Source organism: Agrococcus sp. DT81.2 (genome assembly GCF_049844935.1).
GTDB lineage: Bacteria > Actinomycetota > Actinomycetes > Actinomycetales > Microbacteriaceae > Agrococcus.
In genome coordinates this window covers 55587-111093 of sequence record NZ_JBNCLZ010000002.1, presented here as the reverse complement: position 1 = coordinate 111093, position 55507 = coordinate 55587, and the positions used below count along the sequence as shown (strand labels likewise).

Genomic DNA, 55507 nt, shown 5'->3' with positions numbered 1-55507 from the left:
GACATTCGACCCCGTCGGCGGGAGCACAGGGGCGTACCCTGAGCGTGACCCTCGCCCTCGTTGAACGGTCGACGCATGCGCTCGAGCCTTCGCCTCCTCGTCGCCATGGTGGTCGCTGGGCTCGTCGGCTCGGTGCTCACCGTGATCCCGTCGACAGGGCCTGCCGGTCGGGCGGCCGCGGCCGTCGCGGCGGACTTCGACCCCGGTTACCTCGTATCGGACGAGCAGTTCTACGACGGCTTCGCCATCACCGCGACCCAGGTGCAGGCCTTCATCGACGCCAGGCATCCCGGGTGCAACGCCGGCTTCACGTGCATCGATACCTATGCGCAGCGGACGCCGTCCATGGCCGCCGACGCGTACTGCGCCGCGGTGCCCGGCGCGAGCAGCGAGACGGCGGCGAGCATCATCGCGCGCGTGGGGGCGGCGTGCGACATCTCGCAGCGCTACCTGCTCGTGCTGCTGCAGAAGGAGCAGTCGCTCATCACGCACCAGTCCCCGACCTCGACGACGTACGGGAAGGCGACCGGGTTCGGCTGCCCCGACACCGCGCCGTGCGATCCCAGCGTCGCGGGCTTCTTCTATCAGGTGTACTACGCGGCTCGCCGGTTCAACCAGTACGCGGCGCATCCGCAGGACTTCAACCATCACGCGGGCGAGGTCAACCAGATCCTCTACAATCCGAACCGAGCGTGCGGCTCCAGCCCGGTGCTCATCCGCAACCTCGCCACCGCGGGGCTGTACAACTACACGCCGTACCAGCCGAACGCGGCCGCGCTGGCGAACCTCTACGGAGCGGGCGACGACTGCTCCGCGTACGGCAACCGCAATACGTGGCGCATCTGGACGGACTGGTTCGGCGACCCCACCGAGCCACTGCCGACCGCTGAGCGAGTGCAGGGCAGCGATCGGTACGCGACGGCGGTCGCGGTCTCGCGGCGCACGTTCCCTCAGGGGGCGCCGGTCGCCTACCTCGTCAGCGGGGAGAGCTTCCCCGACGGGCTAGCCGCCGCTCCGGCGGCTGCGCACCGCGGTGGCCCTGTGCTGCTGACGCCGCGCGCCTCGGCGTTGCCCGGCGTGCTCGCGGAGATCCAGCGACTGGGGCCCGCGCAAGTCGTCATCGTCGGCGGCACCCCCTCGATAACGGCCGCGGTCGAGAATGCGGTGCGCGCGCTCGACGGTGGGCGAGAGGTGCTGCGAGTGGGCGGCACCGATCGGTTCCACACGAGCAGGCTCGTCGCCGAGCATGCGTTCGCATCGGCCGGATCGGCGTTCATCGCGACCGGGCTGAAGTTCCCCGACGCGCTCGCCGCCGGGCCCGTCGCGGCGTTCGCCTCTGGGCCGGTGCTGCTCCTCGATGGCGGCAGCCAGGCGCCAGACGAGGCGACCCTCGCCACGCTGCAGCGGCTCCGCGTCAGATGGGTGGGCATCGCCGGCGACACCAGCTCGGTCTCAGCGGGCGTCGCCTCCGGCCTCGCCGCAACGATCCCGGATGTGGTGCGCTACGCCGGCTCCGACCGCTTCGGCACCGCAGCCCGGCTGGCGGCGACCTTCGGCGAGGGCGGCTCCGTGTACATCGCGAGCGGCACCGACTTCCCCGACGCGCTGGCCGGCGCTGCCGCCGCGGGCGCGGAGGGCGTGCCGATGCTGCTCGCGCGCCGCGAGTGCATGCCGGCGGTGACGCGCAGCGCGCTGCTGACGGCGAGCCCCGAAGAGGTCGTCGTGCTAGGGGGCGCCTCGACGCTGAGCGACGCCACCGCGCGCTACAGGCGCTGCCCCTGATCGCCGATTGAGGTACACGTCCGCATGGTCCCGACTCGCATGCGAGACGTCATCTGACCGTTGCCGTGGCCAGACCCGCGGACGCCGTCGGCAGCGTTGCGCGCACCAGGTAGCCGCCGCGAGACTTCGGCGCGGCCTCGAGGGTGCCGCCGAGGGCGGTCACCCGTTCGCGCATGCCGACGATACCCATGCCGGTGCCAGAGGTGGTCGCCGCGGCGCTGCCGTGGCCGTCGTCGGACACCTCCACCTCGATCGCGTCGGGCAGGTACCGCACCCGCACGTCGACGACGGCGCCCGGGCCGGCGTGCTTGCGAGCGTTCGTCAGCGCCTCCTGCACGCAGCGGAACGCCGTTAGTCCCACCGCGGGCGACACCGACCGGGGCTCGCCGATGGTCGTGAGCGCCACGCGCTGGCCGCTCGCCTCCGCCGACGCGACGAGTGCCGGCAGGCGCTCGAGGTCGGGCGCGGCGCCGGCGCCGTCGTCCTCCGCTCGCAGCGTCACGACGAGCGACCGCAGCTCGCCGATCGCGTCGCGCGCCGACTGCTCGACGTGCCGCAGCGCATCCGACGCCTTCTCGGGGTCGCGGTCGAGCACCCGCCGCGCGGCGCCCGCCTGCACGCCCATCGCCGAGACGTGGTGCGCGACGACGTCGTGCAGCTCCCGGGCGATGCGCATGCGCTCGAGCGAGACCGCCTGCTCGGCGAGCTGCGCCTGCTGCGCGTGGATCTCGGCGTGCGCGGCGGCGAGCTCCTCCTGCTCAGCCGCGCTGCGCCAGGCACGGTCGCCGAAGATCCATCCGGCGCCGAAGTAGGCGGCGTTGATCACGATCTGGATGATGAGGAACGCGAAGAACGCCGACACCCCGCGCTCGCCGGTCTCGGGGTCGAGGAAGCCCCGGATCGCCGACGACGCGAGCCATGCCGCCATCAGGATCACGATCACCAGCCGAGCCCAGAACGCCCGGCGGCGGTCGGAGTCCCACGCGCCGATCGAGTAGATGCCCATGAAGAGGCTGACTTGCGACGCGTAGAGCTCGAGCGCGCCCGTCTCGCCGGCGACGATATAGATGACGATCTGCACGATCGACACCGGCACGGGGTGCACCCGCCGCAGCACGAGCGGCGCGGGCAGCAGCACCGCCGTGAGCAGCGGCGCCCAGATCGGCACCTCGGTGAACTGCAGCTCCGTCATCGCGCTGAGCGCCACCATGACGCAGCCCACGAGCGCGAGCACGCCCGCGAGGATCGCGTCGGCGCGCATCGATCGCGCGTCGGGAGCGGGGCGCACAGGCATGCCGACCAGCGTAGGCGGGAGGATGCGTCGGCCGCCTCCGCCGTCCGGCGGAGCCGCCTCCCGATGGTCGAGTAGCTGCCGAAGGCCGCGTATCGAGACCACCGCCCCGTGACCGAATCGTGATGTTCGCGCGCACTCGACCAGGAGGATCCTGGTCGCATCTGGACCAGCGAAGCTTCGCTCGAGACCAGGAGGAGCAGGGCCATGCACAGCACCCGTTCACATCCCCGGACGGCTGCCGTCGCGGCGCTCGCGGCCACCACCATCCTCGTCGCCTGCGGTCCGACCGCGCCGACCGCTCCGACGGCGTCGGATGCGCCGCCGACGGTGTCGGAGACCGCACCGGCGCCCACCGCGACACCCGCGCCGCCGTCGGCCAGCGCATCCGCGGCACCGACCAGCGCCCCCAGTGCGACGCCGACCCCCAGCGAAGCCGCGGGCGAGCTCTTCGAGACGCAGAACGGCACCATGCGGCTGCGCCTCCCGGAGGGATGGACCGTGCACGACGTGAGCCGGGTCTCGACCGACCACAGGAACGGCCAGGTCTGGTGGGAGAACATGATCGGCTTCGCGTCGCCGGGCGGCACGGAGCTCGGGTACTACGACGGCTACGGCGGCAATGTCGGCTTCATCCGTACGGACTTCGCCATCGTCGAGGAGATCCCGACTGACATCGCGAGCGATGTCGCGGCGATGTCGTGGTGGGTGCACGACGCCGACCGGTACTTCGTGTACGCGGGCATGGCGACGCACTCCGGCGAGGGCACCGAGCCGATCCCGGAGTTCGTGATGCCGGGCGTCGAGCGCAATCACCACTTCACCGTGATGCTGCTCGGAGGGAGCGATCCGTCGGTCGCCAGCCGGGCGGAGGCCGAGGCGCTGCTGAGCAGCGCCGACGTCTTGGAGGCGCTCGAGCTGATCGCGACCGTCGAGCTCACGGGCGTCGATCCGTCGGCCATGCCGCCGGGCGTCGACCCGTAGCGACGCGCGGGCTGTCGGATCCACTGCGACTCGGGTGCCGGAGCCGAGCGGGGCGCTCGCGAACCTACAAACACGAGCGCGTGTCACTGGGCCCGCCTACAGTGAAAGCAGAAATCGGAGAGTTGCCTGATCGGCAGCGATCTGCCGAGCGGTGCACCCCACGAGGAGACCAGATGTCGACGAGCGACGCGGCTGACGCCGTCCCGGAATCGAGCGTGTGGGCCGGCTGGGAGCACGCGAAGGCCGCGGCCTGGGCCGACGCGCTGCTCGCCTTCGAGCGGCATCGCTTCACGACCACGGCGCAGCACATGCTGCTGCTCGCGCTCTGGCACGACTGGCACGACCGCGGCTCGCTGCCCGAGCTGCGCCGCTGGGAGCAGCTCGCGCGACGCTTCGAGTCGCAGGGCGTGACTGCCGCCGCATTCGAGCGCTTCCACCGCGACGCGGGGGCGACGCCGTGGTCGCCTGCCGTCGACCGCCCCTGCCAGAAGGCGCTCGCCGGGGCCGCCTGAGCCGAGCCTGTAACCGCTGACACGCATCCGGACACTCCAGGCTGTGGACCTCGCCCAGACCGACGAGCACCTCTGGCGTGCCGTCGTGCGAGGGGACGGCGTCGCCTTCGCCGCGATCTTCGATCGCCACGGAGACCGCGTGTGGCGACACGCATGGAGGCTGATGCAGCACCGACAGGACACGGAGGACGTCGTGGCCGCCGCATTCGCGGAGGCATGGCGGCGCAGGGCGCGCGTGCGCATCGTCGACGACTCGGTGCTGCCGTGGCTGCTCGCCACCACCACGAACTGCGCCCGCAACGCACGCCGCAGCCTGCGCCGCAATCAGCGGCTCATCGCGCACATTCCCCTCGGCCCCGACGCCCCCGACACCGCTGACGTCGCGGCCGACCGCTTCGAGCGCCTCGACGCCACCAGTGCGGTGGCGGCGGCGCTCCGCGAGCTGTCCCAGACGGATGCCCGGCTCGTCTCGCTCGTGCTGCTCGAGGAGATCCCGCTCGCCGACGCCGCGCGCGCCATCGGCGTCAGCTACGGCGCCGCGAAGACGCGCATCCATCGCGCGAAGCAGCGGCTGCGCGGCCACCTCGAGGCGGCCGGCATCGACGACCTCGAGGGGGTGCCGGCATGAGCGAGGAGCGGCAGCCCGGCATGAGCGACGAGTTCAAGACGCGGATGCGTCAGGGTCTGTCGTCGATGGCCGTGCGCGAGCGCGTGCGCGAGCGGCGTCGCAATCGGGCGATCGCCGGCGGCGGCGTCGCGGCAGTCGCCGCGCTCGTGGTCGGTGTCGGCGTGTGGCAGGTGACCGGTGCCATCGACCCGAGCATCGACCAGGCGGCGCCGCCAGCACCGAGCGTGACGGTCGAGCCGAGCGCCACGCCGCCGGCACCGCCGCTCACGACGGCGACCGAGGCGCCCGAGCCGACGCCCGCGCCGCCGCCTGGCTTCGAGGGCGTGGCCGCCGGCGAACCGATCGTCACCGCGTCCGTCGAGGCGCCCGAAGGCGGCGACACCGGCGCCGGGGGCGGTGCGACGATCGAGCGCGAGTACGAGGTGTACGTGCTCTGCGAGGGAGCCGGCTCCGTGCTGTTCGACGGCATCCCGTTCATCGACTGCGAGCAGTTCGAGGCGGGCACCGGCTGGGCCTACTTCGGACTCACGGATGTCGTCGGCGACGGCGATCCGCAGTACACCGCGACCGCCGACTTCGACGGGCAGCTGCAGGTCGTCGACAGGGGCGCGATGCCGAGCGGCACCGTCGAAGGTGCCTCGGTGACCGTGTACTACGACTGCATGTCGCACGAGGTGCTCGCCATCGGCGGCCAGCGCTTCGACTGCGGTGCCGACCCGCAGCGCATCCCGGATCTCGCGGCCTGGGGCGTGCCGGTGGCGCCGGGCTCGTTCGCGCCCCGCATCGAGACCGAGGACGCCGGGTTCAACGGCGTCGTGCGATGGCTGGTCGAGCGGTGAGCCGGGCCCGCAGGCGATGCGCGGCCCTCGCGGCTGTGCTGCTCGTGGTGAGGCTCGCAGGCTGTGGTCCAGCGGGGACGCTCGCCCCCACCGACAGCCCAGCAGCCTCTCCATCGCCGTCAGCCGCAGCGACAGCCGCCCCGACCGCGGCCGCACCGAGCGCGATGCCGACGGAGACGCCGTCGCCGTCGCCGACGCCGACGCCGACCGCAGCCGCGGCGCCGCGCACGCCGCCGTCAGTGCCCGAGCTGCCCGCACGTGTGCCGGTGGCGACGGAGGTGCCGGTGGAGGGGCCGACGCCGCAGTACGGCAGCCGCTACGACTACCTCGTGACGTGCGATCCCCGCACGCCGGTGTGGCTCGACGACGGCGACGGACAGTACTCGTGGGACTCGACCGACCGGATGATCGAGTGCAAGGAGGAGCAGGGCGCCGTCATCGCCATGAGCGTGCGCTTCGAGGAGGCTCGGCTGCTCACCATCTACGAGGCCGACATCGGCATGCCGGTCGCCTTCCGGACCCTCACACGGACAGGCTTCGACGACGCTGCGATCGCAGAGGTCGCGGAGCAGACCGGCACGCAGGAAGTCGACATCGAGCTCAACTGCTATCAGGACTACGTCGGCTACATCCAGGTCGGCGACCGGTTCGCGAACTGCATGGAGAGCTACGACACCGTGCGGCTGACCGATGCGCCGCTCGCCGACGCGCTGACGAGCCTCGAGATCGGCCCGACCTTCGAGCGGCAGCTCCACCTCTACCCCTCGTGACCTGCGCGGTCACCGGCGCCGCGAACGTGATCGAAACGTGATCCGGATGCGGTGACCGGCGGCCGACACTGGACATGTCAGTGCGTGCGGGGAGGAACCCCGCGAGAGAGGATCCGCCGTGCGCGCTACCCCGAGCCGCTTGCTCGCCACCACCGCGATCGTCGTGCTCGCCGCGATGCTGGGCGCCTGCGCGCACCCGCAGCCCGAGGCGACGACGGCGCCGGACCGCCCGCAGTCGACGCCCAGTGCGAGCGCGACGCCGACCACCGAGCCGGTTGCCACCGAGCCGACGGCCACCGAGCGTGCGGGGACCGGTGTCGCGACGCCGCCCGCGACGGTCGAGCTCGTCGACTTCGAGACGCAGAACGGCACGATGCGCATGCGCATCCCCGCCGACTGGACGGTCGAAGACAACAGCGCCATCACGGTGCAGGGCGACCGGCACCAGGGTTGGAACAACGAGCTCTGGTTCGCCGCTCCGGACGGCGGAGGCATCGGTTACTCCGACGGCCACTGGGACAGCGTCGGTGCAGCAGCGATCGAGACGGTGGTTACGGAGCAGGTCCCCGTGGGCCACGGACTCTTGGCTGCCGCCTGGTGGCAGCGCTACGAGGGCGACTCGTACGGCGTCGGCGTCGCCGTCGTGCCCAGCCTTGAGGAGCCCTCCCACGTGTTCAGGCTGGGTGACGGCAGTCGACTGCGCTCACTGGCGTTCCACCATCCCGATGTCGAGCAGGGCTTCGCCAGCCGTGAGGCTGCCGAGGCGTATCTCAGCAGCCCTGCCGTCGCGCTCGCGCTCGACGTGATGGCGACGGTCGAGTTCGCCGGCGACGAGGACGCGCTGCCGGAGGGCGTCGGCGTCGAGCACGAGGGCACGACCTACCTCCCGTACACGACCAGGAACGGCACGGCCTCGTTCCTCGTGCCGCGCGAGTGGACCATCAACGACACCAGTCGCTTGGGCACGAACCGCGCCGGCCAGCAGGTGTGGGAGAACTCGGTCACGCTCGAGTGGCTGCACGTCGGCCCGATGCTCCACTACGGCGACTCGGAGTTCACGAACATCATCGAGGAGTGGGAGTGGACGCGCGGCGAGGTGCGCCCGACGGCGACCGACGGATGGCAGGCGGTGTCGTGGACGCTCGGTGACTCCGTGCCGAACCATGCCGGCGAGGTCGGCGTCAGCCTCACCGACCTGGGCGGCACCGTGCGGCCCGCCGACAACGTATGCAGCGAGCGGATGTGCCGCAGCTTCGCCAGCCTCCCGACGCCTCCGCACTGGTACCGGGAAGCGGGCGTCGACGGTCCCGAGGACTTCTTCGGCAGCGCCATGGAGGAGCGGCTGCTCACGGTCGTCGCCTCGCTCGAGACGCACCACGACGACCCGACGCGCATGCCCCCGCTCGGAGGTTGATGCACGGCTGTCAGATCCGGGGGCGGGCGGAACACCGCCCGGCCCCTGCGCGAGTGGGCGGTGTTACCGTTGGGCCCGCAACCGTGGGGAGTGCTGGATGCGTGCGCAACTGCGGCAGCCGGTGGGGCGAGCGCCCCAGATGCTGTCGGCTCGCGCACTCGTGATGCTCCTCGCCACTGTCACGCTGCTCATCGCGGGGCTGCTCGGCATGCACGCGCTGAGCGGTTCGGGCGGCCACGCGTCTGGTCATGGCGGCGCCGCGCTCGCCGCGGACTCGCACCATGGAACGATCCCGGTGTCACCGCACGCGCACGATGAGCAGGCGGCGTCGCCCTCGAAGACCGCGAGTTGCTCCATTGCGTGCGACCACGACGCCCCGGCGGCGCCGGGGCACGCCGATGTTGTCGCATGCGTGTTGGCGCTCTTGGCCGGCTTGATCGTGCTGGTGCCTCCCGCGCGACTCGGGCGCTCGTGGGCGCAGACCGCCGTGCCCCGGGGACCGGCCGTCGCATCCGCGGTGCTGCTCGCACCACCGCCGCCGTCCCTCACCCTGCTCTCGATCAGTCGGACCTGATCGGTCTGCCTGGCCCTCGGCCAGGCCGCCGGTGTCGCGCACCGCGACGTCGCAGACCCATCACACCCAACTGAGATACAGGACAGGAAGACCACCATGAAGCAGTTCAACCGCGCGCTCGGCTTCAGCGCGCTCGCACTCACGCTCGTCATCACCGGGTGCTCCGCAGGCGGCACCCCGACCGGCTCGTCGCAGGCAGCTGGCACCGAAGCCAACGCGGCCGACCAGATGTTCGTGACGATGATGATCCCGCACCACGAGCAGGCCATCGAGATGTCCGACGTCGTGCTGGCGAAGGGCGACGTCGACCCCCGTGTGCTCGAGCTCGCGCAGCGCATCAAGGAGGCGCAGACGCCCGAGATCGAGCAGATGCAGGCGTGGCTCGACGACTGGGGCATGGGCCACGGCGGCATGGGCGGCGGCATGGGCCACGGCGACGGGATGATGTCGGATACTGACATGCAGGCACTCGAGGACGCGAGCGGGGTCGATGCGAGCCGGCTGTACCTGCAGCAGATGATCGAGCACCACGAGGGCGCGGTCGACATGGCCGAAGCCGAGGTCGATGGCGGGCAGCACCCCGACGTGGTCGCGCTCGCGCAGCAGATGGCCGACGCGCAAACGGCCGAGATCGCCGAGATGGAGCAGCTCCTCACCGAGCTGTAGCTCACCCTGCCCTTGCAGCTCGTCGAGAAGTAGCCCCTTCCCGCTCGTCGAGAAGTAGCCCCTTCCCGCCCGTCGAGAAGTAGCCCCTTCCCGCCCGTCGAGAAGTAGCCCCTTCCCGCTCGTCGAGTAGTAGCCCGCAGGGCCACGTATCGAGACGACATCCGTCGCCGCCTCGAAACGGCCCTGCGGGCTACGCCCCCCGACGGAACGACGCCTGCAGCGCCTCAAGCACCGCGGCGCGCTCCCGCCTCGCAAGCCACCGATAGACGGGCATCATGAGGCGGCGGATGCCGCTCACCTCGACTCGCGCGCCATGGCGCACGAGCGTGCTGCCCTCGGACGCCGCTTCGAGCTCGTAACCGGGCCAGCCTTCGGCAACCCTCCGGCCACCGCGTCCGGGCTCCCACCAGTGGTAGACGAGCCGGGTCGGCCGCTCGAACGCCACGATCTCGCCGGGTGTCGTGCCCGCGGCGCTGCGGTCGACGTAGGTGGTGCCGAGCTGCGGCTCGCCGGGCGAGGTCTGCTCCGTCGTGCGGAAGATGCTGCCCTTGCGGGGCATCCAGTCGTTGTAGCCCTCGATGTCGGCGAGGCGGGCGAACACCGCATCGATCGGGGCGTCGACGATCCCGTGCAGCTCGAACTCGACGACGGCCATGGCCTCAGAGTGCTCCTCGACGAGCGCGTCCACAAGCGGACCGTTCGAGGGTGAAGGCTCCGGAGCGGCAGCTCGATCGAGGTGAGGTCGAACACCCTGCCTGTGTCCGTGCCGCCGATGCGCGTCCACCTCGTCGAACACGAGTCGCGCGCTCGCCCCCGGATGCCCGGACGAGCTGATGGCCGCGGGATCGCCGCCGCCGCCCCGCTGGCGCGGCGCACGAGCAGTCAGCGTGCGCGCGGGAACGCGAGCATCGTGAGTGCTCCCACGACCCACACCGCCCCCGACGCGGCGAGCAGCAGCAGCGGGTCGAGCCCTGCGAGCAGCCCCGCGACGGCCGTGCCGCCCGCGCTCGCGGTCGTGCGCAGCGCGGAGCCGACGGTGAAGACCTGCGCGACGACGTCCTCGGGGCTCTCCAGCCGCCGGAGCGTGAGCATCGCCGCAGTGGGTGCGGCACTGAACACGCCGGAGAGGCCGACGAGCGCGATCGTCCACCAGAAGCCGAGGTCGAGCGCTGCGGCCAGCGTTGCTAGCCCCGTCAGCCCGAAGCCGATGAGCATCGTCGCCTGCGGTGACAGCTTCGAGCGGCGGATGGGCTCGACGATGGCGCCGACGAGCGCGCCGATCGCGAACGCGGTGACGATGAAGGCGCTCGCAGCTGCGTCGCCCGTCGCGAGCAACGCGATGCCGATCGCCGCGATCGGCATGATGCCGCGGCCGAACTCGACGAGCGTGCCCGAGACGGTGATCGTGGCGAGCGGCCGGTGCGTCGACAGAGCGACCAGGCCTGCGCCGATCGAGCGCCACAGCCCCTTGCGCTCGGCCTCGCGCCGCTCGATGCGCAGCAGCGGGTACGCCGCGAGCGACACGAGCGCGATCGCAGCCATCGAGGCGAGCGCCCACCGCGGGCCGAGCGTCGGCGCGAGCAGCGCGACGAGCGCGGGTCCCGCGACTCCGGAGAGGTTGTAGCTGAGCGCGTCGAGCGCGTACGCCCGGCGCGCGTCAGTGCCGGCCGGGGCGACGAAGCTCGAGAGCCCGCCGAAGCCGAATGGGTTGAGGAGGCCGCTGAGGACGAGCGCGATCGCGACGAGCCACACCGGCAGAGGGTCGAGCGCTGCGGCCAGCCCGTAGGCGACCGCGGTGCCGGCAGCGGCTCCCATCATGAGCGGGCGCGGTCGGTGGACGCGGTCAAGGATTGCGCCGACGAGCGGCGCGGCGATGATGCTCGGCACGAGCGCGAGCGCCGCGAGCGCCGCTCCGAGTGCGATGTCGCCCGTGATCGACACCACGAGGATGGGGATCGCGATCTGCGCTCCGCTGGCAGCCGTTCGGATCGGCACCGAGGCGGCGAGCTGGCGCATCCCCGCCGCCTTCCCCTCGTGATCCACGACGGATGAGGCCGACGACGCGGACACAGACGACGGTCGATCAGCGTCGCGGGGAGAGTGCATCCCTCAAGCATGCCGCCCCTGCGCATCGACTAGCCGAATGGGCGGTCTGGGCGCCGTGTGCGATGCGTGCGAGGCCGACGCGGATCAGCGCCGCAGGACGATGTCGGGTCGCGGCAGCAGATCCGTCCGCCCGCGACGCCGCTGACGGGCTCGGCCGTGCTCGTGGAGCAGTGCGCGGAGGCGCCGCTCGGTCGAGCCGACCGCGCTGGGCTCCGATGCTCTGGGTCCCGATGCGCTGGGTCTGGCCGCGCTGGACGCCGCGCGCGGCGGTCGCCGCCGTCGCGGGACGCACTCGACCGGCCCCAGCTCGCCCGATTCGACGTTCACCGTGGTGCGCATCCCGATGCCGACGGCAGCGGGCTCCGGCAGCTTCATGGTGAGCGAGGCGGACGCGGCTGCGGCGAGCGACCCCGTCGCGGAGACGACGCGGTCACGCCGCGCCGGCCGCAGCTGCGACACGATCCGCCAGTTGCCCGGCTCCGGTCCGGCCTTCTCGACCCGCAATCGCCCGGCGTGGATCTCGTGGTGGTGGAAGTTGCAGACGAGGATGCCGTTGTCGACGTCGGTGGGGCCGCCCAGCTGCCAGGGGACGATGTGGTGCGTCTCGCACCAAGCGACGGGCATGCCGCACCCTGGAACCCGGCAGCCCTTGTCGCGCTTGGCGAGGGCGCGCTTCTGCGCGCGGGTGAAGAGCCGTTGCGTGCGGCCGAGCCAGAGCGGGTGACCATGCTCGTCGACGATGAGGTGGTGGATGTCGGCGAAGCAGACGAGCTGGTCGACGCCCTCGATCGGGACGAGGCTGCTCGTGTGCTCGATGGTGAGTGTGCGCTCGGGGTGGCAGAGTCGCTGCACGTAGGCGCGGTACGCCTCGATCGTGCCGGTGAAGACGAGGGAAGGCGACTCGCCGCCCGCCAGCGGCGCATCTCCGGAGGCGGCGTGCGCTCTGACCATGGCGATGATCGCGTCGTGCGCCTTCTGGTCTGGCGAGCGGTCGTCGAGCGAAGGCTCTTCGCTGCTGCAGCCGGCTCCGGCGCAGCCGCCCTGACCGCAGTGCTCGTCGTGGAAGGCGACTTTGACGCGTGGGCCAGTGTGCGCATCCACCACCGCCTTGATGGCCGAGCCGTCTTCGGCGGGGGAGCGGATGACAGTGAGCCACGAGCCGTCGCGCTGCTGGCGGATGCGCAGCGACCGGAGCGCGCGCTGCTGCTCGTCGTTCGGGAGCACGCCGTCGGGGTCGAGGAGCGCCGCGCACCGGCGGGCCAGCACGACCAGCTGCTCGGGCGCGAGCGGCGCGGCCGGATCGGTAGCGGCCTCGACCAGCAGCTGCTCGGCGGCCGCGAGCTGCTCGACGTCGGCTCGCGGAGCGGCTGGTTCGATGGTCGAGACGATCGCGTGCGCCTGTGCGAACGACATCTCGGCCTCGGCGAGCGCGTCGGCGACCGCCGGGTACTTCGTGCTGATGGCGGCGCCGGTGATGGCGATCGACGGCGATGTCGCCCGCCCCATGAGCAGCAGGTCGAGCGCGCGGCGGGAGCCGAGACCGAACGCTCTCGCGACCGCCTCCCTCTCGTGCCGAGCCCCTAGCAGCAAGCACAGCGGCTCATCGACCGCGCCATGCGAGCGCTCCTCCACCTCGTGCGCGAGCCGCACCTGCAGGCTCTCGGCGACTCGCGCGAGCTCTGCGACTCGGCCGAGCAGCTCGACGACTTCGCGGTTCGACGTCGTCGAGAACGACGGGGCTTCGGCGAGCAGGGCGCGGGCGGCCGCGACGGCTGCTCGTGCCTGCTCGGTGCTCGTCATCGCCGCCTCCTTGCGAGGAGAGTAGGTGTGGCCACCCACATCGACTCCGCCCTCGTTGCGAGCAGACTAGGGGTGGCCACTGACACGCCACCGGCGCCGGAAGACGACCGCGCCGCGTGCTCAGGGCACGCGGCGCGGTGGTGGCGTCAGCCCGCAAGCGGGTCGATCACTCGGTGCCGATCACTCGGTGCCGGGGACGATCAGGCCGCCCCACGTCTCCAGCATGTACGCGTCCGTCTCCTCGCTCGTGAGCAGCTCGTAGAGCGCGGTGACGCGCGGGTCGTCCTGCAGCTCGGGCGTGGTGGCGAGGATGTTGAAGTAGTCGGAGTCGTCGCCCTCGGTGAGGATGGCCTGGTCCTGCGTGAGACCGGCCGGCAGGGCGAACGAGGCGGTGACGAAGACCGCGTCGTTGTCGGGGATCGCGAGCGGCAGCGTCGCGTTCTCGACCTCGCTGAACTGGAAGTTCGACGGGTTCGACGTGATGCCGTCGAGGTTGGTGGCGCCCTCGGCGATCTCGATCAGGCCCTCGGCCGCGAGGATGCCGAGCGCGCGCGCCTCGTTCGTCGGGTCGTTCGGGATGGCGATGGTCGCGCCCTCGCCGAGCTCGTCGATCGACGTGAGCGACTCGGAGTAGAAGGCGGCGGCGGGCAGGTAGACCTCGCCGACCGAGACGAGGTTGCCACCGGCCTGCGAGTTGTACGTCTCCATGAACGTGGAGTTTTGGAACAGGTTCGCCTCGGTCGAGCCGTCGGTGAGCGCCGGGTTGGGCGTGTTGTAGTCGGTGAACTCGACCCACTCGATGTCGAGGCCGGCCTCGGGGGCGAGGTTCTCGTCCACCCAGGTGAGGATGTCGCCGGCCGGCACGGGCAGCGCGCCCACGCGGATGGTGCCGAGCGAGCCGTCCTCGGGCGCCTCGGGGGCGGATGCCGGGCTCGAGCAGGCGGCGAGGGCCGCGACGGTGACGCCGGCGGCGATGGTCGTCGCGACGCGACGGGTGGTGCGGGAGGTCATGGTGCTTCCTTCGGTGACGAGCTTCTGGGGCGCGCGGCTAGGTGCTGCGCGGGGTGTGGCGATCGAGGGCCCCCTGCGAGACCATGGTGAGGTCCGCGTCGAGGTGGGCCTGCGCATCCGCCGTCGCGTCCTTCTTGGGGCCGCGGCGGGGGGAGGGGGCGCCGAGCTTCCGGGCGAGCGCGGTCAGCGCCCACTGGATGAGCTGCACGAGGGCGAACAGGATGACGACGACGCCGATGATGTGGATCGTGCTGTAGCGCTGCATGCCGTAGGTGAGGGCGACGTTGCCGAGCCCGCCGCCGCCGACGACGCCGACCATCGCCGAGAAGTTGATGATCGACGTGATGGTGGTGGCGGTGCCGAGCAGGATCGAGGGCGTCGCCTGCGGCAGCAGCACGCGGCGTACGAGCAGCCAGCGGGAGGCGCCGAGCGACTCGGCCGCCTCGAACAGGCCGGGGTCGACCTCGCGCACGGCGATCTCGACGACGCGCACGAAGAACGGGATGGCGACGAGCGTGAGCGGCACGATCGCCGGGCCGGTGCCGATGAACGAGCCGAGCAGCCAACGGGTGAGCGGGATGAGCGCGATCATCAGCACGATGAACGGCACCGATCGGCCGAGGTTGACGACGAAGCCGAGCACCGAGTTGATGACGCGGCCGAGCACGCGCGAGCCGAACGGCCGCTCGAGGAAGCGGCCCTGCTCGGTGCCGACCAGGATGATGCCGAGCGGAAGGCCGACCACGAACGTGATCGCCATCGCGATCGCCGTCATGTAGATGGTCTCCCACGTGCCCTCGAGGAGCACGGCGATGAGCTGCGGCCAGAACTCGGGCGCGGCGGGGTCGATCATGCGAGCACCTCCCAGGCGGTGACGCCCTGCGCCGTGAGCGAGTCGATCACCTTGAGCGCGACGGATGCGTCGCCCGGCACGGCGAGGCGGGTGCGGCCGGCCTGGCGGCCGCCGATCGTCTCGAGCGCGGCGCCGAGAATGGAGACGTCGAGCCCGAAGTCGCGCGAGAGCTGCGCGATCACCGGGCGGTCGGCGCTCAGGCCCGTGTAGGTGACGTCGATGATGCGGTGGTTCGGGATGTAGTGCGCCTCGCCCACCGGGAAGAGCTCGGCGGCGATGGCGCTGCCGGGGGTGTTGATGAGCCGGTCGAGCGAGCCCTGCTCGATGACCCGGCCGTGCTCCATGAGGGCGGCCGCGTCGGCGATGCGCTTGACGACCTCCATCTCGTGCGTGATGAGCAGCACGGTGAGGCCGAGGTCGCGGCTGAGGCGCTTGATGAGCTCGAGGATGGAGCGGGTCGTCTCGGGGTCGAGGGCGCTGGTCGCCTCATCGCTCAGCAGCACGTCGGGGCCAGAGGCGAGGGCCCTGGCGATGCCGACGCGCTGGCGCTGGCCGCCGGAGAGCTGGCCGGGGCGGTCGTCGGCGCGGTGCGCGAGGCCGACGAGGTCGAGCATGTCGAGCGCCTTTGTGCGGCGATCCTTCTTGGCGGCGCCGGTCGCCTCGAGCGCGAACTCCACGTTCTGCGCGACGGTGCGGTTGCCCACCAGGTTGAAGTGCTGGAAGACCATGCCGATCTTGTGGCGCTCGTTGAGCAGCGCCTTGCCGCTCAGCGCGGTGACGTCGACGCCGTTGACGGTGACGCGGCCGGAGTCGGGGCGCTCGAGCGCGTTGACGGTGCGCAGCAGCGTCGACTTGCCGGCGCCCGACTGGCCGACGACGCCGAAGATCTGCCCCTTGGCCACCTCGATGGAGACGTCGTCGAGCGCGACGACGGCGTCAGGGCCGTCGCCGAACCGGCGGCTGACGTGCTCGATCGAGATCATGGAACTCCAAGCGGGGGCGCGGTCGGCGCCCTGAGTTGGGGGAGTGGCAGCCCGGCTTCGGCGGTGGGCTGTCGTCCATTGTCGCGCGGATGGGCCGCCGGCGCGAGCATGTGACGTCGCGTGACGGCCGGCGCAGCACCGTGATCGCACATGCGCTATTTACTGGCTTTTCCTCATCGCCTCAGTTAGCGTCGATCATGGAGGCGACATGGCGACGGAAGCGCAGATTGCTGCGGACGCGGCGACGCGGGAAGCAGTGTTTATGGCTCTCACGCGACGCAAGCTCGCGGGTGAGTCGCGACACCATCGGGAGTTCCTGCGCGAGGGCGTTCATGTGAATGGGCAGCGCATCCCGCTCGTTGACCAAAGCCGCGGCATTTGGAACCCTGCCGCCCTCCTGGGCACGTTGTCGGTGATGACGAGCCTCGACGCGCGGCGAACTAAAGAATACGAAGACGAAGTCGACCTTGCGACGGGGACGGTGTCGTACTCGTACCAAACCGGTAACGGGGGCCCTAACATAAAGCTGCGAATCGCCGCCGAGATGGGGCTGCCCATCGTATACTTTACGAAAGTGTCGCCCAACTGGTACACGTCGTCATATCCGGTTTATGTGACGGATGATGCGTCGGCTCGCCGGGTGTATCTCTCTATGGAGCGCGTCGAGCTGTTCGGTGAAGACACCATGCCGTCGGCGTATCCGGAGCGTTCGTATGTCGAGCGCCGGATGTGGCAGCGAGTCCATCAACCGGCGTTTCGCGGCCTGGTGATGTCGGCATATGTCGAACGCTGCGCGGTGTGTTCACTGGCACACGCTTCGCTTCTCGATGCCGCGCACATCATGGGAGACAAGCACGAGCTCGGCGCCCCGCGCACGTCCAATGGTCTTGCTCTCTGTAAGATCCATCACTCGGCGTTCGATCGCAACATGCTAGGTATAACGCCGGACTACCGGGTCAAGATCCAGCCAGCCTTGTTGGCTGAGGTCGACGGGCCGATGCTGAAGCACGGAATCCAGGAAATGCAGGACCGGGTGCTGCACCTTCCTTCCGCGAAAGCAGACCGGCCGGACCGCGAACTCCTCGCGCTGAAGTATTCGGAGTTCGCGGCGCACTAGCCCTTAACGTTGGTCGCCAATGCGGTCGGTTTCGTAGTCGTCCGGTCCGTGCTTGATCGAGGCGCAGCGAAAACGCGCGAACCCGCTGCGCCGTGAGAGTCCCGTCAGAGATCAAGATGGGCAGGCAGCACCCGCGCGGCCAGCTCCTCCACGCAGGTGAGCACCACGAGCCGATCGGTCGCGCGCGTCATGCCGACGTAGAGCAGGTCCTCCCAGTGCTGGCCGGTCTCGTCGACATCCGTGACGATCACGACCGGGGACTCGAGGCCCTTGAACGCGTGGATGGTGCCCCAGCGCACGCCGGAACCGGTCATGCCGCCGGTTGCGAGCGCATCCACCACCAGGCCCCTCGCGTGCGCCGCCGCGGAGTCGCGCTTGGGGGAGAGGATGACGATCTCCTCCGGCTCCCAGCCGTCGTCCCAGAGGCTCGCGAGCACACTCTGCAGCTGCTCGCCCTGCTGGTCGGGCGAGCGGTAGAGGTGGAGCTCGGCGCTCGGCTCGTCGTCGTCGCCCTCGCGGTCGAATCCCGTGTAGACGTCGCGGCCGAGGATCGCCTCGATGAACGCGGCGAGCTCGGGGGGTTGGCGGACGTTGTTGGTGAGGGTCATCGTGGCGACGCCGGGGAGGCGGCGCGTAATGGTCTCGAGACGGTCGGCGTCCCGGGCCTGCTGGAGCAGCGGGCGGGAACGGGGGCGGTAGATGTCCTGGCGCGTGTAGTCGCCGGCGAGCACGACGCGCGAACCGGCGAGCCCGCCGACGAGCAGGCTGTCGAGCACGTCGAGCGTCGAGTCGCGCGCGAGGTCCTGCGCCTCGTCGGCGACCAGGCAGGTGAAGGGCGGCTCGAAGTCGGGCGCGCGCGTCACCGCGAGCGTGGCTGCGGGGAGGGCGCCGTTCCACCACGCGTCATCGGCGTGCGGCGGGGGAGTGAGGCCCGAGTAGGCCAGCATCAGCTGGTGCACGCGCGCGACCGTGATGTCCCCGCGGTTGCGCAGGCGGTGGTGCAGGTCGGCCTCGAGCAGCTTGTTGAAGCAGGTGAGCAGCACGCGCTCGTCGCGGTTCCCCTGCAGCTGCGCCGCGCGCACGGCGATGTTCGTCTTGCCGGTGCCAGCCGGCCCGGTGACGATGAGGCGCTCGTTGCTCGCGAAGTAGCGCAGCGCCTCCTCCTGACGCTCGGTCGCCTCCTGCAGGTTCCGCCGGCGGGCCTCGCGACGGTCGGCGAGCTCGAGGTCCCAGCGCACCGCGGGCACGAGCGCAGCGCGGGCGTCGGCGATGTCCTGCTCGTCCGGCCGGCCGGTGTCGAAGGGCGGCACCCGGCGCTCGAGCTCGCGGGCGCCGTGCCGCAGGATCCGGACGATGCTCGTGACCAGCCGGCTCGGGTCGAGGTCTGCGCGCGTGAGCGTCGCGTCGGCCGGCACGTCGATGCGCTGTTCGAGCCGCTTCGTCAGCTCGCCGCCCATGTTGGGGAACCACGCCGCCTGCCAGATCGGGTAGCCGGGCACGTACGCACGCCGTTCGATCCACGTGCGGATGCTGCGGCTGTTGTCCCACACCTGGTCGTAGGGCGAGCGGGCCGTCGGCTCGCCGCCGCCCAGGCTCCAGCCGCGGTCGTCGACCTCGAGTCGGTCGTGCGACTTCACCTCGACCACGAGCATCCCCTCGCCCGGCACCATGACCACGAAGTCGGCTTCGCCCTCGACCTGCGTCTCGTGGTGGCGGACGGGCAGGCCGTGCCAGACGAGCCAGCCGGCGGTCCCCGGGTGGTCGCGGAGCGCCTCGAATACCTTCACCTCGCCCGGCGGGGTGCGGGGCCGGATCGTCGGGGGCACCATCGTCGCCATGGGCCCAGCGTATGGGCGGGAGATCCCTGACCCCGCCGCGCGCGTCTTCGAGCACGGCGACTGCCGCACCTACGCGGTTCGCGCCGGCAGCAGCGGCAGCACATCCTCCGAGAACTGGGACAGGAAGCGTCGCTGGTCTCCGCCGGGGCCGTGGAAGACCAGGTGGCGGAAGCCGAGGTCGATGTAGTGCGTGATCGCTGCGGCGGTCTCGTCGGCATCCGACGAGACGATCCAGCGCTTCGCAACCTGCTCGATGGGCAGCTCATCGGCCAGTCGCTGCATCTCGGCCGGGTCGTGGATGTTCTGCTTCTGCTCGGGCGTGAGCGACAGCGCGGCCCAGAAGCGCATGTTCTCGCGGGCGAGCTCGGGGTCGCGGTCGTACGAGACCTTGATCTCGATCATGCGGTCGACGCCGGCGTCCTCCCGCTTGCCGAGCGCGATGCCCTCCTCGAGGTTCGGCACGATCGTCTCCTGGTAGTACGCGTCGCCCTTGCCCGAGGTGCAGATGTGACCATCGGCGACGCGCCCCGCGTACTTCGTCGTGGCCGGCCCGCCGCCGGCAACGTAGATCGGGATGCGCTGCTCGGGTCGGTCGTAGATCGTCGCTCCCTGCAGGTTGTAGAAGTCGCCCTCGAAGTCGACCCGCTCGTCGTCCCACAGCGCCCGCATGAGGCGCACCGCCTCGCGGAGCCTGGCGAACCGCTCCTTGAGGTCGGGGTAGGGGACGCCGATCGCCTGCTCGTTGAGTGCCTCGCCGGTGCCGACGCCCAGGATGAAGCGCCCAGGGTGCACCTGTCCCAGCGTCCCGAACGCCTGCGCGATGACAGCCGGGTGATAGCGGAGGGTCGGGGTGAGCACGCTCGTGCCGAGGACGATGCGCTCGGTGCGCTCCGCCGCCATGCCGAGCCACGTGAGGGCATTGGGTGCATGGCCGCCCTCATGGCGCCAAGGCTGCAGGTGATCGGAGATGAACGCCGAGTCGAAGCCCGCCGTCTCGGCGAGAACCGCGAGCTCGAGCAGCTCCGCGGGCGAGAACTGCTCTGCGCTCGCCTTGTATCCGTACCGCATCTGAAGTCCCCTCGACGTTCGCTCGATGTCGCTGTTGTAACGCCGACGAAATGCCATCGACATCGGCGCCTGTGACCCTTAGCATGTCATCTACCGAACCTATGGTCCAATGAGTGAACCGGAGTTCTCATGTCAGCGACGACGCTAGCCCGCCGGCGGGGCCCTGCCGCCGCAGAGCGGAGGGGGTCATCCACGCCACGTCGGCGGCGCTCTTCCAACGCCCTCCAGTACGGGCTGATCGCGGTTGGGCTGATCGTCGCGGTCGTCCTGCTCTGGGAAGGCTACAAGGTGCTGGGTGCCGCGACCGGGGGCCGGATCCCCTTCACGGACCTGCCGCTGCCGGTCGCCTCGACGGACACGGCGATGCCCCACATCTGGACGATCATCGGCGCACTCGGCGCGCCGGCATCGAGCGCGACGACGGAGACCCTGCTCTCCTACCTGCTGGGCGAGACCAGCGTCACCCTGCGCGAGGCGGCCTACGGGCTCTTGCTCGGTGGCGGCATCGGCGTGCTGCTGGCGATCGGTCTGCGTGAACTGCCGCTGGTGTCGCGGGGCGTGATGCCGTGGCTGGTCGTCTCGCAGACCATCCCACTGGTGGCGCTGGCGCCCATCATCGTGATCTGGGTCGGCGGGCTCGGGCTGCCGAGCTGGGTGGCCGTCACCATCATCTCGGCCTACCTGTCGTTCTTCCCGGTCACTGTCAACACGCTTCGAGGCCTGAACTCGGCTGACCCCATCCACATCGAGCTGATGCGATCGCTCAACGCGTCGCGGTTCCAGACGCTCATGTGGGTGCGCATCCCCTCGGCGATCCCTTCGCTGTTCAGCGGCCTGCGCCTTGCTGCGATCGCCAGCGTCATCGGCGCGATCGTCGGCGAGCTGTCGGCCGGCACCGGCCTCGGCATCGGTCGCGCGATCCTCAGCTCCGCCTACTTCTACTCCACCGGCCCCGAGAAGCTGTTCGCGGCCGTGCTCGTGGCGTCGCTCGCCGGCGTCATCTTCGTCCAGCTCATCGCCATCGCGGAAACCCTCGTGCTCAGGAAGAGGACCCAATGACCACCACTGCCGCCAACCAGGCCACCACCACTCCGGCGATCTCGCTCCGCGGTGTCAGCAAGGTGTTCGAGACCTCGAGCGGCCCCGTGCACGCGCTGCAGGACATCGACCTCGACATCGAGCCCGGCTCGTTCGTCTCGTTGCTCGGCCCCTCGGGCTGCGGCAAGAGCACGCTCCTGCGCGTCATCGGCGACCTGATCGACCCCTCGGAGGGTGACGTCGAGGTGCACGGCAAGACCGCAGCGGCCGCGCGGAAGGCGCGCGACTACGGCATGGTCTTTCAGCAGGCCGGACTCATGGACTGGCGCACCGTGCTGCGCAACATCGAGCTGCCGCTTCAGGTGCAGGGCGTCGGCCGCGAGGAGCGACGCGAGAAGGCTCGCGAGATGCTCAAGCTGGTGAAGCTCGACCAGTTCGGCCAGCACCGGCCGCGGCAGCTCTCCGGCGGCATGCAGCAGCGCGTCGCGATCGCACGAGCGCTCTCGTTCCAGCCGAAGGTGCTGCTGATGGATGAGCCGCTCGGCGCACTCGATGAGATGACCCGCGAGCACATGCAGCGCGAGCTGCTCGGCATCTACCAGGAGACCGGCACGACGGTCGTGTTCGTCACGCACTCGGTCTCGGAGGCGACCTTCCTCTCCACCGAGGTGGTCGTGATGTCTCCGCGGCCGGGCCGCGTCGCTGAGCGCATCACGATCGATCTGCCTCGCTACCGCAACGACGAGACCCGCATCAGCGACGCCTACTTCGCCGCCGAAGCGAAGGTCCGCGAGTCGCTGCACAGCGTGCTCGACGAGACACGGAGCAAGGCATGACTGCCACGACAGCGATCGCGCTGCCCAAGCGCGGTACTGCGCAGACGAGCGCACGAGCGGTGCTGAAGCAGGCGCTTCCGCCGATCGTCGTGGGCGTGCTTGCGCTGGTGCTCTGGGAAGGCCTTGTCAGGGGCCTGAGCATCCAGGCGTTCCTGCTCCCTGCGCCGACCGCGATCATCTCCGCGCTGGGCGCCAACATCCAGATCATCCTCTCGGCGGCGCAGGTGACCACACTCGCGGTGCTCGGCGGCATGGCGCTCGGCTCGATCACGGGCGTGATCGCGGCCTTCATCGTGAGCCTCATGGAGCGCACGGCCAACACGATCCTCGTGCTGGTCGCGATCCTCAGCTGCGCGCCGGTGGTGGCGCTCGCCCCGATCTTCAACCAGTGGTTCGGCTCCTCGAACCTCATGTCGAAGATCGCGGTCGCGGCGATCATGGTGTTCTTCCCCGTCATGGTGAACACCACGCGCGGGTTGCTGCGGGTGGATCCGCTGCACCGCGAGTTCATGCAGTCGCTGTCCGCGTCACCCCTGCAATTCATGCTGTACGTGAGGATCCCGGGGGCTCTGCCCTCCCTCTTCGACGGCCTCAAGATCGGCGCGACGCTCTCGGTCATCGGCATCATCGTCGCCGAGTACTTCGGTGGCACCGCCAACGCGCTCGGCGTCTTCATCGCCAATACCGCCGCGCTGTCGAAGTTCGAGCAGACGTGGGCGGCCGTGGCTGCCGCGAGCCTGCTGGGCCTCGCCGTCTACGCGCTCGTGCTCCTGCTCGAACGCATCGCAATGCCCTGGCACCACTCCCTTCACCAGAACTAGGAGAACGACCATGACCACACAGCGAAAGCGCACCGTGCGCGCGGCGAGCCTGCTCGCCGCCGCGGGCCTGGCTCTCACCGCCTGCTCCGGCATGGGCGGCGAGGCGCAGCCCGCCGCCGCTCCCGCCGCCACCGCCAACGACGCCTGCGAGACCGTCGACAGCGTCACGGTGGTGCTCCAATGGGTTGCGCAGGCCCAGTTCGCCGGCTACTACGCCGCCGACGCCAACGGCCACTACGACGACCTGTGCCTCGACGTGACAATCCAGGAGGGCGGCACCAACGTCGTGCCGCAGCAGGTCGTCGCCTCGGGCAACGCGCAGTTCGCCGTCAGCCACGTCAACAAGAGCATGGTCTCCCGTGAGCAAGGCGCCGACATCGTCAACATCGGGCAGGTGTTCGAGCGCGGCGCCTATCTGCAGGTGTCTTGGGCCGACTCGGGCATCGATTCGCTCGACGACCTCGCCGGCACGACCATGGGCTCCTGGGGCGGCGGCAACGAGCTCGCGCTCTACTCCGCGATGCGCGCGAGCGGCGTCGACCCGACGACCGACGTCCAGGTGCTGCAGCAGCCGTTCGACATGTCGATGCTGCTCAACCGCGAGGCCGACAGCGTGCAGGCCAAGACCTACAACGAGTACGCGCAGCTGCTCGAGAGCGTGAATCCCGAGACAGGTGAGCTCTACCAGCCCGAAGACTTCTCGGCCATCAACCTGCAGGACGAAGGGTTCGGCACGCTCGAGGACGGCATCTACGCCCGCGACAGCTGGCTCGCTGAGGGCGACAACGCCGACATCGCGACTCGCTTCCTCGCCGCCAGCTACATGGGCTGGGCCGATTGCCGCGATGACGGCGACGCGTGCGTCCAGCTCGTGCTCCAGCAGGGCAGTGCGCTCGGCACGAGCCACCAGGCCTGGATGATGAACGAGATCAATGCCCTCATCTGGCCCTCGACGAACGGCATCGGCCGTATGGACGAAGCAGCCTGGGATCGCACCGTGCAGGGCGCGATCGAGGGCGCGGTCCTCACCGCTGAGCCCGTCGACGGCTACCGCACCGATCTGACCGAGGCCGCGCTCGCGCTGGTCGAGGAAGCTGGCTACGACATCACGGGCACCGACTGGCAGCGAGCCGAGGTCGAGCTCGTCGAGGGAGGCCGCTGACCGTGGCGACCACGACATCCGCGATCCGCGTCGCATGCGCGCAGACCGATCCCGTGCTGGGCGACATCGCGGCCAGTACAGCCGCGACCGTCGACGCCATCCGGTCCGCCGCCGACGCGGGCGCGGATGTCGTGGTCCTGCCCGAGTGCGCCTCGAGCGGCTGGGCGTTCGCCGACATGGACGAGTCCCGCGCGGCAGCGCAGCGCCTCGACGGCGAGACCCTCCGCGCTTGGCAGTCGGAGGCGCAAGCGCACGGCCTCTGGGTGTGCGGGGGCATCACCGAGCTCGGTGACGACGATCGCATCTACAACTCAGCCGTGCTCGTCTCACCTGACGGGGTCGAGTCGGTCTACCGCAAGGTGCACCTGTGGAACACGGAGAACGACGCCTTCGTGCCCGGGGATCAGGGCTTCCCAGTCGTGGAGACGCCGTTCGGCCGGGTGGGCATGCTCATCTGCTACGACGCCTGGATCCCCGAGAGCTTCCGCAGCCTCGCGCTGCAGGGGGCCGATCTCGTGCTCGCTCCCAGCGACTGGGTGCCGAACCCTCACCAGCCGGACTATCTGCCCCCGGCGGCGCACATCGTCACGATGGCTGGTGCGCAGGCCAACCAGGTCTTCGTCGCGTCCGCGAGCCGCGTGGGCGTCGAGCGCGGGCAGCGCTTCATCGGCGCCAGCATCATCGTCGACCCCTTCGGGTGGCCGCTCTCCCGCGCGGGCACCGATGCCGAAGACCTGATCTGGGCGGACATCGACCCGGTCGGCTCCCGCGACGCCCGGCGCAACGACCCCTTCAACCGCCCGCTGGGCGACCGGCGCCCCGAAGCGTACGTCAGCGCGGCCGCTGCGGGGCACTTCGATGCGGCGCAGGCAGGAGCGACTGCATGACGCGCACCGTCTTCCGCGGGGGCAGCGTCGTCACCTCGACGGAGGAGATCCGCGCCGACGTGCTCGTCGACGGCGAGCGCATCGTCGGGATCGGGCTCGATCTCGACGCGGCCGGCGCGACTGTGGTCGATGCGACGGGATGTGCGCTGCTGCCCGGCGGCGTCGACACCCACACGCACTTCGAGCACATGGTGGCCTCGGGCGCCACCCGCACCGCTGACGACTTCACCTCCGGATCGATCGCAGCGCTGTGCGGCGGCACCACGACGGTCATCGATTTCGTGCGCGCCCCGGCCGACACGAGCATCCGCGATGCCTTCCTGCGTCGCCGTGACCGCGCATCCGAAGCCATCGCGACCGACTTCGGACTGCACCCGATGGCGACCGCCGCGGCGAGCGACGCGGCCTCCATCGCACAGCTGCAGCGGCTCGCCCTCGAGGAGGGCGCGACGAGCTGGAAGTTCTTCATGGCCTACCCGGGCTCGATGGTCGGCGACGATGTGCTGCTCGCAGGGTTCCGCGCTGCGGCCGAGGTCGGCGCCCTGCCGATGGTGCATGCCGAGAACGGCCACATGGTCGCGGATGCGATCGCCCGCCTCGTGTCCGAAGGTCGCGTCGACCCCACGCAGCATGTGCACGGCCATCCGGGCGCCTCGGAAGCTGAAGCGATCCAGCGGGCCGCGGCGCTCGCGAAGCACGCCGGCAGCGAGCTGTTCGTCGTGCACGTCTCGGCCGCCGAGGCGGTCGACGCACTCGTCCGCCTGCGGGACCAGGGCCAGCGCATCACCGCGGAGACCTGCCCGCAGTACGTCGGTGCCGCCGCGGACGCGCCCGAGGTGACCGGCGCGCTCGCGGCCGGATTCGTCTGCTCGCCCCCGATCCGTGAGGCAGCGAACCAGGAGGCCATCTGGCGCGGCATCGACCTGGGCGTGCTGCAGACGATCGGCACCGACCACGCCGCCTTCACACTCTCGCAGCCGGACGACCTCCCCCCGCAGAAGGTCGTGCACGACGACTTCACCCGCGTGCCCAACGGCGTGCCGGGAGTCGAGGAGCGGCTGATGGTGATGCACGAGCTCGGCGTGCGGCGTGGCCGCTTCGACCTGACGCGCTTCGTCGACCTGGTGTCCACCGCACCCGCGCGTCGTTTCGGGCTCGATCGCAAGGGCTCGCTCGCGCCGGGCAAGGACGCCGACATCGTCGTGTGGGACCCGGCCGCTACGCGCACGCTGAGTGCCAGTGAGCTGCACAGCCGCAGCGACTACTCCGTGTACGAAGGCCTCGAAGTGCAGGGCGTCCCACGCGAGGTCTGGCGGCGGGGCACCCTCGTCGCCGAGCACGGAGAGCCGGTCGGCGAGCTGGCCGGCACCGGCACCTACCAACACCGATCCACGATCACGACGGAGGCACGATGAGCCCGCAGCTCGGCATTCACCTGGGGGAGCGCTTCACCCTCGATGAGACCATGGCCGCGGCCGACCTGGCGGAACGCTACGGGTTCGACTCCCTCTGGGTGGCCGAGGGTCGCCTGACGCGCGACGCTCTCACGATCATGGCGCTCCTGGCGCAGCGCACGTCCACCGTGCGCATCGGCTCGGGCGTCGTCAACAACAAGTCGCGCAACGCCGCGCTCATGGCGGTGAGCTTCAAGACCCTCGACGAGATCGCGCCCGGTCGCATCATCTGCGGCATCGGCGCCTGGTGGGAGCCGCTGGCATCGAAGGTCGGCACGCCGCTGAAGAAGCCAGTCAGCGCGATGCGTGAGTACGTCGACGTGCTGCAGAGGTTCTTCCGCAATGAAGAGGTGACCGTCGACGGCGAGTTCGTGCGAATGGACGGCGTTCGCTTCGATCGCATGTACGCCGACAACGTCGCCGTCGACATCCCCATCTACGCCGGCGCCGTCGGCCCACGCATGCTCGAGCTCTCGGGCGAGATCATGGACGGCGTCTACCTCGACTTCCTGCTGCCCGTCTCCTACGTGGAGTTCGCTCGCACGCAGCTCGACAAGGGCCTTGCCAAGCGCAAGGACGGCATCACCGCGGTCGACATCACACAGACGATCGCCTGCGCCGTCGACGACGAGGATCCACGCCGCGCGATCGACGCATGCAAGAACTTCCTCACCATGTACCTGATGCAGCAGCCGCACATCGCTGAGCACGCAGGCGTGGAGCCGGAGGTCGTCGAGCAGATCCAGAAGGTGGCCGGTTGGCCAGCCACACCCGAAGACATTCGCGAGGCCATGCAGTTCGTCTCGGACGAGGCGGTGCACCGCGTCTGCGCGGCTGGTTCAACGGCGGACGTGGTCGCCAAGCTCGAGGAATACCATCGAGCCGGAGTCCGGGTCACGGTGCTCAACCCCTTGGGCGCGAACAAGCTCGGCACGATCGAAGCGATTGCTCGCGCTGTTGCATGATGGAGCGATGGTGAACGAGCGCAAGGATGCCGGTCTGGTGCAGAAGACCGTGCAGATCGTGCGCGCCGTCGCGTCCCAGCCCGAGGGCGTCGGCCTCTCCGAGGTCGCACGCATCACCGGCTTCTCGAAGGCCACCTGCTTCCGGATCCTCACGGCGCTCGAGGAAGAGGGCTGGCTGACCGCCGAGCCGCTCAGCCGTCACTTCAGCCTCTCGCTCGACCTGTACCTGCTCATCTCGTCGCAGCACACCTCGGAGCGCAAGTCGGCCCTCGTGGACGACGTGCTGCGCGGTGTCGCTGCAGACGTCGAGGAGGCCGCGGGGCTCGACAAGTTCGACCAGAAGGCGGCGCTCGTGCTGCGCGAGTTCTCGGGGCCACACCGCATCGGCCACACGCCGCGCGCCGTGCCGAGGCGTCTCAGTGCCGTGCGTTCGTCGACCGGGCGCGTGATGCTGGCCCACGGTGACCGCGCCATCGCTCGAGCACTGTTCGAAGAGGACGCGGCCAGCGGCGTGCCTCTGCCCCTGCCGATCAAGGACGCCGCGGCATTCGAGGCCATGCTCGACGACGTGCTGGAGCGCGGCTACGCCGTCTCGAGCGATGAGCTCGAGCTGGGGCTGACGGCTATCGCTGTGCCGGTCCGGGTCGACGACGCCGTCTCCTACTCGACGTGGGTCTCCGGTCCCACGTTCCGTATGGAAGAGCGCCAGCGGCCGCGAGTCGTCGAGACGCTGAAGCAAGCCGCCGACCAGCTCTCCGCGCTGCTCTAGCCGCGGCTTCGCGCCGGCGGAATCGGGCGGTTCTCCAAGGAGGCCGCTCCCGTCGTCGACCCCTTCGACGAGCCGACGCATCGGCGCGAATTCGACACCACTACTGCTCGACTTCCGCCTGCCTCACGGCGTACGATGTCGTTAAGTGAACCGGCGGTTTATTGAATGAACCGCTCGTCGGAGGCGAAGGTGCCGTCGGCGCAAGCCCGAGCAAGAGGAGCAACCGTGAGCATCGTTGTGAGGAAGATCGTTCGACACCGCGAGGAGACGCTGCGCGAGAACGGTCGCGACGTGCCGCGCAAGCACGTCGTCGCATGGGTCGCCGCGATCATCGAGAACCCGTACGGCACGGGCGAGTACGTCGAGGACCTTGTCTCCAAGGCCGACGCCATGGGCCAGGAGATCGGCGCATTGCTCGGCCCGGCCACCGTGGAGCTGCTCGGTGAGGAGGTCGAGGGCTTCGGCAAGGTCGCGCTCGTCGGCATCGGTGGCGAGGTCGAGCACGGTTCGGCGATCATCCACAACCTGCGCTTCGGCAACGAGTTCCGCACCGCAGCCGGCGGCACGGAGCTGCTGCCCGCCGCCGAGAAGGTGGGCCTGCCTGGTGCGACGATCGACGCTGCCGTCAAGCACAAGACCGACTCCAAGACCCGCTCGCACCACCAGACGATCACGCTGTCCATCCCGGATGCCCCGCGCCCCGACGAGATCGTCATCGCCTGTGTCGCGACCAGCGCCGGGCGCCCGCTCGCGCGCCTGGCTGCCTTCGGGGCGGAGGTCGCGAAGTGACCGAGGTGCTCACACGCTCGATCGCTCGGTCCGCCGATTGGACGCCGGAGCGCGTCCTCGAATCCGATCGCCGGTACGTCATCCGCAGCTGGTCGCAGCAGGGGAAGCCCGCGCAAGCCGTTGTCACGCACGGAGAGGGGTCCTGGTTCCACACCGGAGACGGGCGCAGGATCCTCGACTTCCAGTCGCAGCTGGTGAACCTGAACCTCGGACACCAGCACCCGAAGCTGGTCGAGGCGATCCAGCGGGCGGTGGCGGAGATGGCCTACATCGGGCCCGGCTTCGCCGCTCGCGCTCGCTCGGAGCTGGGCGAGATGCTCGCCGACATCGCTCCGGGCGACCTGTCGTTCTCGTTCTTCACGACGGGCGGCGCCGAGGCGAACGAGAACGCGATCCGGCTCGCGCAGCACATGACCGGCCGGTCCAAGATCATGGCCCGCTACCGCTCGTACCACGGCGCCACGCTTGGCGCCCTGGCCGCCACTGGCGACCCACGCCACAACAACGGCGGCCAGAACGTGCCCGGCATCGTGCGCTTCCACGACCCGTACACGTACCGAACGGCATCCGGCCTGCCGCCCGAGCTCGACCCGGCCTGCCTCGGCGCGCCCCACCTCGAGGAGATCCTGCAGTACGAGGACCCCTCCAGCGTCGCGGCGATCATCGTGGAGTCGATCACCGGCACGAACGGGTTGCTGGTGCCGCCGGACGGCTACCTCCAGTCGCTGCGCGAGGTGGCTGACAAGTACGGCATCCTGCTCATCGCCGACGAGGTGATGGCCGGGCTCGGTCGCACCGGGGAGTGGTTCGCCGTCGACCACTGGGGCGTGGTGCCAGACATCATCACGAGCGCGAAGGGCCTCAACTCGGGCTACGTGCCGCTCGGCGCAATGATCGTCGGCGATCGATCGCGCGAATGGCTCGAGGCGAACAAGTTCTGGGGCGGGCAGACCTACGCAGGTCACCCGCTCGCCTGCGCCTCCGGCGTCGCGTCGCTCCGCATCATGGAGGAGGAGAACATCCTCGACAACGTGCGCGAGCGGGGCGCTCAGCTCGACCGCGCGCTGCGCCGGATGCAGGAGCGATACAGCATCATCGGCGATGTTCGCGGCAAGGGGCTCTTCTACGGGATCGAGCTCGTGCGCGACCGGGCCACGAAGGAGCCGCTGGTGCCGTTCAACCCACCCGCCGCGGCGAACAAGCCGATGCAGCAGATCGTCGCCGACGGCTGGGCGCGCGGCATCTACCTGTCGGCGAACAACAACGTGCTCCGCCTGACGCCGCCACTCGTGATCACCGAGGAGGAGCTCGACCTGGGCATCGAGATGCTCGATGGGATCATTGGGGCGGCGGATGCACGCCTGCAGAGGGGGGACTCATGAGGGCAGCAGCCATTCAGCTCGGCGTCGGCCAGGGCGTCGCCGAGACCATCGCGACAGCCAAGACGCTGGTCGACGAGGCGGCGGCGGACGGCGCGGACTTCATCGTGCTGCCTGAGCTGTACGCCGTGCCGTTCGTGCAGCCCGACCCCGACCCCGAGTACTTCGCGCTCGCGGAGTCGCTCGACGGGCCTTCGAACACGATGGCGCGCGAAGCCTCGGAGCGGCACGGCATCACCGTCGTCTCCTCGGTGTTCGAGGCGGCGGCGGTGCCCGGGGTCTACCACAACACCTCGTGCACCTACTCGCGAGGAGAGCTGGTGCAGGTCTACCGCAAGTCGCACCTGCCGTTCTCGAACGGCTTCCCGGAGAAGTACTACTTCCGGCCGGGCGACGAGGCGCCCGCAGCCGTCGACACCGTCGCCGGCCGGGTTGGCACCATCATCTGCTACGAGCGGCACTTTCCGGAGCTCGCACGCTCGGTGGCGCTCGACGGCGGCATCGCGCTGGCGCTCCCCGTCGCCTGCGCCAGCAAGCCGATGCGCGATGTCTTCCAGATCGAGCTCCGTGCACTGGCCATCGCCAACGGCATGGGCGTCGTGTGCGCGAACCGCTCTGGTCTCGAGGTGGAGAAGGACTACTTCGGCACCAGCGCCGTCTACGGGCCCAGTGGAGAGATCCTCGCGCAAGTGGATGACGGTCCCGGCATCGCGATCGCCGACCTCGACCCGGTCGCCATCGCCGCCACGCGTCGTACACGTCCGTTCCTGCGCGATCGCAGACCGGACATGTACGCGTCGCTCGTCTGAGCGACACCGCGGGGCTCGCGCCGGGGGTGATGACCGGCGTGGGCCCCGCTCACTGCATCCGTGCCAGTCGAACCGGAAGACCCCACCGTGAGTCGCATCGCAGCGCGCATCGCCGCCATCAACGAGTCCGCCACCCTCAGAGTCGACACGAAGGCCAAGGCGCTGAAGGCAGCCGGCCGCGACGTCATCAGCTATGCAGCGGGCGAGCCGAATTTCGCCACGCCGCCCAACATCGTCGAGGCAGCCCAGCGCGCCCTCGCCGATCCGAAGAACTACCGCTACACGCCCGCGGCGGGCCTCCCGGAGCTGCGCGAGGCGATCGCCGCGAAAACGCTCCGCGACTCAGGGCTGCAGGTGGAGGCGAGCCAGGCGCTCGTCACCAACGGCGGCAAGCAGTCGGTCTACCAGGCGTTCCAGACGATCCTCGACCCGGGCGACGAGGTGCTCGTGCCGACGCCCTACTGGACGACCTACCCGGAGGCGATCGCGCTGACCGGCGCGAAGCAGGTCGACGTCTTCGCGGGCGCCGACCAGGGCTACCTCGTGACCGTCGACCAGCTCGAGGCGGCGCGCAGCGACCGCACCAAGGCGCTGCTGATGGTGAGCCCCTCGAACCCGACCGGCGCCGTCTACCCGGCCGAGCGTCTCCGCGAGATCGGCGAGTGGGCCGACACGCACGGGCTGTGGGTGGTCAGCGACGAGATCTACCAGAACCTCACATACGACGGCGAGCGCGCGATGTCGATCGTCGAGGCGTGGCCGGCGCTCGCCGAGCGCACGATCCTCGTCAACGGCGTCGCGAAGACCTATGCGATGACCGGTTGGCGCGTCGGCTGGATGGTCGGCCCGGCCGATGTGATCAAGGCCGCCGCGAACTTGCAGTCGCACCTGACCAGCAACGTCAACAACGTGGCGCAGCTGGGCGCCGCCGAGGCGCTCACCGGACCGCAGGACGCAGTGGGGGAGATGCTCTCGGCCTTCGACCGCCGCCGGCGGACGATCGTCGCGGAGCTCTCGCGCATCCCCGGCATGAGCGTCCCCACGCCGAAGGGCGCGTTCTACGTCTACGCGGACGTGTCGGGGCTGCTCGGCAAGGAGTGGGGCGGCGTCACCCCAGCCTCGAGCTTGGAGCTCGCCGACCTCATGCTCGAGCAGGCCGACGTGGCTGCGGTGCCCGGCGAGGCCTTCGGTCCCTCCGGCTACTTGCGCTTCTCCTATGCACTGGGCGATGAGGCGCTGCTCGAAGGGGTGCAGCGGCTGCAGCGGCTCTTCGGGGGCTGAAGCGCCAACTCCGCTCGCGTGTACTGAGTGATGCTCAGTATGCTGTTGCGACGAGCGACAGCAACGAGGGAGTCGGCACCGTGGACCTTTGGTCGCCAGTCATGAACGGCGTTCTTACCGCGCTCGGGCCGCACCTGTGGTGGGCGCTCCCGGCGCTCGTCCTCGTCGTGATCCTGCGCTTCCCGATGCTCGGTCGCGGGCCGAACTCGTCCCGTCGCGACCCGTGGCCCGGGTTCAAGTTCGCGCCGCGCAGCACGGTGCTGGAGCGTGCCGGCGGGCAGTGCGAGGCGCCGGTGCTGCTCATGTGGGGTCGATGTGGCGATCCGGCTACCGAGGTCGACCACGTGGTGCCGTGGTCGCGAGGCGGCCCGACCGTCGCCAGCAACGGCCAGGCGCTCTGCCGGAGCCACAACCGGTCGAAGGGCGCGATGGTGCCGCCCTGGTGGTACATGCTGGGCCTCGAGCGTCGCCGACGGGAGTACTTCCCGAGCGGCGCTGACGTCAAGGTACGCGCCGTCATGAGCGCGGAGGAGCGCGCGGCGCGCGAGCGGTCGACGACCAAGCGGCGCGCGTAGCCGGGGCGCGTAGCCTCGGAGCATGGACGAGACGACGATCACCCCTGTTGAGCTGTCGCGCGAGCTCGGGCTCGACCGCAAGGGCAAGCAGGTGCGGGGGTTCCTGCGGAACCCGCAGGACGGCGGCGGCCCGTTCGAGGACCACGAGATCGGTACGGAGTGGCACCTGACGGCGGAGCAGGCGGATCGGATCCGGAAGCACTTCAAGAAGGGCTGAGTGGTTTCGACTCGGTCTGCGCGCTGCGCGCGCGGACCGGCTCAACCAGCGGGACAGGGCCCGCAGCGGCTCAATCAGCGGATCGAAGTAGAGCGCGAGCCGCACCAGCCGCGGGGGGTCACCCATGCGAGGCGGACGTTGTCAGATAAGTAGCATGGGGGCGCGCCGCGGTCCTCGGGTTCGCGCGTGAACCCGATCAGGAAGGTGTCCTTGTGGCGCTCAGCACCAGCTCCGACCAGCTCCCCAACGCATCCGCGACCGTCGTCGACAACCCGCACGGCAAGAAGCTGAAGTCGCGGCACGTCACGATGATCGCCCTCGGCGGCATCATCGGCGCGAGCCTCTTCGTCGGCTCCGCGAACGTGATCCTCGCAGCCGGCCCGGCGGCGACGCTCTCATACCTCGGCGGCGGGCTCATCGTCTTCCTCGCCATGCGGATGCTCGGCGAGATGGCCGCCGCACGCCCGGCCGTCGGGTCGTTCATGGAGTACGCGCGCGTCGGCCTCGGCGACTGGGCCGCGTACATCGTCGGTTGGCTCTACTGGTACTTCTGGGTCGGCGTCATCGCGTACGAGGCCGTCGTCGGCGGCGGCATGATCGCCGAGTGGTTCCCCGCCGTGCCGGCCTGGCTCGGCTCCCTCGTGCTGCTCGCGATCTTCGTGACCACCAACCTCATCTCGCTCCGCGCCTTCGGTGAGACGGAGTTCTGGCTCGCGAGCGTCAAGGTCGTCGCCATCGTCGTGTTCCTCGGCGCGGGCGTGCTCTTCGCGCTCGGCCTGTGGCCCGGCGCCTCGATGTCGATCCCCAACCTGTGGGAGCACGGCGGCTTCATGCCCAACGGCTTCGGCGTGGTCGTCTCGTCGATCGCGCTCGTGCTCTTCGCCTACTTCGGCGCCGAGATCGCCGTGATGGCGGCGGCCGAGTCGGAGGACCCGGCCAAGGGCGTGCGGCAGGCCGCCAACACGGTCATCTGGCGCGTCATGCTCTTCTACGTCGGCGCGGTGCTCGTCATCGTCACCGTCGTGCCGTGGAACGAGCTGCCCTCGCCCGACGAGATCGCGCCGTTCGCGTACGTCTTCAGCCTGCTCGGCATCCCCGGCGCCGAGGCGATCATGACGCTCGTCATCTTCACCGCGGTCATCTCGGTGCTGAACTCGGGCACCTACTCGGCATCGCGGATGTTCGCCGCCCTGTCGGAGCAGAAGCTCGCACCGGCGATCATGTCGAAGCGCTCGAAGCGGGGCGTGCCCATCTACGCCGTGCTCGCATCCACCGCCGGCGGCCTGATCGCGACGCTCGTGAACTTCATCGCGCCGAGCTCGGGCATCTACGAGTTCATCATGAACTCGACGGGCCTCGTGGCGCTCTTCGTCTTCGTCTTCATCGCCGTCACGCAGTGGCGTCTGCGCGTGAAGATGACGCCGGAGCAGCGGGATGCGCTGACGCTGAAGGTGTGGATGTTCCCGGTGCTGAACATCGTGCTGATCGCCGCGGCGATCGGCATCGTGGTGATCATGCTCGGTACGGAGGGTGGCCGCGCGCAGGTGCTGACGAGCTTCATCGCCGCCGGCGCGCTGGCGCTGTTCTGGCCGATCGTGCGGCGGAACCTGCGGCGGGCGCGGGCGGAGGGCGTGATCGAGGCGGAGCCGGCGCAGGTCGGCTGACCGAGCCGGTCACCAGCAGGTGGCATCGCTACGATCGCCGCGTGCTGCGCAGCCGACGCGCGGCGTCCGCGACGGATGAGGGAGTGACTGGATGGATGTCGTGCTGATCGCCGCGGGGATCGTGATCATCCTGCTCGGCCTGCGCGACATGTTCCATACGCTGCTCCGCCCCGTCGGGAGCGGCCGCATCAGCCCTGTCATCCTGGCCGCCGCCTGGCGGCTCTCGCGAGCGACCGGACACCGATTCGGCTCGGTCGTCGGGCCGGCCGGGATGGTGGTCGTGATCGGCGTCTGGGTCGCGTTGCAGGTCGTCGGTTGGGCGCTCATCTACCTGCCGGGCGTGCCGGATGCCTTCACGTATTCGCCGGGTGTGCAACCGGCCGACTACCCCGACTTCGCCGAGGCGCTGTACTTCTCGTTCGTCACGCTCACGACGCTCGGGTACGGCGACGTCGCAGCCACAGACCCGTGGATGCGCGCGGCCACGCCGCTCGAGGCGCTCACCGGGTTCGCGCTGCTCACCGCGGCGCTGACGTGGTTCGGGCAGATCTATCCGCCCCTGACCCGACGGCGGGCGCTCGCGCTGCGGCTCCACGGCCTCGCGGAGTCGGAGGGGGCGGAGCAGATCCCCGCGCTCGATCCGTCGTCGCTCTCGCTGATGCTGGACGGACTCGCCGCCGCGGTGGCGAGCGTGCGCGTGGACTTCGTGCAGCACAGCGAGGGCTTCTACTTCTTCGAGGAGGACGCCCAGCTCTCGCTCGCGCGGCAGCTGCCCTATGCGCTCCGACTTCGTGACGCCGCGATGACGCGATCCGAGCCGGAGGTGCGCCTGAGCGCGCAACAGCTGACCGTCGCGCTCGACGACCTCGCCGTGGCGCTGCGGTCGCAGTTCCTTCGCAGCGGCGACGGCACCGAGGCGGTCTTCGCAGCGTTCGCCTCCGACCACGGGCGCGAGCCGCGCGGCTGAAGGGTCTCGATACGCGGCCGGCTCCGCCGGCAGCTACTCGACCAGCGGGAGGGGTGCGGCAGGCTTCGCCGGGAGCTACTCGACCAGCGGGAGGGGTGCGGCAGGCTTCGCCGGCAGCTACTCGACCAGCGCAGGGGGCGGGGTCGGGCTCGGCTGGATCCGCTTGAGGAACTCGTCGGCGTCCGCCAGTTGGCGGACGAGCTTGGCGCGGCGCTCGCGCGACTCCGAGCGGAAATACTCGGCGCGCTCGGGTGACATGCCGTCCAGTGGGGCGTCGGGGGAGATGTCGAGCGCCCGCGCGAGCTCTCCCATCTCCTCGAGCGTGAAGCCCAGCGGCTTCATCCGCATGATCAGCCGCACGCGCTGCTCGTCGTCGGCGGTGTACAGCCGGAACCCGCCCTCGGTGCGGCCGGATGCGTGTACGAGGCCGACCTCGTCCCAGTGGCGCAGAGTGCGCAGCGAGAGTCCGGTGCGCTCCGCGAGCTCGCCGATGTGCATCATGTCGTCCGTCATCCGATCTTCCTCTGCAACTCTACCGTCACGTTAGGGTAGAGTCGTCTCCGGTCGAGCTCTCGGCCGATGCCATCCATTTCTCGCCTTTCGGCTGGATGCGCCGCCGCGCGACGACGCGCTCCCACACTTCCCTCGCAACGGCTCGCCGACGCGAGCCTCCCCGAGGAGCCCCCATGACGACCACCACCGCGCCCGAGCGCGCCCGCTACCGCGACGACCCATCCGTCGCCACCGTGCTGCGCAGCCCGCGGCTGCTCACCCGGGAAGCGCTCGCCGGCCTCGTGGTGGCGCTCGCGCTCATCCCCGAGGCGATCTCGTTCTCGATCATCGCGGGCGTCGACCCGGCGGTCGGGCTCTTCTCGTCGGCCGTCATGGCTATCTCGATCGCGTTCCTCGGCGGCCGGCCGGCGATGATCACCGCGGCGACCGGCGCCGTCGCACTCGTCATCGCGCCGATCATGCGCGACCACGGCTTCGACTACTTCATCGCCACCGTGCTGCTCGCCGGCGTGCTGCAGGTGCTGCTGGGCGTGCTCGGCGTCGCGAAGCTCATGCGCTTCATCCCGCGCAGCGTCATGGTCGGCTTCGTCAACGCGCTCGCGATCCTCATCTTCATGGCGCAGATCCCGCAGCTCGTGGACGTGCCGTGGCTCGTCTACCCGCTCGTCGTCGTCGGGCTGGTCATCCTCGTGCTCATGCCCAGGCTCACGAAGGTCGTGCCGGCGCCGCTGTTCGCGATCATCCTGCTCACGGGCGCCGTGCTGCTGTTCGGCTGGTCGGTGCCGAACGTCGGCGACCAGGGCGAGCTGCCTTCGAGCCTGCCCGCGCTCTTCTTCCCCGACGTGCCGCTCACGCTCGAGACGCTCGGGATCATCGGCCCGACCGCGATCGCGATGGCGCTCGTCGGCCTGATGGAGTCGCTCATGACGGCGAAGCTCGTCGACGAGGTCACCGACACCCGCTCGAACAAGACGCGCGAGTCGTGGGGCCAGGGCGTCGCGAACATCCTCTCCGGACTGTTCGGCGGCATGGGCGGCTGCGCCATGATCGGCCAGACGATGATCAACGTGAAGGTGTCGGGCGCTCGCTCGCGCGTCTCGACCTTCCTCGCCGGCGCTTTCCTGCTGGTGCTCGTCGTGGCGCTCGGCGACATCGTCGGGCTCATCCCGATGGCCGCGCTCGTGGCCGTCATGATCATGGTCTCGGTCGGCACCTTCGACTGGCACTCCATCCGTCCGTCCACGCTCAAGCGGATGCCCGTCTCCGAGACGCTCGTGATGGTCGTCACCGTCGCGGTCGTCGTCGCCACGCACAACCTGGCGATCGGCGTGATCGCCGGCGTGCTGGTCGCGATGGTGCTGTTCGCCCGCCGCGTGGCGCACTTCGCGTCGGTGCGACGCGAGGTGACGGATGCGTCCGCCCGCTACACCGTCGAGGGCGAGCTGTTCTGGGCTTCGTCGAACGACCTCACGACGCAGTTCGAGTACTCGGCCGACCCCGACCACGTCGTCGTCGACCTGTCGCGCTCGCACATCTGGGACGCATCCACCGTCGCCGCCCTCGACGCGATCGAGACGAAGTACGGCCGGCTCGGGAAGACGGTCGAGCTCGTCGGGCTCAACGCGGCGTCGACCTCGATGCACGGTCGGATGACGGGGCAGCTGGGCGGGGAGTAGCGGCTCACGACGGTGCGCCGGCGCATCCGCTCTACGCGTTCTTCGAGGTGACGTGATTATGGTCGGCCGCATGATGCGAATCGTTCGTGCATTGGGTGTCGGCGCGGTCGCGACGCTGGTGATGACGGGTTGCGGCATCCAGGTGCCGGCTGATCCGGAGGGCACCCTGGAGCGGGTCGAGGGCGGCGTCATGCGCGTCGGCGTGACCGAGAACGCCCCGTGGGTCGAGCTCGGCGCGAACGACGAGCCGTCGGGCACCGAGCCGGCGCTCATCACGGAGTTCGCGGCCAGGCACGGCGCCACGATCGCGTGGACCGCCGGCAGCGAGGCGGAGCTGCTCGACGCGCTCGATCACGGCGAGCTCGACCTTGTGCTCGGCGGCTTCCTTGAGGACACGCCCTGGACCGAGATGGGCGCCGCCACGCGGCCGTATGTGGAGGCTGGGACCCCCGACGGGAACGAGAAGCACGTGATGCTCGTGCGGATGGGCGAGAACGCGTTCCTCGTGGCACTCGAGTCGTTCCTCGACGAGGAGGTGGGCGCATGAAGACGGAGCCGCGCTTCGGACGCACCGAGCTGCCAGAGCCGCAGGCGAAGGCACTGCGCCGCGCCATTCGGATCGAGTGGGCGACGCTCGCGTTCCTCGCGGTCGCGATCACGATGGTCTACCTCGTGATGGGCAGCTCGCAGGCGATGAAGGCCGCGTGGATCGAGGACATGCTGTCGCTTGCGCCCCCGTTCGCGTTCCTGCTCGCGGTGCGGCTCGTCAACAAGAAGCCGACGCCGAAGTATCCGTACGGCTGGCACCGCTCCGTCGGCGTCGCGCATCTCGTCGCGGGTGTCGCCCTCTTCACCATGGGCGCGTTCCTCATCTACGACTCCGTGTCGGGTCTCATCACCGCGGAGCACCCGCCCGTCGGCTCGGTCGTGCTGTTCGGCCAGACGGTGTGGCTGGGCTGGCTCATGATGATCGCGATGGCGCTCACGATCCCGCTGCCGATCTACTTCGGCCGCGTGAAGATGCAGCTCGCGAAGGAGCTGCACGACAAGGTGCTGTACGCCGACGCCGACATGAACAAGGCTGACTGGATGACCGCGGCCGGCTCGATCGTCGGCGTCGCCGGGATCGGGCTGGGCCTGTGGTGGATGGACTCGGCGGCCGCACTCTTCATCGCCGCGAGCATCCTCTGGGACGGGATCAAGAACATCCGTGCCGCCATCACCGACCTGATGGACACGCGCGCCACCACGTTCGACGATGGCAAGCCGCACCCGGATGCGGCGAAGATCGACGATCACCTGCGCAGCCTCACGTGGGTGGCTGAGGCCGGTTCGAGGGTGCGCGACCAGGGGCACGTCTTCCACGTCGAGTCGTTCGTGGTGCCGCGGCGCGGGATGATGCCGACGCTCGACCAGCTGCTCGACGCCCGGGACGCCTGCATCGAGCTGGACTGGAAGATCCAGGACATCGTGATCGTGCCGATCGACGAGCTGCCCGAGGAGGTCGGGGGCGGCGACCGCAGCCGCCAGTCGGAGCGCAACCGGTAGGGCCGCATTCGCGGGTCGAACCGGTGCCACAGGCCGTGGCACAAATCGTCCAACAGGCTGCTGGACGATTGCGCTGCATGGACGGCGCGCCCTTGTCACCTGCAGCGGCTACCGTCTCGGCGTGACGACGATCGATCTGCCTCCGAAGTACGACGAGGTGCTCGCGGAGCTCAAGCGTCGAGTCCGCGATGCTCGCGTTCGCGCCCATCGCACGGTCAACGCAGAGCTGATCGGCCTGTACTGGCAGATCGGTCGCACCATCCTCGATCAGCAGGCGTCGACCGCCTGGGGGGCTGGCGTAGTCCAGCGCCTGGCCAACGACTTGCGGCGCGAGTTTCCAGAGATGACGGGCTTATCGAAGCGGAATCTCATGTACATGCGCGGCTTCGCGCACGGATGGCCTGACGGAACCTCAATTGTGCAACAGCCTGTTGCACAATTGCCCTGGGGCCACATCGCACTCCTCCTCGACAAGCTCGACGTCGCGAGCGAGCGCGAGTGGTACGCGGCCCAAGCCGCGGAGGAAGGCTGGTCACGAGCCGTACTCGAGCACAACATCCGGGGCGGGCTGCATCAGCGCGCAGGAGCTGCCCCGAACAGCTTTGCTGACCGGCTCGGGGAGCGCGAGGGGCGTCTTGCGGGGGCCATCTCGAAGGATCCCTACATCTTCGACTTCCTCGATCTCGGGGCCGACGCCGCCGAGCGCGATCTCGAGCAGGCGATGATGGATCGGCTCGTCGACGTTCTGCGAGAGCTCGGGAGGGGGTGGGCGTTCGTCGATCGGCAGAAGCACCTCGAGGTCGACGGAGACGACTTCTACATCGACCTGCTCTTCTTCCATACGGAGCAGCTGCGCTACGTGGTGTTCGAGCTCAAGGCCGGCAAGTTCAAGCCCGAGTACACCGGCCAGCTCGGCTTCTATGTCGCCGTCGTCGACGACCGCATCCGACAGCCGCAGCACGCACCGACTGTTGGCATCCTGTTGTGCTCCGACAAAAACGAGTCGGTGGTGCGGTACTCGCTCGGGGCCGCGAGCGGGCCGCTCGCAGTCTCCTCGTACACGTACGAGACGCTTCCGGCAGCGGAGCGCGCGACGCTTCCCGACGCTGCCCGGATCGCCCACGCGCTCGACGGATTGGACAGGTCCACCGGGGAGGGCGTCGCCGCCTCGTAGGGTGAACATCAGGGAGTCGACGGAGGTCGTGATGACGGAGACGGTGCCGGAGCTGCTGGCCGAGCTGGCCGCGCTCGAGGACCCGCGCATGCGCGAGGTGAACGAGCGCAACGGCGACGACCACGGCGTGAACCTCGGGAAGCTGCGCGCGATCGCCAAGCGGTTGAAGACGCAGCAGGAGCTGGCGCGCGAGCTGTGGGGGACCGGCGAGACGTCTGCGCGGCTGCTCGCGCTCCTCATCTGCCGGCCGAAGGCGTTCGACGCCGATGAGCTCGACGCCATGCTGCGCGAGTCGCGGGCGCCCAAGGTGCACGACTGGCTCGTCAGCTACGTGGTGAAGAAGGGTCCGCACGCCGAGGCGCTGCGCGTTCGGTGGTTCGACGATGCGGATGCCGTGGTCGCGAGCGCGGGATGGGCGCTGACGATCGAGCGGGTGGCGAAGTCGCCCGAGGGGTTGGATCTGGCGGCGCTGCTCGACACCATCGAGGCGGAGATGGTGGACGCACCCGACCGGCTCCAGTGGTCGATGAACCACTGCCTCGCGCAGATCGGCATCTCGCACCCCGAGCACCGGGCACGGGCGCTCGCGATCGGGGAGCGGCTCGAAGTGCTGAAGGACTACCCGACGCCGCCGAACTGCACCTCGCCGTTCGCGCCGACCTGGATCAACGAGATCGTGCGGCGGCAAGAGCTCGCCGCAGCTCGCTGAGCGACGACGCCGAGTGGCGGAGGCGGCCTCCGGCGTACGGGACGCCTCCGGCCGCCCGCCACCCGACGGCGATCCACGCCGTGATCGCCCGCTCGAGCACCCACGCCGGTGCCCACAGCGGCGCCGTGCGGGCGTACACGCTCGAGCCGCCGGCGACCCGCCGACCGCATGCGGCCACCGCGACGGCGGCCGCCGCCCACGCGAGGTATCCCTTCGGCGCCCGCGCCTGCAGCAGCAGCGCCGGCAGCAGTGCGAGCTCGGCCGCGAGCCGAGCCGGCTGCGCCGACGAGTCGTACGCCTGCCTCACCCGTTGCGACCAGAAGTGCCGGACGGTGGGTGGACGCCGCTCCACGAAGACGTCCTTCGCGTGCTCGATCGTCCCCCCGCGGGCGATGACCGTGCGCATGAGCTCGAGGTTCTCGAACAGCACGTCTCCGCGGTAGCCGTCGGCGGCGAACTCACGCCGCACCGCTAACGTGCCCGGGTAGTCGTGGTCGAGCGCCCGGTTGAGCAGCGACCGCGCCGTGTCCCACCGCGCATGCCACGGCAGCGGCCGGAAGTGGTTCTGCGGCGCGATGAGGCCGGCGGCATCCAGCCGGCGCACCACCTCGGCGAGCTCGGCCTCGCGGTAGCGCACGTCGTCGTCGGCGATCACGAAGCGCGGCTGTGCGGTGGCCCGGATGCCGGTGAGCACCCCGGCGACCTTGCCGTTTGGCGTCGGCGGGCCGTCAGGGGCGATGTGGCGCACGAGGGTGGACCAGGCGCGGTGGTGCTCGGCGAAGATCGGCTCGTCTGAGCCGTCGACCACCACGACGTCGGCCCAGTCGCGCAGACGCTCCAAATATGCCGTCAGCTCGGGCAGCTCACTGCGCGAGGTGGCGGCATCCCAGCGCAGCGGCAGGACGTAGTCCGGACGCATCCGCGCATCGCCTCCCGCTCATGTCGTTCAGGCAGAGGATAGGGCGCGTTGCTGAGGTGGGGGTCGGTTTCGACACGCTCAGCGCCTGCGGCGCGGAGCGGCTCAACCAGCGGAGGGGCGGAGCGGCTCAACCACCGGAGGGGCGGAGCGGCTCAACCGGCGGAGCAGGTCGGCGCCCACCGGATCAGCCGCGGAAGAACGCCTCCGCGACCTTCGAGAGGTCGAGCAGGTCGGTGACGCCCGCCAGCTCGCGCGCGGAATGCATCGACAGGATCGGGATGCCCACGTCGACCGTGCGGATGCCGAGCCTCGTGGCGGTGATCGGCCCGATCGTCGAGCCGCACGGCACGGAGTTGTTCGAGACGAACGCCTGGCTCGTCACGCCCGCCGCCGCGCACCAGCCGTGCCACGCCGCGGCACCGGCGCCGTCGGTCGCGTAGCGCTGGTTGGCGTTGATCTTCAGGATCGGCCCGGAGCCGAGCAGCGGCTGCACGTTCGGGTCGTGCTTCTCGCCGTAGTTCGGGTGCACCGAGTGACCCACATCGCTCGAGACGCACCACGACGACGCGAGCGCGCGCATCCGCTCAGACCTGTCAGCGCCCAGGGCGATGCCGATGCGCTCGAGCACGTCCTCGAGGAACGGGCCGGCGGCGCCGGAGCGGGTGGCGGAGCCGATCTCCTCGTGGTCGAAGACCGCGAGCACCGGGATGTGGCCGGCGTCGAAGCCGTCGGACGCGGCGGCGAGCGCCACCGCACCGGCGTGCACGCTCGCGAGGTCGTCGAGCCGGCCGGCCGCGAAGAGCGCGTCGTCGCGGCCGAAGACCGCGCCGCGCGCCGCGTCGGCGGTGACGACGTCGAAGCCGCGGATGCGGGCGGGATCGACGGGCGCACCGTCGACGCGGGCGGATGCCGCGAGCTCGCCGAGCAGGTCGGCCGACTCGGGCGCGCCGAGACCCCACACCGGCTGCGTGTGCGCCTGCTTGTCGAGCTTCAGCCCGTCGTTCGCCTCTCGGTCGAGGTGGATCGCGAGCTGCGGCAGCCGCAGCAGCGGCCCCGAGTCGGCAAGCACGCTCCTGCCGTCGTCGAGCACGAGACGGCCGGCGAGCCGCAGCTCGCGGTCGAGCCACGAGTTGAGCAGCGGCCCGCCGTACACCTCGACGCCGGCCTGCAGCCAACCGAGCCGGCCCGTCGTCGGCTGCGGCTTGAGCTTGAAGCCGGGGGAGTCGCTGTGGGCGCCGAAGACGCGCACCGGCGTGGTCGCCGTCGCCGACGACGGCACGATCCAGGCGATCACGGCGCCGTCGCGCACCACCAGGTACTTGCCCGCGGTGTCGGGCCACGCATCCGTCTCGTCGAGCGCGGCGAAGCCGGCCGCCTGCAGTCGACGGGCGACCTCGGCGGCGGCGTGGTAGCTCGATGGGGATGCGTCGACGAAGTCGGCGAGATCCTCGGCGTGGGCGATCGGTGCTGCGGGCACGGGCTTGCCTCCTGGCGACGGGCTTCCGATCGTATCCGGCGCGTGGAGTCGGGGCTTGTCGGTGCGGGCGCAGCGATCTACCGTCGGCACCGACCCGAGGGGAGCGCGCATGCAACCGCTCAGCGTGGACTTCATCTGCTCGCTCGACGGCTTCGGCGCCGCCGAGGGCTGGCCGGGATGGTGGGGCATGGAGAGCCCCGAGTACCTGCGGTGGCTCGACGAGCTGCCCGAGAAGGACCATCCGATCCTCATGGGCGCCACCACGTACCGGCTCATGTGGGGCTTCGCGAAGGCGGGGGAGGAGGGCGTCGACGAGCTGAACGCGGCGCCCAAGGTGGTGTTCTCCTCGACGCTCGACGGGCCGCTCGAGTGGCCGAACTCGACGCTCGTGACGACGGATGCGGTCGAGGCGGTGCGCGCGATGAAGCGTGAGGGCGAGCGGCCGCTGCGCACGCTCGGCAGCGTCTCGCTGTGCCGCTCGCTGCTGAACGCCGGGCTGGTGGACCGCTACCGGGTGGTGGTGTTCCCGGTGATCACCGGGGCGACCGGGCGAGACCGGATCTTCGACGGCTACCCGGATGTGCGGCTCGAGCTCGTGCAGAGCCGTACCTTCGAGGGCGGGCTGCAGCTGCTCGAGTACGTGCCGACGGTGCTGGACGGCCCGCCGCTCGGTTGAGGAACTCGGGCGTCGACCGACTCGCCCCTGGCGCTCCCCGCGCGCTCGGCGTTCACTGGGGCCGGAGGCGATCATGACCGCACTCGGCCAGCCGGCGGCAGCTGTGCGCGCCCGGCCACGCACGTCGCGAGCCGTCTGGCTCATCCCCGTCGGCCTCATCCTGCTGACGATGATCCCCATCATGTCGGGCGCGTTCCGGCTCACGCAGCTGAGCGGCGGACCGGAGCTCATCCCCGAGGCCGCGCGCTTCACCGACTTCCCCGTGCCGGTGATCGCGCACATCGTCGCGGGCGTCGTCTTCAGCGTCGTCGGGGCGTTCCAGTTCGTGCCGCAGCTGCGGCGCGAACGTCGCAGCTGGCACCGGATGGCGGGTCGGGTGCTCATCCCGGCGGGATTCGTCCTCGCGATCTCGGCGCTCTGGATGGCCACGTTGTCGGACCTGCCTGTGGGCGATGGGCCGGCGCTGCTCGTGATCCGGTGGGTGTTCGGCTCGTACCTGATCGCGGCGCTCGTGCTCGCCGTGCGCGCACTGGTGCGCCGCAGGTACGCGGTGCACGGCGCCTGGATGACGCGGGCCTACGCGCTCGGCGTCGCCGCGGGCACGCAGGCGTTCGCCCTCATCCCGGGCTCGATGATGTTCGGCTCGAGCGACGAGACGTCCAGGGCGGTCGCGATGACGGTCGGCTGGCTCGTCAATCTGGCGGTGGCCGAGCTGGTGATCTGGCGGCGTAGGCGGCGTGCCGGCGGGCCGGCTGCTGCACACGGCGGTCGCCTCCGCCCTTCCAGCGGGAGGGGCGGCGCGGCGCGGCGGCTCAACCCGCGGAGTCGGCCGGCGACGCGACCGCCGCGCTGATGTAGTCGGACACCGCCCACGGCTCGATGCCGAAAGCGCGCAAGGGAGCGTCGTCCGCCGTGCTCGGATGGGTGTCGTTGAACAGCGCGATCGCCAACATGGAGGCGAGCGCCGGCTTCATGTTCCAGAGCGCCCTCGAGCTGATGTCGAGCACCCCGCGCGGCACGTGCCGCACGCGCAGCGTCTTGCCCGCAGCGGCGGCGAACGCCGCCACCACCTGGTTGCGGGTGAGCGCCTCCGGTCCGCCGACCTCGACGAGCCTGGGCGGCTTGTCGGCGAGCGCGAGCCGAGCGCACAGCTCCGCGAGGTCGTCGGCGGAGATGTAGCGATGGGGGGTCTGCCCACGTCCGTAGATGACGGCCTTCCCCTTGTCGGGCTCGATGCCCGTGAGCGGCTCGAGCCAGACCTCCATCAGCATCTCGCTGCGCACGATGACCGCCTCCATCGCGGTCGCCAGCAGCGCCTGCTCCGCATGCCACTTCGCCTCGGTGATGGGCGCCATCCGTTCGAGGCCGCGGCCGAGCCCGGCGTGCGACACGAAGACGAATCGCCGCACGCCAGCCTCGGCCGAGGCGCGGATGAGGTCGAGGTTGCCGGAGAGGTCGACGTCGGCGATGGTGAGGTCTCTGTCGCCATCCAGGATTCGGCTGATGGCGTTCGCCGTGGTCACCACGGTGTCGATGCCCGCCAGCGCTGCCCGCAGGCCGGTAGGGCCACGGAAGTCGCCGCGCACGGTGGCGACGCCCGCAGCCTGCAGCGCTGATGCATCCGTGTCGGGACGGACAAGGGCGCGCACCTGCTGATCGGCGTCGAGCAGGTGTTCGACGATGCGGCTGCCCAGCAGCCCTGTGGCTCCGCAGACGAGGATCATCATGGCTCCCTCGACACCGGAGCCGGTCGCGATCGCGACCCGCCACAGCCCCGGCGTGGTCCCGGAAGGCTACTCCGGCGTGCGGCCGAGAGACAGAGGAGTCTTCTACGACGTTGCTGGAATCCGGCGGAGCCCGTTACCGGAGGGCGCTCTTGATCGTCTCCCGCTCCTTCTCGAGCTTGCGCACCCGGCGGCTCAGCTTGAACAGCCGAACCGAGCCGAGGAGGGCCGCGATGAGCACGCCCGCGATGGCCGCGAACAGCATCGCGACGCCGAGCGGGAGGCTGAAGGCGAAGCCGAAGAAGGCGAAGTCGGCCGGGACGTTGTTCTGCAGGATGAAGATGAGCAGCAGGATGAGGATGAGCGTGCCGAGGATGAGCGCGATCCACGTGCCGCCCGTGATGCCCTGCCGCTGATGTGCGTCGAGCGAGGGGTCGAGCCTGACCTGCTTGGGCTCGACGGCTGCCGGGGTGGCGGTCCCGGTCGAATCGGCGTCGGTGCGGTCGGAGCCGGCCGAGCCGGAGCCGGTCGTGGTCGCCGGCACGGAGCGCGGCGCGTCCGACGGCGAGCGCTGCCCGTCGGCGTCGCGAAGTCGTCGGGCCTCTGCGTCGGAAGTGTCGGTCATGGCGGTTCTCCTTCGTCGAGGGTGTACCCACGGCCGATGCTAGCCCCGCGATGCTCCGGTTCCGCTGGTTGCTCAGCCCGCGAGGGGAGGTGGCGCGGTGCCAGGCGGGCGCGGTGCCGGGGGCGGCGGCACCTGCTTCCACAGCAGCACGTCGCCGAGCGCGATGGCCACGTCCCCGTGACGGGTCGCGACCGTGCACCCGGCGTCGTCGATCGCGATCAGGTCGCCGAGCGCATCCGACGACGGATGCGTGTCGTCATGCAGCCGGTACCGGATCACGACGCGTGTGCCGAGCGGCAGCGCGCGCAGCTCAGCGGGCGTCGTCACCACGCGCCGATGTCGTAGTCCTTGAGGAAGACGCCGAAGAGGTCGTCGCCCGCCTCGCCGCGCACGATCGGGTCGTAGACGCGGGCGGCGCCGTCGACGAGGTCGAGCGGCGCGTGGAAGCCCTCCTCGGCCAGCCGCACCTTCGTGAAGTGCGGCCGCTCGTCGGTGATCCAGCCGGTGTCGACGGCAGTCATGAGGATGCCGTCGCTCTCGAACATCTCCCGCGCGCTGGTGCGCGTGAGCATGTTGAGCGCGGCCTTCGCCATGTTCGTGTGCGGGTGGCCGGGGCCCTTGTAGCCGCGGCCGAAGACGCCCTCCATCGCCGAGACGTTGACGATGTAGGTGCGCCGCGCGCTCGACGCCGCCAGCGCCGGCCGCAGCCGCGACACGAGGAGGAACGGCGCCGTCATGTTCGCGAGCTGTACCTCGAGCATCTCGATGGGCTCGACCTGGTCGACATGCTGCGTCCAGGAGTTCACGTGCTCCTCGTCGGGCAGCAGCCCGCCCGCGTCGATCGCGGTGCCGGCCGCGAGCCGCTCGAGCGAGCTCGAGCCCGCGGCCATCGCCTCCGCGGTGAGCTCGTCGGCCGTGCGGGCGGTGCTCGCGAGGATCGGGTGCGCGGCCACCGACGCGGTGAGCGACAGCGGATGCGCGTCGTTCGTGTGCCCGAAGGTCACGAGCTCGGGCAGCGGGCCGTCCGGGAGCGGCGCGAGCTCGGCCTCGACGAGCGGCGCGTAGGCGCCAGGGGAGCGGCGCACGGTCTGGGCGGCGTTGTTGATGAGGATGTCGAGCGGGCCTGCCGCCGCGACCTCTTCGGCGAGCCCGATCACCTGCGCCGGGTCGCGCAGGTCGATGCCGACCACCTTGAGGCGGTCGATCCACTCGCCCGAGTCGGGCAGCGACGAGAAGCGGCGCACCGCATCCCTCGGGAACCGCGTCGTGATCGTCGTGTGCGCGCCGTCGCGCAGCAGGCGCAGCGCGATGTGCATGCCGATCTTCGCGCGGCCGCCGGTGAGCAGGGCGCGCTTGCCGGTGAGGTCGGTGCGGGCGTCGCGCTTGCGGTGGCTCATCGCCGCGCACGAGGGGCAGAGCTGGTGGTAGAACGCGTCGACGAGCGTGTACTGCTGCTTGCAGATGTAGCAGCCGCGCGACTTGATGAGCGTGCCGGCGGTGGGGGATGCGACGCGCGTCTCGAGCGGGATGCCGCGCGTCTCGTCGTCGATGCGATCGGGCGCGCCGGTGGCGGTCGCGGCGACGACCGCGCGATCGGCGGCCTGGATGCGCGCGTGCTTCGCCTTGCGGCTCGCGAGCTTCACTTCCTTGAACATGTTCGCGGTCGCCTGCCGCACGGCGACGTAGTGCGGGTCGTCGCGGTCCATGGCGTGGAGGGTCTCGAGCACGCGGAGGGTGGTCGCGACGTCGGCGGGGTCGAGCTGCGCGGCCGTCGCGGCGGCCGCCGCGGGTGAGGTCTCCGGGGCGTCGGCCTCGCGGTTCGCGGGCGCGCCAGAAGGGTCCGAGTGGGTGGGGAGCACAGGCCAGTCTACCGAGCGCAGTCAAGTGCGGGAGGATCGAGCTGATGACCCTCCTCGACCGAGCCCCCTCTCCCTGGGACCCCGACGCCGCATTCGACGCGTTCGCGGCCTGGTCGGCCGAGCGCGGGCTTACGCTCTACCCGGCGCAGGAGGAGGCGCTGATGGAGATCGTCAGCGGCGCGAACCTCATCCTCTCGACCCCCACCGGCACCGGGAAGTCGCTCGTCGCCGCCGGCGCGCACTTCGCCGCGCTCGCGCAGGGCCAGCGCTCGTTCTACACCGCGCCCATCAAGGCGCTCGTGAGCGAGAAGTTCTTCGCGCTCGTCGACATCTTCGGAGCCGAGCAGGTCGGCATGGTGACGGGCGACTCATCCGTCAACGCCGACGCGCCCATCATCTGCTGCACCGCCGAGATCCTCGCGAACCTCGCACTGCGCAACGGCGAGGACACCGACGTCGGCCAGGTCGTGATGGACGAGTTCCACTTCTACGGCGACCCGCAGCGCGGCTGGGCGTGGCAGGTGCCGCTGCTGACGCTGCCGCACGTGCAGTTCGTGCTCATGTCGGCGACGCTCGGCGACGTCACGACCATCGCCGACGACCTCAGCGCCCGCACCGGGCGCGAGACGGCCGTCGTCACCGGCGTCGAGCGACCCGTGCCGCTGTCGTACGAGTACGCCATGACGCCCGTGCACGAGACGATCGAGGAGCTGCTCTCGACGCAGCGTGCCCCGGTCTACATCGTCCACTTCGCGCAAGCGGCAGCGCTCGAGCGGGCGCAGGCGCTCATGTCGACGAAGATCATCACCCGCGAGCAGCGCGACGAGATCGCCGAGGCGATCGGCGAGTTCCGCTTCACGACCCGCTTCGGGCAGACGCTCTCGCGGCTCGTGCGCTCGGGCATCGGCGTGCACCACGCCGGCATGCTGCCGAAGTACCGCCGACTCGTGGAGCAGCTCGCCCAGCAGGGGCTGCTGCGCGTCATCTGCGGCACCGACACGCTCGGCGTCGGCATCAACGTGCCCATCCGCACCGTGCTCCTCACCGGCCTGACGAAGTTCGACGGCACGCGGATGCGCCAGCTGTCGGCGCGCGAGTTCCACCAGATCGCGGGTCGCGCGGGCCGCGCCGGCTACGACACGGCGGGCACGGTCGTGGCGCAGGCACCGGAGCACGAGGCGGAGAACGCGAAGCAGCTCGCGAAGCTCGGCGACGACCCGAAGAAGCGACGCAAGCTCGTGCGCAAGAAGGCGCCGGAGGGCTTCGTCTCGTGGGGGCAGCCGTCGTTCGAGAAGCTCATCGCCGCCGAGCCGGAGCCACTCACGCCGCACATGCAGGTCAGCCACTCGATGCTGCTCAACGTGATCGGCCGCGGCGGCGACGCCTTCACCGCGATGCGCGAGCTCATCGCATCGACCCATGAGCCGTGGCGGTCGCAGCTCGCGCTCGAGCGGCGGGCGCTCGCGATCTACCGCACCCTCCGCACGGCCGGCGTCGTGGAGCAGCATCCCGACCCGAACGATCCCGACGGGCCGCAGCGCATCCGCCTGACCGTCGACCTGCAGCCGAACTTCGCGCTCAACCAGCCGCTGTCGCCGTTCGCGCTCGCGGTCATCGACATGCTCGACCCGGCCTCGCCGACGCATCCGCTCGACATCATCTCGGTGATCGAGTCGACGCTCGACGACCCGCGGCCGATCCTGTCGCAGCAGCAGTTCCTCGCGCGCGGCGAGGCGGTCGCGGCGATGAAGGCCGACGGCATCGAGTACGACCAGCGCATGGAGCTGCTCGAGGAGGTCACGCACCCGAAGCCGCTCGACGGGCTGCTCAACGAGGCGCTCGCGGTGTTCGCGTCGTCGCAGCCGTGGGTGTCGGACTTCGCGCTGTCACCGAAGTCGGTCGTGCGCGACATGTGGGAGCGGGCGATGACGTTCGCCGACTACGTGCAGCACTACGGGCTCGCGCGCAGCGAGGGGCTCGTGCTGCGGTACCTGTCGGATGCGTACCGGGCGATCCGGCAGACGGTGCCCGCCGAGGCGAAGACCGACGAGCTGCTCGACATGATCGAGTGGCTCGGCGAGGTCGTGCGGCAGGTCGACTCTAGCCTGCTCGACGAGTGGGAGCAGCTCATGCACCCGACCGCGCCCGGGGAGGCGCCGATCGCGCCGCCGCCCCCGCCGTCGGTGGTCGCGAACCCGCGGGCGTTCAGGGTGCTCGTGCGCAACGAGCTGTTCCGGCGGGTGCAGCTCGCCGCGCTCGACAAGCACGAGGAGCTCGGCGAGCTCGATGCGGCAGCCGGCTTCGGTGCTGACGCGTGGGGCGATGCGCTCGACGCCTACTTCGACGAGCACGGCGCGATCGGCACGGGCGCGGATGCGCGCAGCTCGCGGATGCTCGTGATCGACGAGGGCGCCGAGACGTGGGAGGCGCAGCAGATCCTCGCCGACCCGGCCGGCGACCACGACTGGCGCATCTGGGCGTCGATCGACCTGGCGGCGTCGGCGGATGCGGGCACGGCCGTCGTGCGCGTCACCCGCGTCGGCCGCCTCTGACCAGCGGGGTCAGTAGAGGACGCGGTAGCGCACGTGCGTCGCTCGCGGGGTGCTGATGACCTCCGCGATCTCTAGCCGGATCGGTGCCGGCAGCAGCTCGAAGAGGCGGCGACCGGCGCCGAGCAGCAGCGGCACGTGGTGGATCTGGATCTCGTCGATCGCGCCTGCCTCGAGCGCCGCGGGCACCCAGGCGGCGCCGATCATGTGCACGCGCCGGTCGCCCGCGGCCTCCTTCGCCTGTCGCACCGCATCCGCCACGTCGTCGACGTAGTGCACGAGCGGATGCGCGGCGACCTCCGCGCTCGGCGCCCGGCGGCTGATCACGAAGATGGGCACGCCCATGCCGTGGTGGTCGCCGCCCCAGTGGCCGGCCTGCTCGGCGGTGCGGCGACCGGAGAGGATGGCGCCGGCGGCGCGGACCGCCTCCATGAGGTCGCGGTCCCGGCCGGCCGCGGTCGACGGGTCGTCGGGGTCGCCGATCCAGTCGTGCAGCGAGAACCCGGCGCCGCCCGGCAGCTCCGGGCTGTCGTCGGGGCCGGCGATGAAGCCGTCGAGCGACATCGACATGTCGAGCACCGCGGTGGCCATGGTCAGGACGGTACGGCGCACTGCGATCCCGGGCAACGGGCGGGTTCGAGCGCGCTGCCGGCACTACGCTCGCGGAGGACGAAGGAGCACGCATGCCACTGCAAGGCGAGTACGCGCCCAGCACTTCCGAGTGGGCGCGCAATCAGGCCGAGAGGTTCGAGGCGTCGAACGGCGCCGAGGCGAACACGCTTCGCGGCAAGCCGATCATCCTGCTGACGAGCGTCGGCGCGAAGACGGGCAAGCTGCGCAAGACCGCGCTCATGCGGGTCGAGCACGATGGCGAATACCTCGTCGTCGCCTCGAAGGGCGGCGCCCCCGAGCACCCGGTCTGGTTCTACAACCTCAAGCAGCACCCGCACGTCGAGCTGCAGGACGGCGCCGAGCGGCACGACTACATGGCCCGGGAGCTCGAGCCGAGCGCGGAGCGCGACGCATGGTGGGAGCGCGCCGTCGAGGCGTGGCCCGACTACGCGAACTACCAGCAGAAGACGGACCGGCTGATCCCCGTCTTCCTGCTCACCCGCATCCCCGACTGACCCGATTCCTCAACGTCGCGGGTGGTCGCTCGGCACGCATATCGCCGCCAGCAACCACCCGCGACGTTGAGGGTTCAGGCGAACTCGGCTGCCAGCTCGGTCGCGAGGGCGGTGACGTCGGTCGAGCCGGAGAAGTCGCGGTCCGGCTGGGCGGCGCGGTCGGCGTCGGAGACGAGCGCCTTCACGCGCTTGACGACGGTGCGAGCGGGGGTGCTGCGCAGCTGTTGCCCGACCGCGGCGAGCCACGCCTCGGCCGCTGCCTTCAGCGCGACGTAGTTCGCGTTGCCCGCCGTGGGGCGCTCGACGCCGGTCGACGAGATGATCGCGATGACGCCCGCATCCGAGCGCCCGATCGCGTCGGCGAACGCCCGCGTCGTGTTGCGCAGCGTGTGCACGACGCGCGCCTCGAGCCAGGCCCAGTCCTCGTCGGACTGGCCCGCGAGCCCGCCGCCGCCGCGCCAGCCGCCCACGAGGTGCAGCAGTCCGTCGAGCTCGCCGACCTTTTCCGCCAGCTCCCGCACGGCGCCCGGGTCGGTGAGGTCGCACTCGAAGTGCTCGCTCGCGTCGACCAGACCGAGCCGGTCGTCGTTCGAGCCGACCGCGATGACGTGGTGCCCGGCTCGCAGCAGGGCGGATGCCGTGGCGTGCCCGAGCGCGCTCGTGGCGCCGGCGATGAGGATGCGCATGAGGACCAGTGTGCCGCGCGCGCGGTGTCAGCGCGGCAGGGCGGCGATGATGAGGCCGGCGACGATCGAGACCGCGATGACGCCGACGCCGATCAGGCAGAGGCGGAAGACGCTCCGCCGCAGCACGGCGAGCACGATCGCGGCGATCAGCGTGGCGACCCAGACGACCAGCGGCAGCTGCCACGTGAGCAGCATCGACCAGCCCCGTGCGGTCCACCAGCCGTCGCCGCCCTGCGAGACGAACAGCAGCACGCCCATGGCGATCGTCGCGACGTAGCCGAGCACCGCCGTGACGAGCAGCAGCGCGCCGCCGCTCAGGAGGTCGCCGGTGCGACGTCCGGGTTCGAGCGGCGGGAAGAGCGGTGTCATGGCGTCAGCGTAGGGGGGCGCTGCGGCAGCCGGCTCTCGATCAGCGTCGCCGCCCGCTCCGGGCCGCCCGCCGCCTCGAACCCGGCGGCGACCGCCTCGACCCCCGCGCGCATGGTGCGGGCGCGGCGCACCGCATCCCGCACACGCTCAGGTGAGAGCCGCTTGCGCGGCACCCGCACGCCGGCTCGAGCATGCTCCACGCGGGCCGCGACCTCGAGCTGGTCGCGGCCCCACGGGACGACGACGACCGGCACCCGCATCCCGAGCGCCTTCTGCGTCGAGCCCATCCCGCCGTGCGTGATCGCACAGACCGAGCGGGCCAGCAGCTGGCCGTGCGGTGCGAACTCGACCACTCGCGCGTTCGCGGGCGTCGGGCCCTCGAGCCGAACGCCGGCGGGCATCGTGGCGACGACGGTCACCGGCTCGTCGCGCAGGCCATCGAGGGCGGCCCGCACGATGGCGACGTCGGCCTGGTACTCGCTCGAGGTCGTCACGAGCACGATGGGACCGTCGATCTCGTCGAGCCAGTCCACGGCAGCGGCCTCCGGCTCCCAGTTCGTCGGGCCGACCATCACCAGATCGGGCGCCCAGTCGGGGTGCGGGTACTCGAAGGGCTCGGCGGTCGTGACGAGCGTCAAGGGGGCCCGCCGATCGGCCTCGCTGGCGCTGGTGATCGCGGGCACGCCGAACCGCTGTCGCATGGGATTGATCTGCGGCAGCAGGAGCCGCTCCATCGCCCCGTTGACAAGCCGGAAGGCGATCTCGTCGCGCGCCCGCCCGAGCGGTCCGGCCATGGGCCGCAGTCCAGGCCCGAAGGGCGGTGTGCCCTTCGAGCGCACAGCGGGCGTGTAGGGCGAGAACGCCACCCATGGCAAGCGGGAGCGCTCGGCGACCGCGGCCGCACCCCAGGAGTTGATGTCGGTGATCACGAGATCGGGTCGCGCATCATCCAGCAGCGCCTGCAGGTCGTCGCCGTCGAAGGCGCCGCGGGTCACAAAGGTGTCGATTGCGCGCGCGAGGCTGTCGAGCGGCTTCTCCGTCTGCCAGTCGGTGATCTCGACCGCTTCGACTCTCGGGTCGATGGCGTCGGCGTCGAAGCCGAGCTCACGCATCGTTGCGACGTGGCCAGCGAGCGTACGCAGCCGGAGCCGATGCCCCCGCCGCTGCAGCGCCAGCAGCATGCCGGTCAGCGGGAAGAGGTGCCCGGCGGCCGGGCTCGTGTACGCGGCGATGGTGGCCATGGTCTGCCTTCTCCGGTGTCGGCCCAGCGCTGCGGCGATGCGCTTGGCGCGAGCGTAGCCGCGCGGGCGCGGTCGCGGAATGGTCGGGATGCGGCCGCAGGAGGGCGGACCGGCTCCGTCGCCGTGCGGGCCCCTACAGCCGGCCGTCGAACGGCGACGGGACGGCATCCGTCGCCAGCCGGAACAGACGCACCGTGCGGCCGGAGTCGCGCTCGTACTGCCGGTAGCCGGGCCATTGCCGCTCGATACGGGCCCAGACGGCGTCGCGCTCCGCGTCGGGGATGCGCTCCGCGCGCACGCGGTAGCGGCGGCCGCGGACGACGGCCTCGGCGTCGGGATGCGCCGCGAGGTTCGCCGTCCAGCCGGGGTGCGCCTCGCGCGCGAAGCTCGTGCCGGCGACGATCGCGCCGCCGCGACCGTCGGGCGTGTACATGAGCTCGGACCGCCGCGGCTGCCCACTCCTGGCGCCGGTCGTGTGGAGCACGAGCGACGGCACGAGGATGCCCGACACGATCAGCCGGCCGCCAGTGAGCCGCTGCACGACGCGCTCCGCGACCGGCAGGGCCCGCGGGCCGACGCGGCGGAACCAGCGGGTGCGCGAGACGGGCGCGAGCACCCGCCGCAGCATTCGCAGCACGCGGTCCGTCACGGCGAGCCGGCCGAGCCGATGCACGGAGCGATCCTCGCCACCAGCGTCAGCCGTGCGGCCTCGACTGGCCCGCACGGGCGTCCCGCACGAGCTCGCGCACCTCGGTGTCGCTCGGCGTCGCGCCGCCCGCGTTCAGC

57 protein-coding genes (1 of these 57 running past the window's edge) are annotated in these 55507 nt (G+C 70.6%); 35 read left to right on the top strand and 22 right to left on the bottom strand.

The window, feature by feature from the left end; all coding sequences use genetic code 11:
* Nucleotides 1-75 precede the first annotated feature (75 nt).
* Nucleotides 76-1782 carry a cell wall-binding repeat-containing protein gene (locus ACLQ21_RS03800; protein WP_425661636.1) on the top strand — a complete coding sequence of 569 codons (1707 nt, stop codon included), beginning with the start codon at nt 76-78 and terminating at the stop codon, nt 1780-1782.
* 49 nt (nt 1783-1831) lie between these two features.
* Here the strand turns inward: ACLQ21_RS03800 and ACLQ21_RS03795 are convergent, their stop codons facing one another.
* A complete protein-coding gene (locus tag ACLQ21_RS03795; RefSeq protein ID WP_425661634.1) occupies nt 1832-3076 on the bottom strand; it encodes a sensor histidine kinase in 1245 nt (414 codons plus the stop codon).
* Between the two features lie 204 nt (nt 3077-3280).
* Between ACLQ21_RS03795 and ACLQ21_RS03790 the strand changes: the two genes are divergently transcribed.
* The 8 genes from ACLQ21_RS03790 to ACLQ21_RS03755 all read left to right on the top strand — a co-directional run bounded on the left by ACLQ21_RS03790 (nt 3281) and on the right by ACLQ21_RS03755 (nt 9460).
* Entirely contained in the window at nt 3281-4057 is a 777-nt protein-coding gene (locus ACLQ21_RS03790) for a hypothetical protein (protein ID WP_425661632.1), read from the top strand.
* A 173-nt stretch (nt 4058-4230) separates the two neighbouring features.
* A complete protein-coding gene (locus ACLQ21_RS03785) occupies nt 4231-4569 on the top strand; it encodes a hypothetical protein (RefSeq protein ID WP_425661630.1) in 339 nt (112 codons plus the stop codon).
* Between the two features lie 43 nt (nt 4570-4612).
* Complete coding sequence (locus tag ACLQ21_RS03780; protein WP_425661628.1) at nt 4613-5197, top strand: RNA polymerase sigma factor; 585 nt, start codon at nt 4613-4615, stop codon at nt 5195-5197.
* Nucleotides 5194-6036, top strand: coding sequence for a hypothetical protein (locus tag ACLQ21_RS03775; RefSeq protein WP_425661626.1), 843 nt, complete (start codon nt 5194-5196; stop codon nt 6034-6036). The genes ACLQ21_RS03780 and ACLQ21_RS03775 overlap by 4 nt, the downstream gene beginning before the upstream one ends.
* Before the next feature lie 164 nt (nt 6037-6200).
* A complete protein-coding gene (locus ACLQ21_RS03770; RefSeq protein WP_425661625.1) occupies nt 6201-6806 on the top strand; it encodes a hypothetical protein in 606 nt (201 codons plus the stop codon).
* 118 nt (nt 6807-6924) lie between these two features.
* Entirely contained in the window at nt 6925-8220 is a 1296-nt protein-coding gene (locus ACLQ21_RS03765) for a hypothetical protein (protein ID WP_425661623.1), read from the top strand.
* 163 nt (nt 8221-8383) lie between these two features.
* Entirely contained in the window at nt 8384-8794 is a 411-nt protein-coding gene (locus ACLQ21_RS03760; protein WP_425662403.1) for a DUF6153 family protein, read from the top strand.
* A gap of 96 nt (nt 8795-8890) precedes the next feature.
* The gene (locus ACLQ21_RS03755) at nt 8891-9460 is read left to right on the top strand and encodes a DUF305 domain-containing protein (RefSeq protein ID WP_425661621.1); all 570 of its coding nucleotides are present in this window, start codon (nt 8891-8893) and stop codon (nt 9458-9460) included.
* A 190-nt stretch (nt 9461-9650) separates the two neighbouring features.
* Here ACLQ21_RS03755 and ACLQ21_RS03750 read toward each other — a convergent pair whose 3' ends face one another.
* From ACLQ21_RS03750 to ACLQ21_RS03725, 6 genes are all read right to left on the bottom strand, one after another.
* Entirely contained in the window at nt 9651-10148 is a 498-nt protein-coding gene (locus ACLQ21_RS03750; protein WP_425661619.1) for an SRPBCC family protein, read from the bottom strand.
* 194 nt (nt 10149-10342) lie between these two features.
* Entirely contained in the window at nt 10343-11476 is a 1134-nt protein-coding gene (locus ACLQ21_RS03745) for an MFS transporter (protein ID WP_425661617.1), read from the bottom strand.
* Between the two features lie 174 nt (nt 11477-11650).
* Complete coding sequence (locus tag ACLQ21_RS03740; protein WP_425661615.1) at nt 11651-13366, bottom strand: DUF222 domain-containing protein; 1716 nt, start codon at nt 13364-13366, stop codon at nt 11651-11653.
* 180 nt (nt 13367-13546) lie between these two features.
* Nucleotides 13547-14377 carry a MetQ/NlpA family ABC transporter substrate-binding protein gene (locus ACLQ21_RS03735; RefSeq protein WP_425661613.1) on the bottom strand — a complete coding sequence of 277 codons (831 nt, stop codon included), beginning with the start codon at nt 14375-14377 and terminating at the stop codon, nt 13547-13549.
* A gap of 37 nt (nt 14378-14414) precedes the next feature.
* On the bottom strand, nt 14415-15230 hold the full coding sequence (locus ACLQ21_RS03730) for a methionine ABC transporter permease (RefSeq protein ID WP_425661611.1): 816 nt from the start codon (nt 15228-15230) through the stop codon (nt 14415-14417).
* The gene (locus ACLQ21_RS03725) at nt 15227-16213 is read right to left on the bottom strand and encodes a methionine ABC transporter ATP-binding protein (protein WP_425661609.1); all 987 of its coding nucleotides are present in this window, start codon (nt 16211-16213) and stop codon (nt 15227-15229) included. The genes ACLQ21_RS03730 and ACLQ21_RS03725 overlap by 4 nt, the downstream gene beginning before the upstream one ends.
* Nucleotides 16214-16421: 208 nt before the next feature.
* Between ACLQ21_RS03725 and ACLQ21_RS03720 the strand changes: the two genes are divergently transcribed.
* A complete protein-coding gene (locus tag ACLQ21_RS03720) occupies nt 16422-17330 on the top strand; it encodes an HNH endonuclease (protein WP_425661607.1) in 909 nt (302 codons plus the stop codon).
* Between the two features lie 104 nt (nt 17331-17434).
* On the opposite strand, the gene ACLQ21_RS03715 is transcribed toward ACLQ21_RS03720, so the two are convergent.
* Together ACLQ21_RS03715 and fgd are read right to left on the bottom strand one after the other, a co-directional pair.
* Nucleotides 17435-19168: an NERD domain-containing protein gene (locus tag ACLQ21_RS03715; protein WP_425661605.1), complete on the bottom strand. Its 1734-nt coding sequence runs from the start codon at nt 19166-19168 to the stop codon at nt 17435-17437.
* A 69-nt stretch (nt 19169-19237) separates the two neighbouring features.
* Nucleotides 19238-20236 (bottom strand): glucose-6-phosphate dehydrogenase (coenzyme-F420), encoded by a 999-nt coding sequence (fgd, locus tag ACLQ21_RS03710; protein WP_425661603.1) that lies wholly within the window; start codon nt 20234-20236, stop codon nt 19238-19240.
* 288 nt (nt 20237-20524) lie between these two features.
* On the opposite strand from fgd, the gene ACLQ21_RS03705 reads away from it, so the two are divergent.
* From ACLQ21_RS03705 to ACLQ21_RS03630, 16 genes are all read left to right on the top strand, one after another.
* Entirely contained in the window at nt 20525-21295 is a 771-nt protein-coding gene (locus ACLQ21_RS03705) for an ABC transporter permease (RefSeq protein WP_425661601.1), read from the top strand.
* Nucleotides 21292-22110 carry an ABC transporter ATP-binding protein gene (locus ACLQ21_RS03700; RefSeq protein WP_425661599.1) on the top strand — a complete coding sequence of 273 codons (819 nt, stop codon included), beginning with the start codon at nt 21292-21294 and terminating at the stop codon, nt 22108-22110. The genes ACLQ21_RS03705 and ACLQ21_RS03700 overlap by 4 nt, the downstream gene beginning before the upstream one ends.
* Nucleotides 22107-22931, top strand: a complete 825-nt coding sequence (locus ACLQ21_RS03695) for an ABC transporter permease (protein ID WP_425661597.1) — start codon at nt 22107-22109, stop codon at nt 22929-22931. Before ACLQ21_RS03700 ends, ACLQ21_RS03695 begins: the two co-directional genes overlap by 4 nt.
* A 10-nt stretch (nt 22932-22941) precedes the next feature.
* A complete protein-coding gene (locus ACLQ21_RS03690) occupies nt 22942-24093 on the top strand; it encodes an ABC transporter substrate-binding protein (RefSeq protein ID WP_425661595.1) in 1152 nt (383 codons plus the stop codon).
* Nucleotides 24094-24095: 2 nt separating this feature from the next.
* Entirely contained in the window at nt 24096-24980 is an 885-nt protein-coding gene (locus tag ACLQ21_RS03685; protein ID WP_425661593.1) for a nitrilase-related carbon-nitrogen hydrolase, read from the top strand.
* The gene (gene hydA / locus ACLQ21_RS03680) at nt 24977-26395 is read left to right on the top strand and encodes a dihydropyrimidinase (RefSeq protein WP_425661592.1); all 1419 of its coding nucleotides are present in this window, start codon (nt 24977-24979) and stop codon (nt 26393-26395) included. Before ACLQ21_RS03685 ends, hydA begins: the two co-directional genes overlap by 4 nt.
* Nucleotides 26392-27399, top strand: a complete 1008-nt coding sequence (locus ACLQ21_RS03675) for an LLM class flavin-dependent oxidoreductase (protein ID WP_425661590.1) — start codon at nt 26392-26394, stop codon at nt 27397-27399. The genes hydA and ACLQ21_RS03675 overlap by 4 nt, the downstream gene beginning before the upstream one ends.
* Before the next feature lie 7 nt (nt 27400-27406).
* Nucleotides 27407-28168, top strand: coding sequence for an IclR family transcriptional regulator (locus tag ACLQ21_RS03670; protein ID WP_425661588.1), 762 nt, complete (start codon nt 27407-27409; stop codon nt 28166-28168).
* 225 nt (nt 28169-28393) lie between these two features.
* Complete coding sequence (locus ACLQ21_RS03665; protein WP_425661586.1) at nt 28394-28957, top strand: amino acid synthesis family protein; 564 nt, start codon at nt 28394-28396, stop codon at nt 28955-28957.
* Complete coding sequence (locus tag ACLQ21_RS03660) at nt 28954-30339, top strand: aminotransferase class III-fold pyridoxal phosphate-dependent enzyme (RefSeq protein ID WP_425661584.1); 1386 nt, start codon at nt 28954-28956, stop codon at nt 30337-30339. Before ACLQ21_RS03665 ends, ACLQ21_RS03660 begins: the two co-directional genes overlap by 4 nt.
* Nucleotides 30336-31145 carry a carbon-nitrogen hydrolase family protein gene (locus ACLQ21_RS03655; protein ID WP_425661582.1) on the top strand — a complete coding sequence of 270 codons (810 nt, stop codon included), beginning with the start codon at nt 30336-30338 and terminating at the stop codon, nt 31143-31145. The genes ACLQ21_RS03660 and ACLQ21_RS03655 overlap by 4 nt, the downstream gene beginning before the upstream one ends.
* Before the next feature lie 87 nt (nt 31146-31232).
* A complete protein-coding gene (locus ACLQ21_RS03650) occupies nt 31233-32426 on the top strand; it encodes a pyridoxal phosphate-dependent aminotransferase (protein ID WP_425661580.1) in 1194 nt (397 codons plus the stop codon).
* An 80-nt stretch (nt 32427-32506) separates the two neighbouring features.
* On the top strand, nt 32507-33001 hold the full coding sequence (locus tag ACLQ21_RS03645) for an HNH endonuclease (RefSeq protein WP_425661578.1): 495 nt from the start codon (nt 32507-32509) through the stop codon (nt 32999-33001).
* A gap of 22 nt (nt 33002-33023) precedes the next feature.
* Nucleotides 33024-33218 carry a hypothetical protein gene (locus tag ACLQ21_RS03640; RefSeq protein ID WP_425661576.1) on the top strand — a complete coding sequence of 65 codons (195 nt, stop codon included), beginning with the start codon at nt 33024-33026 and terminating at the stop codon, nt 33216-33218.
* A gap of 212 nt (nt 33219-33430) precedes the next feature.
* Nucleotides 33431-34882: an amino acid permease gene (locus ACLQ21_RS03635; protein WP_425661574.1), complete on the top strand. Its 1452-nt coding sequence runs from the start codon at nt 33431-33433 to the stop codon at nt 34880-34882.
* A gap of 91 nt (nt 34883-34973) precedes the next feature.
* Nucleotides 34974-35849 (top strand): potassium channel family protein, encoded by an 876-nt coding sequence (locus ACLQ21_RS03630; protein WP_425661572.1) that lies wholly within the window; start codon nt 34974-34976, stop codon nt 35847-35849.
* Nucleotides 35850-35966: 117 nt separating this feature from the next.
* Here the strand turns inward: ACLQ21_RS03630 and ACLQ21_RS03625 are convergent, their stop codons facing one another.
* Entirely contained in the window at nt 35967-36362 is a 396-nt protein-coding gene (locus ACLQ21_RS03625) for a MerR family DNA-binding transcriptional regulator (RefSeq protein WP_425661570.1), read from the bottom strand.
* Between the two features lie 173 nt (nt 36363-36535).
* On the opposite strand from ACLQ21_RS03625, the gene ACLQ21_RS03620 reads away from it, so the two are divergent.
* The 5 genes from ACLQ21_RS03620 to ACLQ21_RS03600 all read left to right on the top strand — a co-directional run bounded on the left by ACLQ21_RS03620 (nt 36536) and on the right by ACLQ21_RS03600 (nt 41469).
* Nucleotides 36536-38038, top strand: a complete 1503-nt coding sequence (locus ACLQ21_RS03620; RefSeq protein WP_425661568.1) for a SulP family inorganic anion transporter — start codon at nt 36536-36538, stop codon at nt 38036-38038.
* A 70-nt stretch (nt 38039-38108) separates the two neighbouring features.
* Nucleotides 38109-38585 carry a transporter substrate-binding domain-containing protein gene (locus ACLQ21_RS03615; RefSeq protein ID WP_425661566.1) on the top strand — a complete coding sequence of 159 codons (477 nt, stop codon included), beginning with the start codon at nt 38109-38111 and terminating at the stop codon, nt 38583-38585.
* Entirely contained in the window at nt 38582-39586 is a 1005-nt protein-coding gene (locus tag ACLQ21_RS03610) for a cation diffusion facilitator family transporter (RefSeq protein WP_425661564.1), read from the top strand. The genes ACLQ21_RS03615 and ACLQ21_RS03610 overlap by 4 nt, the downstream gene beginning before the upstream one ends.
* Nucleotides 39587-39707: 121 nt before the next feature.
* A complete protein-coding gene (locus ACLQ21_RS03605; protein ID WP_425661562.1) occupies nt 39708-40760 on the top strand; it encodes a PDDEXK nuclease domain-containing protein in 1053 nt (350 codons plus the stop codon).
* Between the two features lie 31 nt (nt 40761-40791).
* Nucleotides 40792-41469 (top strand): DNA alkylation repair protein, encoded by a 678-nt coding sequence (locus ACLQ21_RS03600; protein ID WP_425661560.1) that lies wholly within the window; start codon nt 40792-40794, stop codon nt 41467-41469.
* Here the strand turns inward: ACLQ21_RS03600 and ACLQ21_RS03595 are convergent.
* Both ACLQ21_RS03595 and ACLQ21_RS03590 read right to left on the bottom strand, forming a co-directional pair.
* On the bottom strand, nt 41426-42388 hold the full coding sequence (locus tag ACLQ21_RS03595) for a glycosyltransferase (RefSeq protein WP_425661558.1): 963 nt from the start codon (nt 42386-42388) through the stop codon (nt 41426-41428). The two genes, ACLQ21_RS03600 and ACLQ21_RS03595, sit on opposite strands and share 44 nt — an antisense overlap.
* Nucleotides 42389-42572: 184 nt before the next feature.
* On the bottom strand, nt 42573-43865 hold the full coding sequence (locus ACLQ21_RS03590) for a M18 family aminopeptidase (protein ID WP_425661556.1): 1293 nt from the start codon (nt 43863-43865) through the stop codon (nt 42573-42575).
* A 109-nt stretch (nt 43866-43974) separates the two neighbouring features.
* Here ACLQ21_RS03590 and ACLQ21_RS03585 point away from each other — a divergent pair, with 109 nt between their 5' ends.
* Both ACLQ21_RS03585 and ACLQ21_RS03580 read left to right on the top strand, forming a co-directional pair.
* Nucleotides 43975-44541, top strand: coding sequence for a dihydrofolate reductase family protein (locus ACLQ21_RS03585; RefSeq protein ID WP_425661554.1), 567 nt, complete (start codon nt 43975-43977; stop codon nt 44539-44541).
* Nucleotides 44542-44614: 73 nt separating this feature from the next.
* Nucleotides 44615-45394, top strand: a complete 780-nt coding sequence (locus ACLQ21_RS03580; protein WP_425661552.1) for a DUF2306 domain-containing protein — start codon at nt 44615-44617, stop codon at nt 45392-45394.
* On the opposite strand, the gene ACLQ21_RS03575 is transcribed toward ACLQ21_RS03580, so the two are convergent.
* The 4 genes from ACLQ21_RS03575 to ACLQ21_RS03560 form a co-directional block, all read right to left on the bottom strand.
* Nucleotides 45354-46268 carry an SDR family oxidoreductase gene (locus ACLQ21_RS03575; protein WP_425661550.1) on the bottom strand — a complete coding sequence of 305 codons (915 nt, stop codon included), beginning with the start codon at nt 46266-46268 and terminating at the stop codon, nt 45354-45356. The genes ACLQ21_RS03580 and ACLQ21_RS03575 overlap by 41 nt on opposite strands.
* Before the next feature lie 133 nt (nt 46269-46401).
* Nucleotides 46402-46890, bottom strand: coding sequence for a LapA family protein (locus ACLQ21_RS03570; protein ID WP_425661548.1), 489 nt, complete (start codon nt 46888-46890; stop codon nt 46402-46404).
* 72 nt (nt 46891-46962) lie between these two features.
* Nucleotides 46963-47217 carry a hypothetical protein gene (locus tag ACLQ21_RS03565; protein WP_425661546.1) on the bottom strand — a complete coding sequence of 85 codons (255 nt, stop codon included), beginning with the start codon at nt 47215-47217 and terminating at the stop codon, nt 46963-46965.
* Entirely contained in the window at nt 47214-48749 is a 1536-nt protein-coding gene (locus ACLQ21_RS03560) for an SDR family NAD(P)-dependent oxidoreductase (RefSeq protein ID WP_425661544.1), read from the bottom strand. The genes ACLQ21_RS03565 and ACLQ21_RS03560 overlap by 4 nt, the downstream gene beginning before the upstream one ends.
* Before the next feature lie 44 nt (nt 48750-48793).
* Between ACLQ21_RS03560 and ACLQ21_RS03555 the strand changes: the two genes are divergently transcribed.
* A complete protein-coding gene (locus ACLQ21_RS03555; RefSeq protein ID WP_425661542.1) occupies nt 48794-51301 on the top strand; it encodes a DEAD/DEAH box helicase in 2508 nt (835 codons plus the stop codon).
* A gap of 9 nt (nt 51302-51310) precedes the next feature.
* On the opposite strand, the gene ACLQ21_RS03550 is transcribed toward ACLQ21_RS03555, so the two are convergent.
* Nucleotides 51311-51889: a dihydrofolate reductase family protein gene (locus ACLQ21_RS03550; RefSeq protein WP_425661540.1), complete on the bottom strand. Its 579-nt coding sequence runs from the start codon at nt 51887-51889 to the stop codon at nt 51311-51313.
* Between the two features lie 92 nt (nt 51890-51981).
* Between ACLQ21_RS03550 and ACLQ21_RS03545 the strand changes: the two genes are divergently transcribed.
* Nucleotides 51982-52425, top strand: a complete 444-nt coding sequence (locus tag ACLQ21_RS03545) for a nitroreductase family deazaflavin-dependent oxidoreductase (RefSeq protein WP_425661538.1) — start codon at nt 51982-51984, stop codon at nt 52423-52425.
* Between the two features lie 74 nt (nt 52426-52499).
* On the opposite strand, the gene ACLQ21_RS03540 is transcribed toward ACLQ21_RS03545, so the two are convergent.
* The 5 genes from ACLQ21_RS03540 to ACLQ21_RS03520 all read right to left on the bottom strand — a co-directional run.
* On the bottom strand, nt 52500-53111 hold the full coding sequence (locus ACLQ21_RS03540) for an SDR family NAD(P)-dependent oxidoreductase (protein WP_425661536.1): 612 nt from the start codon (nt 53109-53111) through the stop codon (nt 52500-52502).
* 27 nt (nt 53112-53138) lie between these two features.
* A complete protein-coding gene (locus ACLQ21_RS03535; protein WP_425661534.1) occupies nt 53139-53480 on the bottom strand; it encodes a hypothetical protein in 342 nt (113 codons plus the stop codon).
* Nucleotides 53477-54721, bottom strand: a complete 1245-nt coding sequence (locus ACLQ21_RS03530) for a glycosyltransferase (protein WP_425661532.1) — start codon at nt 54719-54721, stop codon at nt 53477-53479. The genes ACLQ21_RS03535 and ACLQ21_RS03530 overlap by 4 nt, the downstream gene beginning before the upstream one ends.
* A gap of 133 nt (nt 54722-54854) precedes the next feature.
* Nucleotides 54855-55394 carry a nitroreductase family deazaflavin-dependent oxidoreductase gene (locus ACLQ21_RS03525; protein WP_425661530.1) on the bottom strand — a complete coding sequence of 180 codons (540 nt, stop codon included), beginning with the start codon at nt 55392-55394 and terminating at the stop codon, nt 54855-54857.
* Between the two features lie 22 nt (nt 55395-55416).
* Nucleotides 55417-55507, bottom strand: partial view of a hypothetical protein gene (locus ACLQ21_RS03520; RefSeq protein WP_425661528.1) — the final stretch only. It continues 104 nt past the right edge of the window; 91 of the gene's 195 nt are visible here — the last part of the coding sequence; its start codon lies off the right edge, out of view; the stop codon is at nt 55417-55419.

Excerpts from the sequence above, each read along its gene's own strand:
- ACLQ21_RS03800 (WP_425661636.1), top strand. The coding sequence starts at position 76 with ATGCGCTCGAGCCTTCGCCTCCTCGTCGCCATGGTGGTCGCTGGGCTC.
- ACLQ21_RS03795 (WP_425661634.1), bottom strand. The coding sequence starts at position 3,076 with ATGCCTGTGCGCCCCGCTCCCGACGCGCGATCGATGCGCGCCGACGCG.
- ACLQ21_RS03790 (WP_425661632.1), top strand. The coding sequence starts at position 3,281 with ATGCACAGCACCCGTTCACATCCCCGGACGGCTGCCGTCGCGGCGCTC.
- ACLQ21_RS03785 (WP_425661630.1), top strand. The coding sequence starts at position 4,231 with ATGTCGACGAGCGACGCGGCTGACGCCGTCCCGGAATCGAGCGTGTGG.
- ACLQ21_RS03775 (WP_425661626.1), top strand. The coding sequence starts at position 5,194 with ATGAGCGAGGAGCGGCAGCCCGGCATGAGCGACGAGTTCAAGACGCGG.
- ACLQ21_RS03770 (WP_425661625.1), top strand. The coding sequence starts at position 6,201 with ATGCCGACGGAGACGCCGTCGCCGTCGCCGACGCCGACGCCGACCGCA.
- ACLQ21_RS03760 (WP_425662403.1), top strand. The coding sequence starts at position 8,384 with ATGCTCCTCGCCACTGTCACGCTGCTCATCGCGGGGCTGCTCGGCATG.
- ACLQ21_RS03755 (WP_425661621.1), top strand. The coding sequence starts at position 8,891 with ATGAAGCAGTTCAACCGCGCGCTCGGCTTCAGCGCGCTCGCACTCACG.
- ACLQ21_RS03745 (WP_425661617.1), bottom strand. The coding sequence starts at position 11,476 with ATGCGCCAGCTCGCCGCCTCGGTGCCGATCCGAACGGCTGCCAGCGGA.
- ACLQ21_RS03740 (WP_425661615.1), bottom strand. The coding sequence starts at position 13,366 with ATGACGAGCACCGAGCAGGCACGAGCAGCCGTCGCGGCCGCCCGCGCC.
- ACLQ21_RS03735 (WP_425661613.1), bottom strand. The coding sequence starts at position 14,377 with ATGACCTCCCGCACCACCCGTCGCGTCGCGACGACCATCGCCGCCGGC.
- ACLQ21_RS03730 (WP_425661611.1), bottom strand. The coding sequence starts at position 15,230 with ATGATCGACCCCGCCGCGCCCGAGTTCTGGCCGCAGCTCATCGCCGTG.
- ACLQ21_RS03725 (WP_425661609.1), bottom strand. The coding sequence starts at position 16,213 with ATGATCTCGATCGAGCACGTCAGCCGCCGGTTCGGCGACGGCCCTGAC.
- ACLQ21_RS03720 (WP_425661607.1), top strand. The coding sequence starts at position 16,422 with ATGGCGACGGAAGCGCAGATTGCTGCGGACGCGGCGACGCGGGAAGCA.
- ACLQ21_RS03715 (WP_425661605.1), bottom strand. The coding sequence starts at position 19,168 with ATGGCGACGATGGTGCCCCCGACGATCCGGCCCCGCACCCCGCCGGGC.
- fgd (WP_425661603.1), bottom strand. The coding sequence starts at position 20,236 with ATGCGGTACGGATACAAGGCGAGCGCAGAGCAGTTCTCGCCCGCGGAG.
- ACLQ21_RS03700 (WP_425661599.1), top strand. The coding sequence starts at position 21,292 with ATGACCACCACTGCCGCCAACCAGGCCACCACCACTCCGGCGATCTCG.
- ACLQ21_RS03695 (WP_425661597.1), top strand. The coding sequence starts at position 22,107 with ATGACTGCCACGACAGCGATCGCGCTGCCCAAGCGCGGTACTGCGCAG.
- ACLQ21_RS03690 (WP_425661595.1), top strand. The coding sequence starts at position 22,942 with ATGACCACACAGCGAAAGCGCACCGTGCGCGCGGCGAGCCTGCTCGCC.
- hydA (WP_425661592.1), top strand. The coding sequence starts at position 24,977 with ATGACGCGCACCGTCTTCCGCGGGGGCAGCGTCGTCACCTCGACGGAG.
- ACLQ21_RS03675 (WP_425661590.1), top strand. The coding sequence starts at position 26,392 with ATGAGCCCGCAGCTCGGCATTCACCTGGGGGAGCGCTTCACCCTCGAT.
- ACLQ21_RS03670 (WP_425661588.1), top strand. The coding sequence starts at position 27,407 with ATGGTGAACGAGCGCAAGGATGCCGGTCTGGTGCAGAAGACCGTGCAG.
- ACLQ21_RS03655 (WP_425661582.1), top strand. The coding sequence starts at position 30,336 with ATGAGGGCAGCAGCCATTCAGCTCGGCGTCGGCCAGGGCGTCGCCGAG.
- ACLQ21_RS03640 (WP_425661576.1), top strand. The coding sequence starts at position 33,024 with ATGGACGAGACGACGATCACCCCTGTTGAGCTGTCGCGCGAGCTCGGG.
- ACLQ21_RS03630 (WP_425661572.1), top strand. The coding sequence starts at position 34,974 with ATGGATGTCGTGCTGATCGCCGCGGGGATCGTGATCATCCTGCTCGGC.
- ACLQ21_RS03625 (WP_425661570.1), bottom strand. The coding sequence starts at position 36,362 with ATGACGGACGACATGATGCACATCGGCGAGCTCGCGGAGCGCACCGGA.
- ACLQ21_RS03620 (WP_425661568.1), top strand. The coding sequence starts at position 36,536 with ATGACGACCACCACCGCGCCCGAGCGCGCCCGCTACCGCGACGACCCA.
- ACLQ21_RS03615 (WP_425661566.1), top strand. The coding sequence starts at position 38,109 with ATGATGCGAATCGTTCGTGCATTGGGTGTCGGCGCGGTCGCGACGCTG.
- ACLQ21_RS03610 (WP_425661564.1), top strand. The coding sequence starts at position 38,582 with ATGAAGACGGAGCCGCGCTTCGGACGCACCGAGCTGCCAGAGCCGCAG.
- ACLQ21_RS03600 (WP_425661560.1), top strand. The coding sequence starts at position 40,792 with ATGACGGAGACGGTGCCGGAGCTGCTGGCCGAGCTGGCCGCGCTCGAG.
- ACLQ21_RS03595 (WP_425661558.1), bottom strand. The coding sequence starts at position 42,388 with ATGCGTCCGGACTACGTCCTGCCGCTGCGCTGGGATGCCGCCACCTCG.
- ACLQ21_RS03585 (WP_425661554.1), top strand. The coding sequence starts at position 43,975 with ATGCAACCGCTCAGCGTGGACTTCATCTGCTCGCTCGACGGCTTCGGC.
- ACLQ21_RS03580 (WP_425661552.1), top strand. The coding sequence starts at position 44,615 with ATGACCGCACTCGGCCAGCCGGCGGCAGCTGTGCGCGCCCGGCCACGC.
- ACLQ21_RS03575 (WP_425661550.1), bottom strand. The coding sequence starts at position 46,268 with ATGATGATCCTCGTCTGCGGAGCCACAGGGCTGCTGGGCAGCCGCATC.
- ACLQ21_RS03570 (WP_425661548.1), bottom strand. The coding sequence starts at position 46,890 with ATGACCGACACTTCCGACGCAGAGGCCCGACGACTTCGCGACGCCGAC.
- ACLQ21_RS03555 (WP_425661542.1), top strand. The coding sequence starts at position 48,794 with ATGACCCTCCTCGACCGAGCCCCCTCTCCCTGGGACCCCGACGCCGCA.
- ACLQ21_RS03550 (WP_425661540.1), bottom strand. The coding sequence starts at position 51,889 with ATGGCCACCGCGGTGCTCGACATGTCGATGTCGCTCGACGGCTTCATC.
- ACLQ21_RS03545 (WP_425661538.1), top strand. The coding sequence starts at position 51,982 with ATGCCACTGCAAGGCGAGTACGCGCCCAGCACTTCCGAGTGGGCGCGC.
- ACLQ21_RS03540 (WP_425661536.1), bottom strand. The coding sequence starts at position 53,111 with ATGCGCATCCTCATCGCCGGCGCCACGAGCGCGCTCGGGCACGCCACG.
- ACLQ21_RS03535 (WP_425661534.1), bottom strand. The coding sequence starts at position 53,480 with ATGACACCGCTCTTCCCGCCGCTCGAACCCGGACGTCGCACCGGCGAC.
- ACLQ21_RS03530 (WP_425661532.1), bottom strand. The coding sequence starts at position 54,721 with ATGGCCACCATCGCCGCGTACACGAGCCCGGCCGCCGGGCACCTCTTC.